Genomic DNA, 57,671 nt, shown 5'->3' with positions numbered 1-57,671 from the left:
GTAAAAAGGCATCCGGTGTTGTTGCGGGGGTCGCAATAGTGCTGGCAACTCCAAGGGAAATGGTGACTTTCTGCCCGATATCGGAGCTCAGGTGTTCCATCCCGAGGGCATCAACAGCGTCTTTCATGGATTCGGCTACCCTGGCCGCTCCTGAAATATCGGTATGGGGCAAGATGCAAACGAACTCTTCTCCCCCATAACGTGCCAGTAGATCAAAAGGGCGTCGGATCAGTTCTGACAAGGAGTGGGCAATGGACTTCAAACAGTGGTCTCCTGCCTGATGGCCGTACCGGTCATTGTAGAGCTTGAAGTAGTCGACATCGATCATTATCAGGGAAAGGGGAGTGCTGTTGCGTTCACTCTGACGCCAGCATTGCTCGAACATGTCATCAAACTTTCTCCTGTTGGAAACGCCTGTCAATCCATCGGTGAATGCACTGCGCCTGAGAAGATCGCTTTGCAGTTTTAACGTGAGGTGAGTAATGACGCGGGCTCTGACGATCGTTGGGTTGATGGGTTTGGTTATAAAGTCCACAGCCCCTAATTCAAAGCCTTGTACTTCATCGAGTTCATCTCGCTTGGCGGTGACGAAAATGATGGGGATGTGTTGTGTCAGTGGCGATTCTTTCAGTTGACGACATACTTCATGTCCGTCTGTCCCCTCCATGACGACATCCAGCAGTACCAGATCCGGAAGTTGAGTGGCAGACAACGTCAACGCTTGCTGGCCGTCGGTCGCCATGATGATGTCGCAGGACTCTCGAAATATTTCCCTGAGAATTAAAATGTTGCTTGCCTGATCATCGACAATAAGAATCTTGGGTCTGGCAATGATCCCGGGTTCCCACACGTCATGGATGAAATTCATTCTTCCGGTTTCCGGCTGTAGTCATCGATAATTTTTAGTGCTGAGCGAAAGTCCAACTCGTTTATTCGTTGGATGAGCAGTTGAAGCTGAGACTTTTCAATAAAGGGAATCCCTTGGGTAAGCGTATCGATCTGCTCAAGGACGTCGAGGTTTCCAGCACCAAGCAATCCTCTGAGTGTTTTCAGTCTGCTTTCCCAGCCCTCGGTGTTTGACGCTGTACCAACAAGAGCAGGGGGGCTTTCTGTTTCGTGGAACATGGACTGTAGAGCCTGCTCGTTGTCGTGAAGCACTTTGCGAAATGTTGGGATGTCGAGATGAGAAATCGTATGGGCTGCCTCGTTGCGTGCGCTGGATCTCAACAACTTTTCCGATTCGGCGGCCAGTTCGGAGAGTGATTTTGCTCCCATCGTTGATGCGCTGCCTTTAAGGGTATGCAGAAGGTTAAGGGCCGCGGTGAGATCGTGATCGAGTAGTGCTTTTTCCAAGGCTGTTAATTGAATTTCCGTATTGGGCAGGAAGCTACACAGAACCTGCCTGATAAGAGAAGTGTTGTTGCCGAATCGCGCCAGAATAGAGTCTCTCTCCTCCACGACGGGGCCGGATAACCGAGGTGTTCCTGATTCGACCCGAAGAGGAGGGTCAACGTTTGAAATATGGCTCAGCAGGCATGAAATCAGGCGTTCGTTGTCTATGGGCTTCGCAATATGGTCGTTCATGCCGGCTCTCAAACATGCCACTTGATCATCCTGGGTGACATTGGCAGTCATCGCCAGAATCGGGAGCGTGGCGAATCTCTTGTCATCGCGGATTCGGCGGGTTGCTTCCAGCCCATCGATATCGGGCATTTGCATATCCATCAATACGGCATGAAAAGGATGTCTGGACTCCAGCACTGCTTGAACGCCCTGCAGCCCACCTGTAGCCATTGCGACGACGGCACCTTCGGCTGCCAGCAATTCGGAGGCGATCTGTCGATTTAAAAAGTTATCTTCCACGACCAGTACGCGGACACCTTCCAGCCTCTTGTTCTTTTTCTCTATGGCGCTGACAGGGGCAGAGGGTTTTTCGAGTGCTCTCGTTATCGCGTTGCTCAACTGGAAAGGGGTCACGGGTTTTGCCAGAACATCCGAAAAAACAGAAGTAAGGTTGTTCTGTTCCCTGGCCAATACTTCGCTGCCAAAGGCCGTAATCATTATGATTCCGGGCTCATCTGTCATGCCTTGAATGATTCTGGCGGCTTCCAATCCATCAAGTTCTGGCATTTGCCAGTCCATCAACACGACATCGTAATGCCGGTTTTTAAAACCGGCTTCGCGAACTCGCTCCACAGCCTTGAGTCCGCTGTTGACACACTCTGCTCGCCATCCAAGCGCTGTAATCATTTGTGTCAGAGAAACGGCGGACTCTTGATTGTCGTCCACGATCAGGATGTTCAAGACTCTTTTGAATGTGCCGCACAGGTCAATCAGGGAGCTATCACTGTCAATGGCCAAGTCAATCTCGAACCAGAAACAACTTCCTTTTCCCAGTGTGCTGCTTACCTGCAATTCCCCACCCATTAACTGGACGAGGCGTCTCGAAATGACCAGTCCAAGCCCTGTACCGCCGAACCGGCGAGAAATGGAGGCCTCTGCTTGAGTAAAGCCATCAAAGATAATGCGTTGCTGTGCTTCGCTTATACCGATTCCAGTATCTTTGACCGAGATTCGCAAACGAATGCTTTCAGGTTTTCGGAGCACCTCTCTGATGCCGATGGTGATCTGGCCCTGAGGCGTGAACTTCAACGCATTGCCTGCGAGATTGATGAGAATTTGTTGTAGCCTCATCCGGTCTCCGATCAAGATGCCTGGAATGTTGTAATCCAGGTCATACATGATCTCGACATTCTTGCCGTCCTGATTGCCGGACAACACGGTCGAGAGCTCTTGCAATAGAGAGTCCACTGTAAACGCATGGATATCCAGAATCAGCTTTCCGCTCTCTATCTTGGAGTAATCCAGGATATCGTTAAGCAGGCCTAATAATGACGTTGCCGCTGAATGAGCCTTGGTGATGTAGTCCTGCTGTCGCCTGTTGAGATCGGTCTGTTTGACCAGATGTAACATCCCCAGCACGGCATTCATGGGGGTGCGGATTTCATGGCTCATGTTGGCCAGGAACGATGACTTGGCAGCGCTTGCAGCGTCTGCCAGATCCTTGGCTTCTCGCAGTGAGGTTTGAAGCTTTCTTTCTTCGGTTATATCAAGGTTAATACCGGTTATTCGTGTTGCCGCTCCTGTTGCATCGTAATGAACGCGCGCCGCTGCCTGGATGAAACGAATTTCTCCATTGGGCAGAAGTGCACGAAATATCGGGTCGTAGACACCGATACCCAGTATGGCGTTATTGAGTTTAAGTTCGGTTTCTTCGATATCGTCGGGATGGACGCGGGCTCTCCAATGCTCATATTTCAGCCCGCCATTTTGCAGTTCAATGGGGAGCGCATAGAGCTTGTACATCTGATCGTTGAATTCAAGGTGTGCCTTGATCAGGTCCCAGTTCCAGATGCCCAGATTGGCGACTTCTGCAGCCAATGTCGTATGGTCGTGAGCCGCAAGGATTTCGTCGCGTTGTCGCCGTTGCTCGGTAAGGTCCGCTACGATTGCCACAAACATGGGGTCTTCAGAGGTGCCCATTATGCCCAGGCTCATTTGAGCCGGGTATGAACTGCCCTCTTTTCTTAATACTCCAACCTCCAGGCCAGAACTATAGTTTTCGACACATTGCCGGGTGAGGAAGTCACTGACAGGGGTATCGCCCTGATCCGTAAATAGTCTGGGCATCAGTTCCCTGATGTTGATACTTTCCAGTTCATCGCCGTTGTACCCAAATGCACGTTCTGCAGCAGGGTTGTAGGTCTTTAAAATACCTTCACCATCCAGGGTTATTACTGGATTTACAGCCGTAGCCAGAATGGCACGAGTCGTTGCCAAGCTGCTGGCCAACTCCTTCTCGAAGGTTTTGCGTGAGGTGATATCTGTTGCGATACCGAGATAGCCGACAATACTGCCGTCAAGATGACGGACCACCGTGACGGACAGTGATACGTTTATATGAGAGGTGTCCTTGCGAACATAAGTCCATTCGCGAGTCTCCGATCCCTCCTGTTCTGCAATCTCTACAAAGGTTCTAATCCCTTCAATAGGTTTATGGAAATACGCGGACAGTTCAGATTGCCTCTCTATTACTTCTGATTCCAGGTGGAAGAGGCTCGGTGTATAGTGGTCAATCACTTCATCTGCACTGTAACCCAGCATATTCTGGGCACCGCGATTGAAGATCTTCACAATGCCTTGCATGTCGGTGACGACAACTGATATTTCCGAGGCTGATTCAAGTATGCTGCCCAACAGCACATTGAGCTTTTCAAGCTCGACTGTTCGTTCTGATACCTGGCGCTCCAGATCGGCATTCAGATCCTGAATTCTGGCTTCGGCAGCTTTTTGTTCGGAAATGTTTCGTACGGTTTTGGAGGCCCCGGATACTGAACCGTCGGAAGCAAAGATGGGCGATACGCTAAGTGAAACATCAATGAGATGACCGTCTTTATGCTGTCGCACGGTGTGGTGATTGGTAAAACGATCGCCATCCAGTATTCGGGATAATATTTCTGTTTCTTCTTGGGCCAGAGCGTCTGGCGTGACCAGCTCTCGTATGGTTTGTCCTATCGCTTCCTCAGAGGAATACCCGAACATCACTTCCGCGCCGTGATTCCAGCTTGTAATTACCCCTTGAAGATCCTTGCCGATAATTGCATCGGCCGAGCTTTCAACGATGGCGCTTATCCGTGCCTGCTGATTGGAATACTGTCTGCGTCTTATGGCGGCCGTTTCCATCATGCTGGCTAACAATGCCAGCAAGGCGCTGATCAACAGCCCACTCATCATGACCGAACGTGGTGAAGTCAGGTTCAGACTGCTGGCAAAGGCAGGGTGAGCAGCGGTAGTCAGTTTCCAGATGCGCCCATATAGCTGGATTGTTTTTTCGGTCTTGATCTCGTCGGGTGTTTCATGGTGCAGCTTGTCTGTCGTGTAAAAAGACGATGAGTCATTGCCCTCGGTGATATCGCTGAGTGTAATGGCCAGTCTTTGTGGATCGATATTTATCCCGGCCAACACCTCTGATATCACGAGCGGAGCGTAACTCCAACCGATGCAACTGTTTTCGCGGTTTTTTTCATCCTCTGGAGTTTTGCTGTCTTTGTAGATGGGAAGAAGTATCAGAAAGGATTGCTGCGGTTTTCCCGACTCCTGGACCAATGTAATAGGGCCGCTCAGGGTTGTTTTCCCGGTTTTCATTGCGCTCCGGGCTGCCTGACGGCGAGTGTCTTGCGATGCTATATCCAGTCCTATCGCGGATAAGTTTCGATCGACGGGTTCTATGTACTGAATGACGTATCGCTCGCCTGTGTTGGGCGAGAGCTCTCGTATATTGAAGTCTTTTTTTCCGTCTGCCCGGGCACGGGCCAGAAAGAGTGCTTCTTCTTCGGTCGCCACACGGCGAATGAATCCAAATCCCCGAGCGCCGGGAAACTCTTTGCTGATATCGCGGGTCTGGCTGTAGCGATAAAACAGGTCACGGTTTATGTTTTCACCGGCAGTAAGGATTACGCCTCGTACACCGCGAAGTCCGTATTGATAGAGATCGACTCTTTCTACTGTTGCTTGCGCGAGGCTTTCTGCTTCGTTGGTCAAGCGTGAGAGGACATATTTCCTGTTCTGTATGTCCACCAGCCAGGCACTCAGCAGAGACACTATGATGCCGACCGCAAGTGTGAGGTAGAGGGAAGGGCGTAGCTGGGGAATACTCAGGTTCTTGACCACTGGGCCTGTCCACTCGCGAATGACCAGTCATGCGACTCTGCGGTAATGGACGCTTTCAGCTTTCCATTTTTGTCTTCAGCATAGTTCGCATTTTTTATCTTGCAGTCTGTCCTTTCATATATCGGAAGGAGAAAAAATCGATTTGTGCAATGACTGACACTCTATAGCTGTTTGCAACGGGGCTTTCATTTCGTGCTGCCATGTGGCGTCCCGAACGGTTTTCACTGTTCGGGAGTTGACAGGTCTTGCAGCCTGAGTCTCTCGACCTTATCGAGCAATCCGCAGAATATGTCTGTCAGCAGTGGATCGAAATGCAGACCGGATTGTTCTTTTATGTAGGCAGTGGTTGCCTCCAGTGTCCAGGGCTGTTTGTAAGGGCGTGGCATGCGCAATGCATCAAATACGTCGCACAGGGCAACGATTCTTGCGCTCAGTGGAATGTCTTCTCCTTTCAAACCGGATGGATAACCACTCCCATCCCATTTTTCGTGATGCCCTAACGCAATTTCTGCAGCCATGTCTGTCAGGTCCGAACCGTTGGCGTCATAAAGAATTTCATAACCGATGCGAGCGTGGGTCTGTATGTGTTGGCGTTCTTCAGTCGTGAGTGCGCCCGGCTTTTGCAGAATGCTATCGGCAATGCCTATCTTGCCAACATCATGCATCGGTGCTGCCTGTTCGATCAGTTCGCACCAGGCACTGGGCATGCCGATGGCTCTGGCCAGCAAGGCCGCTGATGCACCAATGCGAAGGATATGGCTTCCTGTGTCGTCATCGCGGTAGCTGGCTGCACGGCTCAGGCTTTTCAGCATGGCACGGTAGCTTTCCTGAAGTTGGGCTGTGCGTTGTTCAACCTTTTGTTCGAGTTCTCGCTTGGCGTTCTGTAGAAGACGACCACTTTGTGAGAGCTCCAGGCAACTGCGTACCCTGAGTAGCACTTCTGGCAGGTCGATTGGTTTTGAAATGAAATCGTTGGCCCCTTTTTCAAGACCTATACGGCGACTTTGAGGATCGTTCAGTGCCGTGACAATAATGATCGAAGAGGCCGTTCTGTCTCTGGTGTTCAGATGGTCAAGAATCTCGAAACCATCCGGTGCTGGCATATCGATATCCAGAAGGAGCAAGTCCCAGTCATTGGCCTGACACCACTGCAGCCCCTCAAGGGAGTTGGAGAATGTCTCGAATCGGTGCATGCCGAAAGCACGGAGGCAGGATTCCAGCAGCCGCAGATTGGTGGCCACATCGTCGATGATGACAATCACGGCATCGTTTCTTATCCTGGAAAACATTACGTCACTCCTATGGATAGCCTCAAAGATGTGTGTGCAGGCTGTTATTTGAATTCATGCGTATCCGGTTTGGCGATGACGCCATCCTGAAAGAGCGGCAAACTTATCCAGAAGTGACTACCCACTCCTGGTTCACTGGTGACTCCCATTTCTCCATTCATCAACTCTGCCAGTTCTCGACACAGCGCTAACCCGATTCCAGTGCCTTTAATGGCTGAGTTTTCCTTGCCCAGACGCTGGAAGGGTTTGAACAGTTGTTTCTGCAGTTCATGCTCGATGCCCGGGCCGCTGTCACTCACGAAAAGACTTGCCATCTGGCAGGCTTTATCAATATCTACTCCAATCACGATTGAGCCTCCCTTGCGGTTGTATTTGATGGCGTTGGAAAGCAGGTTGATCAATACCTGCTTGAGGCGTCGGTTGTCTGCCAGCACAAGGCAAGACTGAGCGGGAAGGCGCAGTTCAACCTTGATACCTTGGGTGATGGTCTGGGTACGAATCATGTTCAGGCAGTCTTGTGCCAATACAGCTGCATCGACCGGTCTGAGCGATAGATGAGGGGCTTCGGCCTGTAAGCTAGACCAGTCCAGAAGGTCGTCTAACAGTTGGCTTAAATGTTCACTGGCACTGATGATTTCATTCATGTCGGCGAGATCATCGGCATTTTTCGTGTCTGTAGAGGCCAGTTTCATTCTGCGAAGCTGAGCGAAGCCGAGGATGGCATTCAACGGTGTCTTGAGTTCATGACTCATGCCGGATATGAAGCGCGATTTTGCCTGACTGGCGGCCTGAGCCTCTATGGTCTTCTCCCGCAGGGATTGCTCAACCTGTTTGAGTGCTTCTATGTCGACGCAGGTGCCTGCTACGGGAGGTATGGATATATGCAGGCCCGAGAGGGTCCGGCCGCGGCAAAGCAGCCAGACCATTTCATCCTGTCTGGTCGACAGGCGAAATTCGACTTCGACGACATGGTCTTCGTTGTTCTGGGTTGCGCTGAGGAACTGGCAGAATCTTTTACGATCCTCTTCAGGCATTCGCGCCAACAAGTGTTCGGAGTCAACAGGATGGACGGGGAGGTTGAAGCGCTCACACAGCGCGCCTTTGAAGCTGAAAAGGTTTGTCGATGGCTGATATTCCCAGAGGCCTTCGGTAGCGCTTTCAATGACCAGTTCCAAGCGTTGTTGAGCTGCTCCCCGGCGGGCTTCGGCATGAGCCAGTTGGCTACCCATAGCCAGTGCCTGTTCCGAAATGGCTGCCAGTTCCTTTATTCTGGTGCGGCCGGGGGGTGGGCTCCATTTACCTTTGCCGATTTCCTCCAGCATGTTTGAAATCCCGATTATGGCCGTACTGAGTTGATTGCTCAGTTCTCGGGAGCGGAACCACAAGAACGCGAAAAATAATGAGTAAAAGACTATCAGGCCGGCGACCATCAGGTAGCCGATATCCTGATAATGCCTGGCCAACTGTTGTGTCTCCTGCATGATCACACTTTCGTCGACCACGGCCAGTAAATGCCACCCTGCTGGCAGGATATCGCTCCAGCTCACCAGATGAGGATGGTCGTTCAACTGAATTGGCAGCAACCCTTTGGCTTGCTTACGCAGTGCATCGACCAATGGTTCCAGGTTTGAGTGCGTGGTCAGGTTGAAGCCGTCTGGCTGGAAGTGATCGTGCTTCATCCTTTTATAGTCAATGATGCTTTTCATCTGCGACAGACTGAAATCACGTTCTGCTGCCGTTGGTAGCGCCATGATGTTCAGTTTATTGCTTACCAATACCAGATAACCCGCCGACGGCACATGTAGCCTGGCGATTCGCTGCAGAATCGTGTCGACCGTGATGTCAATTCCCACCACGCCTTCGAGGGTATCGTCTTTGTAAACCGGCGTTATGACAGACATCATCCAGCCATGGCCTGCCGGATCCAGATAAACATCGGTCCAGACAGTCTGTCGTGCGGGATTGTGGGCGGCATCGGCCAGGTAATAAAAGTTGTACCGGGTCGAGTCCATATTGTGAGGGTATTGCGACAGCGTATTGAACCAAGGGTAAATGTGGTTATAGCCATCGGAGCTGTTGAAGTACAGGCTTACAATCGAAGGGTTTCCGGTTTTAAGGGTTTTCATCATGAAGTCGACATGCCTGAGACGATAGACCTTGTCGAGATCCTGTTGATCCAGAGGTGTGATACTTGAATAGAAGGAGGCTGCGCCGCCGTCATCGGTAGCGCTGTAGCGTGCGCCGTCGGGGCTGATGGTGAGTTCGGCTGGGTGATAGGGCAAGTCTTCTGCCAGTTCTGTCTCTATCGTTCTGGCAAGCAGGGTGGCCATGCTGCTGAGCTGCACTAGCTGGCCTTCGATGATTTCAGCGCTCTGCATGACGGATGCCTGAAGCTCGCGAGCGGCACTGTGATGCAAATACTCTCTCTGAGAATCCCTGATGGATTGATTACTCAGGAAGTACGCGGCCAGCAACGCGACCTCGACCACAATCAGCGGTATGAGAGAGGTACTCAGGAATGCTCTCCAGATCCAGCTACGCAAAGTCAGTGAAGATGGGGCCCGAATCATCGAGTAGTCCTCTCTAACGTCGTGATTGCCGAATTAGTGATGTTGCAGTGATATCAACTGTGGCACCAATCACCTAAAAGTCCAATCTATTGGCAGGTTTCAACGTGGGATATGCCGATCAGGACACGAGGAGTCTTTGTCCTGTCTGCGCTTGTGAGCGTGTGTCGAATGGTGATCACTGGCATGCAGAGGAACTGGCGACGATAATGCCGCCAGCTTTCCGATCTTATAAGGGCTGATATGCACAATGATCCACTCACGTCCGTGAGCACCGCGGGCAAGGACTCCGCACCGACCGGGACGCAAACCCTGTTGCGCGGTCTGGCGGTAGTGCAGGCCGTTGCCAGTGGTGCCAGGGACCTGAAAGCCATTTCCAGCCTGATCGGTACGACGCGCAGCACGACCCATCGGCTGGTCAGTTGCCTGGTCGAGGAGCGTTATCTGCGGGTTTTGCCTCAAGTGGGCTATCTCTTGGGGCCTCGCTTGATCGAGCTGGGTTTCCAGGCTCGGGAAGAAGTGCCACTGGCGATTCTGGCCCGACCTTATCTGGACGAGCTGTCGGAACTGACTGGCGATACCGTGCATCTGGCGATTCGCGACGGTGACGAGGTGCTTTATCTGCACAAGAACCCTGGTCGTAACGGGCCGGAGATGCGCTCTCGGGTAGGGCATCGCATGCCGCTGGTGCGCACAGGCATCGGCAAGGCGCTGCTGCTGGACAGTCAGGAGCAGGAGTGGCAAAGGCTGTATGAAATCAGCCTGCCCGTTGCAGGAAAGAACCCGCAGTGGCCGACCCACGAGCAGCAGACCTGGGAACAGTTACGTCAGCGCAGGCAAGAATACGTGCAGGGCGGTTATGCGTTCGACCTGGAAGACAACGAGCCGTCGATTCGCTGTGTGGCTGCACCGGTTCGTGATGCGGGCAAGCAGATTGTCGCGGCTATCAGTATTGCCAGCACCGTGCCTTATATGCCGCTTGAGAAGATGACCGATCTGGTGCCGGTTATCAAACAGGCGGCGGCGAGGCTTTCGGCGGAGTTGGGTGGCTAACGGCGTAGGAGCGAATTCATTCGCGAATGAATTCGCTCCTACGGTTTTTTATGCCTGCAGAGTCGCCATATCGATCACGAAGCGGTATTTCACATCGCCTGCCAGCATGCGCTCGTAGGCCTGGTTGATGTTGCGGATATCCAGCATTTCGATGTCGCAGGTAATGTCGTTTGCAGCGCAGAAGTCCAGGACTTCCTGGGTTTCTGCAATCCCGCCGATCAGGGAGCCTGCAATCACGCGGCGCTTCATCACCAGATGGGCGGCGTGGATTGGCGGTTCTACCGGCTCGATCAGGCCGACCAGAATATGGACGCCGTCAAAACTCAGGGTCTCCAGGTAGGGGTTCAGGTCATGCTGCACAGGAATGGTGTCCAGCAGGAAGTCGAAGCGACCTGCGGCGGCTTTCATCTGTTCGGCGTCGGTGGAGACAATCACATGATCGGCACCCTGACGGCGAGCTTCCTGGGCTTTTGAGGCCGAGCGCGTGAAGAGGGTGACTTCAGCGCCCATGGCCTTGGCGAACTTGATGCCCATATGGCCCAGGCCGCCCATGCCGAGAATCCCGACCTTGTCGCCGGCCTTGACGCCATAGTGCTTGAGGGGCGAGTAGGTGGTGATGCCGGCACAGAGAATCGGTGCGGCAGCAGCCAGGTCGAGTTTTTCCGGGATGCTGACCACGAACTCTTCGCGAACCACAATGCTGTTGGAATAGCCGCCCATGGTGTTGCTGCCGTCCACGCGATCAGGCGTGGCGTAGGTCATGGTCGGACCTTCCAGGCAATACTGCTCCAGATTCGACTGACAGGCCGAGCACTGTTGGCAGGAGTCGACCATACAGCCGACGCCCACCAGATCGCCCACTTTGTATTTGCCAGCGTTCGGGCCGGTGGCCGTGACCTTGCCGACAATCTCGTGGCCCGGCATCAGCGGGTAAACAGCGATGCCCCACTCGTTGCGTGCCTGGTGAATGTCGGAGTGGCAGACGCCGCAATAAAGGATCTCGATGGCGACGTCGTTGGCCCGCAGGCTGCGACGTTCAAAGGTCATGGGGGCGAGGGGCGCGGTGGCTGACTGGGCGGCGTAACCGATGGCTTTGTACATGGTGTTCCTCGCGGATCAAGGGTGAATAGTGGTGGCTATTTTCCGGGGACGGGCCGCTGAAGGCCATGAGCATTCCTCCGTGAGTCATGCCTATTCCTCCGGACCTGGTCGCTCAGGCATGGCTGTGAAGCTGATATCTGCGATGATACGCATGTCTGATTCTCTACCCGGTGTTCCATGTCGCGACTTCATCCCCAGGATGCCAATGCCACTCTTGTTTCCTTGATAAAGCCTCTGGCCACGAGTCCCGGATTTGTGACGACGTTATTGCCGGAGGTCAAGGTGGTCTCGGCCTATGAGTATGTGGCCAGCAGCCCGCAGATTTATGAGCCGAGCCTGATGATCGTCGCTCAGGGTGGCAAGTTGGCCAGCCTCGGTTCGCGCACGCTGGATTACGGTGCCGGACACTATCTGGTGCAGGCGCTTTCCGTGCCGTTCATGTGCGAAACCTTTGCCACGCCTCAAGCGCCATTGCTCGGCGTTTCGGTGGCGATTGACCGTGTCATGCTGGGCGAACTGGTGCAGTTGATGGGGCCGGTGCCTGATCACACCATCGAGGCGCAGACACCGGAGTCCATGACCTCGGCGGTGCTGGACGCGCCGATGCGCGAGAGTGTGGAGCGATTGCTGCGCTGCCTGCATGATCCGCTGGATTGCCACGTCATGGGGCAGTCACGGTTACGCGAGGTGCTGTATGCGGCGCTGCGCGGTCCACAGGCGGGCGTGTTGCGGGCGCTGGTTGCGCAGCAGAGTCATTTCGCCCGGATCGCGGCCTCTCTGGCGTACCTGCACAGCCATTACGCCGAGCCTTTGAATATCGATATCCTGGCGCGGCAGGCGAACATGAGCGCTTCGACATTCCACGAGCATTTCAAGCGCAGCACCTTGCTGTCGCCGGTGCAATACCTCAAGCGCCTGCGTCTGCTCAAGGCCCAGCATATGCTGGTCGCCCAGGGAATGGGCGTGGCCCAGGTCGCGCACGCTGTCGGCTACCAGAGCACATCCCAGTTCAGCCGCGAATACAAGCGCTACTTCGAGCGTAACCCCGTCGAAGAAAGCACCTATCTGCGAATTCCTGCATAAACAAGAAAGCCCCAAAAGGGGCTTTCTTGCAGCTTGCCGCTAAAAACTTGCAGCTTGTTTCCTACATGTTCGGGTAAGTCGGCCCGCCAGCCCCTTCCGGCGTCACCCAGGTGATGTTCTGCGCAGGATCCTTGATGTCACAGGTCTTGCAGTGAACGCAGTTCTGAGCGTTGATCTGGAAGCGCTTCTCGCCATCTTCCTGAGTAATCACTTCATAGACGCCGGCAGGGCAGTAGCGCTGGGCCGGTTCGTCATAGAGCGGCAGGTTGCTGGTGAGCGGAATGCTCGGATCGGCCAGCTTCAGGTGGCAAGGTTGTTCCTCTTCATGGTTGGTGCTGGAGAGGAATACCGAGCTGAGCTTGTCGAAGCTGAGCTTGCCGTCGGGTTTCGGGTAGTCGATCTTCTTCGAGTCGGCTGCCAGCTTGAGGCAGGCGTAGTCCGGCTTGGTATCGTGCAGGGTGAACGGGATCTTGCCGCCGAAAATGTTCTGGTCGATAAAGTTGAACGCGCCGCCCACGACTGTGCCGAACTTGTGCAGCGCCGGGCCGAAGTTGCGGCTGGCGAACAGTTCTTCATGCAGCCAGCTGGCCTTGAAGGCGTCCACGTACGAGGTCAGGACATCGCCGCCTTCCTTGCCGGCGAGCAGGGCGTCGGCCACCGATTCCGCAGCGAGCATGCCGGATTTCATGGCTGTGTGGCTGCCCTTGATCTTGGCGAAGTTCAGGGTGCCGAGGTCGCAACCGATCAATGCGCCACCCGCGAAAACCATTTTCGGCAGGGAATTCAGGCCGCCCTTGCAGATGGCGCGGGCACCGTAGCTGATGCGTTTGCCGCCTTCCAGGTACTGTTTGATGACCGGATGGTGCTTGTAACGCTGGAATTCGTCGAAAGGCGACAGGTAAGGGTTGCTGTAGGACAGGTCGACGATCAGGCCGACTACCACCTGATTGTTTTCCAGGTGATACAGGAAAGAGCCGCCCATGTTCTGGTCGTCCAGCGGCCAGCCGGCGGTATGAACCACCAGGCCTTGCTCGTGCTTCGCCGGATCGACTTCCCAGATTTCCTTGAGGCCGATGCCGTAATGCTGGGCATCGGCTTCGCTGTCCAGGTTGAAGCGCTTGATCAGTTGCTTGCCGATGTGGCCACGGCAGCCTTCGGCGAACAGGGTGTACTTGCCGCGCAGTTCCATGCCGGGCGTGTACAGGCCTTCTTTCGGGTTACCTTCGCGATCTACGCCCAGATCGCCGGTGACGATCCCGCGCACTACGCCGTTTTCGTCGATCAGCGCTTCCTGTGCGGCAAAGCCCGGATAGATCTCGACACCCAGGTTTTCGGCCTGCTGGGCGAGCCAGCGGCACAGGTTACCCAGGGAAATAATGTAGTTGCCCTGGTTGTGCATGGTCTTGGGCACGAACAGGTCAGGTACTTTTATGGAGGTGTCGGCGCTGCGCAGCATATAAATGTCATCACGCTTGACCGGCGTGTTGAGTGGCGCGCCAAGTTCCTGCCAGTTCGGGAAGAGCTCGTTCAGGGCGCGAGGTTCGAATACCGCACCGGACAGAATGTGTGCACCGACTTCGGAGCCTTTTTCCACCACGCAGACGCTGATTTCCTGGCCCGCTTCGGCAGCCTTCTGTTTAAGACGGCACGCGGCAGAAAGCCCGGAAGGGCCGGCTCCGACGATGACGACGTCGAATTCCATGTATTCGCGTTCCACAGGCTATCTCCTACTCTCAAGGCTCACGGTATTTTTTTATATGAAGCGTACAAACCGACGTGCGGAGGCATGAGATGCCTGCCCGTCTTTTCAAGGAGCGCATTATATCTACACCACTTTGCAGGTCCAATACAAACGTTCGTTTGAATTGGCCGCAGGCCAGATAAATCAAAGACGCGAGACTCATGACTGGCCGATATGTCGTATTGACCGGAAAAGGCGTTGCGGTCAAGATACGGGCGGTTTTGCGCTCGCCGTAGGCTGAAGCGAGGTTCAATGAAACCTCTGAAAAGGCATCAGGTGAGCGTAGTGCAGGCAGTCCGGCCATTGCGCGCGGCGCATTCTACACGCCATGGAGGCGCTTGATGGGTGTGATCTGGCCTTATATACGGTTTTTTGGCGGTTGTTTTGATAGACATCCCCGATGCCTGCACTGAAACGATTGCTTGTTGAGGGCACACATATCGATCGTCTGGTCATGCCGGGCGACTTTCTTTTCACCGGAGAGTGAGGAATCCATGAAGGTTCTTGTAGCTGTCAAACGAGTGGTCGACTACAACGTCAAGGTTCGCGTCAAGGCGGACAACTCCGGCGTCGATCTTGCCAACGTCAAAATGTCCATGAACCCCTTCTGCGAAATCGCTGTGGAAGAGGCTGTCCGCCTGAAAGAAAAGGGCGTAGCGAGCGAAATCGTCGTGGTTACCATCGGCCCGACTACCGCACAGGAGCAACTGCGTACTGCCCTGGCGCTGGGTGCTGACCGTGCCGTGCTGGTCGAGTCCGCCGAAGAGCTGACTTCCCTGGCTGTCGCCAAGCTGCTCAAGGCCGTGGTCGACAAGGAGCAGCCACAGCTGGTGATCCTGGGTAAACAGGCCATCGACAGCGATAACAATCAGACCGGCCAGATGCTGGCTGCCCTGAGCGGTTACCCGCAAGGTACCTTTGCTTCCAAGGTCGAAGTGTCGGGTGACAAGGTTGCCGTGACCCGCGAAATCGACGGCGGTCTGCAAACTGTATCCCTGAGCCTGCCGGCTATCGTGACCACAGACCTGCGTCTGAACGAGCCACGTTACGCTTCGCTGCCCAACATCATGAAGGCCAAGAAAAAGCCGCTTGAAACGCTGACTCCCGATGCTCTGGGCGTTTCCACGGCGTCGACCAACAAGACTGTCAAGGTCGAAGCGCCGGCAGCACGTAGCGCCGGTATCAAGGTCAAGTCTGTTGCTGAACTGGTCGAAAAACTGAAAACCGAAGCGAAGGTAATCTAAATGACTATCCTGGTTATCGCTGAACATGACAATGCAGCCGTGGCTCCTGCCACGCTGAACACCATTGCTGCTGCCCAGAAGATCGGTGGCGATATCAATGTCCTGGTGGCCGGTTCCGGCGTGAGTGCTGTGGCTGAAGCTGCTGCCCGAATCGCAGGTGTTGCCAAGGTTCTGGTTGCCGACAACGCTGCCTACGCGCATCAGTTGCCGGAAAACGTTGCGCCGCTGGTTGTCGAACTGGCCTCTGGCTACAGTCACATCCTGGCTGCCGCGACCTCCAACGGCAAAAACATCCTGCCTCGCGTTGCGGCGCAGCTGGATGTGGATCAGATCTCCGAAATCGTTTCGGTTGAATCGGCTGACACCTTCAAGCGTCCGATCTATGCCGGTAACGCCATTGCCACCGTGCAATCGAGCGCGTCGGTCAAGGTCATCACCGTGCGTGCGACCGGTTTCGATCCGGTAGCCGCAGAAGGTGGTTCGGCTGCGGTCGAAGCGGTCTCTGCTGCTCATGATGCAGGCAAATCGTCCTTCGTTGGCGAAGAGCTGGCCAAGTCCGATCGTCCGGAACTGACCGCTGCCAAGATCGTTGTTTCCGGCGGTCGCGGCATGCAGAACGGCGACAACTTCAAGCACCTGTACGCACTGGCGGACAAACTGGGTGCTGCGGTGGGTGCGTCCCGTGCCGCGGTCGATGCCGGTTTCGTACCCAACGACATGCAGGTCGGTCAGACTGGCAAGATCGTTGCTCCTCAGTTGTACATCGCGGTGGGTATTTCCGGCGCGATCCAGCATCTGGCGGGCATGAAGGACTCCAAGGTGATCGTCGCGATCAACAAGGACGAAGAAGCTCCGATCTTCCAGGTGGCCGATTACGGTCTGGTGGCTGATCTGTTCGAAGCTGTGCCTGAGCTGGAAAAACTGGTTTAAACCAGTTTCGAGAACCCGTTCAATCCGGCCGTGCATACCTGTCCTGACAGGGTGCGTGGCCTGAGTGAACGGGTTTTTTGTTGTGCTGAAAAAGGATTATCCATGGGCCAGCCAAGGCTGTTTTTGTCCTCGCTTCTTCTGGGGCTGCTGGTGCTGCCGTCGCTTGCAACTGCAGCAGGCAAGTGCGAGCGGCTGATCGTGACCGGCAGCCCGGATGCGCCGCCTTATCTGTGGCGTGATCCGCAGGACCCCAGGCATTTGATCGGGGCCAATGCCGACTTGCTCAGGCAGGCGGCGGAGTCGCTGGATCTGGATGTCGAGTTTCTGTATGCAGGCAAGCGCAGTCAGGCGCTTGAGGAAGTGCGAACCGGTCGTATGGACCTGCTGGCTGATGCGCCGTTGAATCAGGCGCAATCTGGCTCACTCGATTACATCGATCCCCCGATTGTCCAGAATGAAATCCTGGTCTGGACTCGTCATGATCGTGCCTTGCCGTTCAATTCCCTGGCTGACTTGCACGGGCAGCCGGGTGCAATTTCCGAGAGGACCCGTCTGACCCAGTCATTCGAGGCGACTGCGAAAGAACACCTGGTTCTGGAACGCTTGCCCAATCTGACCCTGGCTTTTCAGAAGCTGGCGCTTGGGCAGGTCGAATATGTATTGGCCGGGCGTTATTCAGGCATGGTCATGGCGCAGACGCTTGGCTTGTCGGCGGATCTGGTTGCTCAGCCTGAGCCTCTTGATAAACCGGGTCTGCATCTGGCGTTATCGGTGAATTCGGCCTGCAACGATCCATGGTTGCGCGGACAGTTGGTGAAAAAGATGACAGAATCGGCGGCTTCGGGCCTTGCGGGTCAAGTCATCCAGCGCAATCTGGAATTGTGGAAAGCCCAGTTGCTGCAACCTGCCAGCACCAGCGCCCCAAACAAGTAGGAATGTTTTTGTGAGTATTCGCCCTTTAATTGCATTTATGGCCATCGCCACATTGACCGGCTGTGCCAATGATCCGGCACCGATCGAACAATTCAAGCTGACCGAGCAGGCTCTGGAACAGGCCAAGGCGGTCGGTGCTACCGATGAGCAGCCCGAGCTTGTCACGGCAGAATCCAGATTTACCCAGGCACGTGCCGACATGGCCGATAAATCCTATAAGGATGCGCGCATGAATGCGGAGCAGGCCGAGCTTGATGCGCGTCTGGCCGAGGCGCGTGTACTGACCCTGAAAAGTCAGGAGCAGATCAATCAGTTGAATGTTCGCCTCAATCGTCTGCGCAAGCAGTTGGGGGAAGCTCAATGAATGGTATTTCGCGTGTATTGAGCGGATGTCTCTTGCTGGGAGTGGCGGGGCTGTATGGCTGCGCCGGTCATCAGGACAGTGAGCAGGCCTTGCGTCAGGCCAGTACAGATTTCCAGAAAGTGAAAGAAGATCCCGATGTTCTACGCAGCGCGCCCAAGGACGTGATTCGCTCCGGTGAATCGCTGGCGCGGGCAGAGCGTCTGTCGAGTTATCTGGGCAGCGGGAGCGATGTCAGTCACTACGCTTACCTGAGTACCCGTTACAGTGAAATTGCCCGTGAGCACAGCAACTTGCTGCTGGCTCAGGAGCAACTGGCGAAACTGGAACTGGAGCGTCAGCGCCTGCAACTGGCCTTGCGCGAGGCCAAGCTGGCCAGCGCGCAGCAGCATGGCAAGTGGCTGGAAGACCAGATACTCAGTCTTGCCACCACGCAGACCGACCGTGGTCTGGTCATGACGTTGGGTGATGTGCTGTTCGATCCGGGTCATGCCGAGCTGAAAAGCTCTGCCAATCGCACCGTTCTTAAGGTCGTACAGTTCTTGCTGCTTAATCCTCGTCGAACCGTAAGGATCGAGGGTTATACCGACAGCACTGGTGATCGACAGGAAAACCTGAAACTGTCCAGGGATCGTGCGCAATCGGTTGCCGATGTTCTGACCGATCTAGGTGTGGATGACAAGCGCATTCAGGTCGAAGGCTATGGTCAGCAATATCCGGTCGATGTGAACGCTTCCGAGCGTGGACGGGCACAAAATCGTCGGGTCGAAATCGTCTTTTCCGACGATAAGGGCCAGTTGGGCGCTGCCCGGTAATAAAAAAATCTGAAAAAAGCCCGACGTCGGAAACGGCCTCGGGCTTTTTTTGGCTTAAAAGGCCGTGTTTTTGGCATCTTTGCCCGACAATATTTTTTGTCAGAGCGCACAATAACGGGCTTGAAGAGAAACTGTCCCAGTACACTTTATGACTGTTATGGTCTTTGGGCTATTATCTCCCCTACAAAAACAAATTGCGGGTCGGTGCGAGGCTGTGTAATGACCAATCTTTTGCTTTATCAGCGTATTGCTCAGCAGTTGGCGGAAGACATTCGTCGAGGTGTCTATCAGCCCGGCGAGCGTGTGCCATCGGTCCGCAAGATGAGCTCACAGCTCAATGTCAGCCATGCAACGGTGTTACAGGCTTACGCGAATCTTGAGGATCAGGGGCTGATTCGTGCTCGCCCGCAGTCCGGCTATTACGTACATCAGACGCCCGCATTGACGGCGTCGACGCCTGATATCGCGCGGGTTGAGCGCCCGGGTCTGGTGACCCGCAGCAGCATCATCCAGCAAGTGCTGGAGGAGTCGCGCCGCGAGGGTGTTTTCGCACTTGGCGCTGCTGTGCCTCACGTGGACTATCTGCCGGTTCGCGCCCTGCACCAGCAATTGGCAAAGGTGACGCGCTTTCACAGCCCGCGTGCGTTCAGTTACATGTTCAGCCCTGGCTTTGAGCCGCTGCGCAGGCAGGTTGCCATCCGTATGCGTGATGCTGGCGTGGTGGTTGATCCGTATGAAGTGGTGATTACCCATGGTTGTGTCGATGCCTTGCAAATGGCCTTGCGAGTGCTGACCCAGCCCGGAGACCTGATCGCGGCCGAGTCGCCTGCCTATTACGGCCTGCTGCAACTGGCGGATCTGCTGGGGCTCAAGGTCATCGAGATTCCCAGCGATCCATCGACAGGTATCAGCCTGGAAGCCTTGCAACTGGCGGCCAATCAGTGGTCGATCAAGGCTTTGGTGTTGACTGCGCGCTTGAGCAATCCATTGGGCGGCACCATGCCGGAAGAGCGGCAGAAGAACCTGCTGCGACTGGCGTCGGACTTCGATATACAGGTCGTTGAAGACGATGTGTATGGCGAGCTGATGTTTGAAGTAGGGCGCACCAAGGCCTTGAAGGCGTTCGACCGCCTTGGCCGCGTGATTTATTGCTCCAGTTTCTCCAAGACACTGTCGCCAGGTGTGCGTATCGGCTGGATGATTGCGGGGAAATATCAGGCTGAAATACAGCGTTTGCAGACCTTCAGTACCCATTCGGCCTGTAGCGTCACGCAGATGGCTATTGCTGCTTATCTGGAAAATGGCGGTTATGACCGGCATTTACGCTTTATTCGCCTGGAATATCGCAAGAATCTGAGTGCCTTCCAGTTAGCGGTGCAGCAGTTTTTCCCTGAGGGCACTCAGATGAGTCGCCCGCTCGGAGGCTTCATCCTGTGGGTCAGCCTGCCGGGGCGCGTCAATACCCAGGAATTGCATGTGCGGGCGCTGGAGCAGGGGATCAGTATCGCGCCGGGCCTTATTTTCAGTAATACAGAGCAGTTCAATCACTGTATTCGCCTGAACTGTGGCATGCCCTGGAACCGTGAAGCGGAGCGGGCCTTGATGACCTTGGGGATGCTGGCCAAGCAATTGTGTCAGGAAACGGTGCCAGCTTATTGAGCGCAAGTGCTTTTTGTCTGATCGTGGGCACTCTTGCCTTGTCAGGCGTGTCGCAAAAGGACAGCATGTGCACTTTCTGCCTCTGCCGTTTTATCTATGAATAATGCGTTTCGTTGTTTCGGATTGGTCGTCGCGGTGTTGTTGAGTGCGTGTGACTCTCAAGACGCGCCGGCCCCAAAGCCGAAGGTTGAGGCTGTTTCTGCGCCTGCCCGGCCATCGGCGGCGGTCGTCGCCCCCGATTCTGTGCCTGCCAGGCAGGTGGCACCTGCGCCTGTGCCTGCACCACCTGTGCATGAGTTGAAACCCAGTGCGCCGGTTGTCCCGGTGGTGGCGGGCAAGGAGGCGGTAATACCGCCGCGCCCTGTTTCTGCCAGCAAAGTCCCTGATTCCAGGCCTGTACAGGCCAAGGCTGCGACTGCAAAAGCTCCAGTGGTCAAGGTCAAGGAGAAAGCCGCTGTTGTGTCTGGGCGTGAAAAAAACACGGCCGGCAAAGGCTCGGTCAAGGATGTTCGATTGGCTCAGCCCAAGCTCGATCTGAGCCTGCCGCCAGAGATGGTCAAGGAGCTTTCTCCTCCTGCTAATGTCATTACGGCCAAGCGCAAACCTTTGCTGCCGCAGATGTTCGGTAATAAAGGTTCTTCGTCTGATCCAAGTCCTTTCGAGCTTAATGGGCGTTTGCTGAGCAATGAAATGCAGCTGCAAATGCGCAATGAAAGCCGGCGCGATATCGAAGGGGCAGCGCTGGATTTCAAATTCAAGCAGTAAGGCCTTGTTGCTCGTCTGATATGGCGTTTTGAAACGTCCGTTTTAGCAGCTACTATCTTTCTTTTTCATCTTCAGCAAGGGTGTCTGGTCATGGACTGCCGCTCCGGTTGTGGTGCATGTTGCATCGCTCCCTCCATTACTTCTCCTATTCCGGGCATGCCAGCGGGCAAGCCTGCCGGAGAGCGTTGCCTGCATTTATCTGCCGAGTTGCTATGTGGCCTGTTTGGCAAGATTGAACGACCTGCTGTCTGTAGTCAGTTCAAGGCGGCGGAAGATGTTTGCGGTGTTGATCAGGCTGAGGCTATTCGTCTGATTGGCTGGTGGGAAAAGGCTACTGCTGTTGCATGAAGAATGTCGCTGCGCGGAATTGCTTTATCAGAACTTCAACAATAAGGAATAAACAATGGATACGCTGCATCGCATGGCTGTTGTCTGTGGGTTGACTGTGCTGCTGGCTGGTGTGGCTCAGGCTGAAGATTGGCAGGTGGCCAAGGACGAGGAGGGGATCAAGGTTTCCCTGAGCGATGTGCCGGGCTCCAAATACAAGGCTTATCGCGGCGTGACTACCATCAATGCCAGTGTTGCCAAGCTACGCGCCCTTCAGGAAGATGTGGTGGGTGCCTGCGCCTGGATTCATGAATGCCAGTCACAGAAGCTGCTCAAGCATGAAGGCAACAAGGCCTGGACTTATACAAAATTCAATACGCCATGGCCTGTTACCCCTCGTGATTCGATTCTGCTGATTACAAGCGAGGAGGGTGCTGATGGCAGCCTGACGCGCAATATTGACGAGCAATCAAGCTATCTGCCCGAAGAAAAGGGTTTTGTGCGGGTCGCAGAGGTCAAGGGCTTCTGGAAGCTGGTGCCCAAAGGGCCGAATCAGACCGAGGTGACCTATCAGGTGCATACCGATCCGGGCGGCAGTGTGCCGTCCTGGCTGGCCAACAAGTTTGTTGTGGATGCGCCGTTCAATACTCTGAAAGCATTGAAGGAAAGGTCGCAAAAGTAAGTCTGAAACTATCGAAGCACAAAAAAGGGCTGCCATTGGCAGCCCTTTTCATTGCTGGAAAGTCGCTTACTTGCGGTCTTCCAGTGGCACGATATCGCGTGTCTCGTTGCCGGTGTACAGCTGGCGTGGACGGCCAATCTTGTACGGGCTGGAGAGCATTTCCTTCCAGTGCGAGATCCAGCCGACAGTCCGCGCCAGGGCGAAGATTACGGTGAACATGCTGGTTGGAATGCCGATGGCCTTCAGGATGATGCCCGAATAGAAGTCGACGTTCGGGTATAGCGAGCGCTCGATGAAGTACGGATCGGTCAGGGCGATCTCTTCAAGGCGCATGGCCAGTTCGAGTTGTGGGTCATTGGTGATGCCCAGCTCGCGAAGTACTTCGTCGCAGGTCTTTTTCATGACCGTGGCGCGTGGATCGCGGTTCTTGTAGACGCGGTGACCGAAGCCCATCAGTTTGAACGGGTCGTTCTTGTCCTTGGCCTTGGCGATGAACTTGTCGATGTTGGAAACATCGCCGATTTCATCGAGCATGGTCAGTACGGCTTCGTTGGCGCCGCCGTGAGCCGGGCCCCAGAGTGCCGCGATACCGGCTGCGATACAGGCGAACGGGTTTGCACCCGACGAGCCGGCCATGCGCACGGTGGAGGTCGAAGCGTTCTGCTCGTGGTCGGCATGCAGGATGAAGATCTTGTCCATTGCCTTGGCCAGCACCGGGCTGATCGGTTTGATCTCGCAAGGGGTGTTGAACATCATGTGCAGGAAGTTTTCGGCGTAGCTGAGGTCGTTACGCGGGTACATCATGGGTTGGCCCATGGAGTACTTGTAAACCATCGCTGCCAGGGTCGGCATCTTGGCGACCAGGCGAACTGCCGAGATTTCACGGTGTTGCGGGTTATTGATGTCCAGCGAGTCGTGGTAAAACGCGGACAGGGCACCGACTACGCCACACATGACAGCCATCGGGTGGGCGTCGCGGCGGAAGCCGTTGAAGAAGCTCTTGAGCTGCTCGTGGACCATGGTGTGGTTCTTGACCACGGCAACGAACTGGGCTTTCTGTTCGCTGGTTGGCAGCTCGCCATTGAGCAGAAGGTAGCAGGTTTCCAGATAATCGGACTGTTCGGCCAGTTGCTCGATCGGATAACCACGGTGCAGCAGAATGCCATTGTCACCATCAATGTAGGTGATCTTCGACTCGCAAGAGGCGGTCGACATGAAGCCAGGGTCGAATGTGAAGCGGCCGGTGGCGGTGAGTCCGCGCACGTCGATCACGTCAGGACCCACGGTGCCGGTCAGTATAGGCAGCTCGACGGGGGCTGTGCCCTCGATGATCAACTGCGCTTTTTTGTCAGCCATGTGGCCTCCTATTTATGCTTCAAATCATCAGACAGGCCCCCCACGCAGGGCCCGCACCACTATAGTTAGATAAATTCTAAAGTCAATTTGCCTAAAGTCGTGTTCCGCAAGGCCTTTATGCTGATGTTTCTGCAAGCCATTGCTGCCGTTTACGCCTTTTATTCAATCCGCGCAATCCGCTATTGGCTGTAAGTCTGCGCGTTGTCATTAGTTCCCTAACTGTCTATACTCGGCGTCCGACCGCCAAGGGCTTTTGGGCCCGTTTTAAGGGGGTTGTCACTTCCTGGGTGGTGGGTACCTGACCAGTGCACTTCCCAACAACTTGCCCTGATTGTTAGGGGCTCTTCAGTGTGAAAAAAAAGCCGTGAAAAGCCAACGACCTGTAAATCTAGACCTAAGGACCATCAAGCTCCCAGTCACTGCTTACACGTCCATCCTTCACCGTATCTCCGGTGTCATCCTCTTTGTCGGCATTGCAATCATGCTTTATGCAATGGACAAGTCGCTGGCCTCCGAAGAAACCTTCGGTGAAGTGAAAGCGTGTCTGACCAGCCCGCTGGCCAAGTTTGTAATCTGGGGGCTGCTATCTGCCCTGCTGTATCACCTGGTGGCCGGTGTTCGCCACCTGATCATGGACGCGGGTGTCGGTGAAACGCTGGAAGGCGGGAAGCTGGGCTCGAAAATCGTTATCGCCGTCTCCGTGGTGGTGATCATCCTGGCGGGAGTTTGGATATGGTAACCAACGTCACTAACCTGTCGCGTTCGGGCCTCTATGACTGGATGGCGCAGCGCGTTTCAGCGGTCGTGCTCGCGGCTTATTTCATTTTCCTGATCGGCTACCTCGTCGCTCACCCTGGCCTGACCTATGCCCAGTGGCATGAGCTGTTCTCGCACAACGGGATGCGTATCTTCAGTCTGTTGGCCCTCGTTGCCCTTGGCGCTCACGCCTGGGTCGGCATGTGGACCATTGCGACCGACTACCTGACGCCTATGGCGCTGGGCAAGTCCGCGACTGCAGTTCGTTTTCTCTTTCAGGCAGTAAGTGGCGTTGCAATGTTCGCTTACTTCGTCTGGGGCGTGCAGATTCTTTGGGGTATCTGATTCATGGCTAACACAAATACACTTTCCTTCGACGCCATCATCATCGGTGGCGGCGGCGCTGGCATGCGCGCTGCCTTGCAACTGGCTCAGGGTGGTCACAAGACCGCTGTTGTCACCAAGGTATTCCCGACTCGCTCGCACACCGTTTCCGCACAGGGCGGCATCACTTGCGCAATCGCTTCGGCCGACCCGAACGATGACTGGCGCTGGCACATGTACGATACCGTCAAGGGTTCCGACTACATCGGTGACCAGGACGCTATCGAATACATGTGTTCCGTAGGCCCGGAAGCGGTCTTCGAGCTCGAGCACATGGGTCTGCCGTTCTCCCGCACCGAACAGGGCCGCATCTACCAGCGTCCTTTCGGCGGTCAGTCCAAGGACTTCGGTAAAGGTGGTCAGGCTGCACGTACCTGCGCCGCTGCCGACCGTACCGGCCACGCTCTGCTGCACACCCTGTATCAGGCCAACCTGAAAGCAGGCACTGTATTCCTGAACGAATACTATGCCGTGGATCTGGTGAAGAACCAGGATGGCGCCTTTGTCGGCATCATCGCTATCTGCATCGAAACAGGCGAAACCTCCTACATCCGCGCCAATGCAACCGTACTGGCAACCGGTGGTGCAGGTCGTATCTACTCGTCCACCACCAACGCCCTGATCAACACCGGTGACGGTGTCGGCATGGCTCTGCGTGCCGGTGTTCCTGTTCAGGACATCGAAATGTGGCAGTTCCACCCGACCGGTATTGCCGGCGCAGGTGTACTGGTTACCGAAGGTTGCCGTGGTGAAGGTGGTTACCTGATCAACAAGCATGGCGAGCGTTTCATGGAGCGTTATGCTCCGAACGCCAAGGACCTTGCCGGTCGTGACGTTGTTGCCCGTTCCATGGTTAAAGAGATCATCGCCGGTAACGGTTGTGGTCCGGATGGCGATCACGTGATGCTCAAGCTCGATCACTTGGGCGAAGAAGTGTTGCACAGCCGCCTGCCAGGCATCATGGAGCTGTCCAAGACTTTTGCTCACGTCGATCCTGCTCTGGCTCCGATCCCTGTCGTTCCGACCTGCCACTACATGATGGGCGGCATTGCCACCAACATTCATGGTCAGGCGATCACTCAGGACGCTGCTGGCACCGACCAGATCATTCCTGGTCTGTTCGCTGTAGGTGAAGTGGCTTGCGTATCCGTGCATGGCGCCAACCGTCTGGGCGGTAACTCGCTGCTCGACCTGGTGGTCTTCGGTCGTGCTGCCGGTCTGCACCTTGAGCAGAGCCTGCGTGAAGGCGTCGACTACCGTCGTGCTTCCGAGTCCGATGTCGATGCTGCCCTGGCGCGTCTGTCCGGCCTCAATGAGCGCACTACCGGTGAAGACGTTGCTTCGCTGCGTAAAGAGCTGCAAAGCTGCATGCAGAACTACTTCGGTGTATTCCGTACCGGCGAATACATGCAGAAGGGTATTGCTCAGCTGGCTGGTCTGCGCGAGCGCATTGCCAACGTCAAGATCAACGACAAGAGCCAGGCGTTCAACACTGCCCGTATCGAAGCGCTTGAACTGCAAAACCTGCTGGAAGTTGCCGAAGCCACGGCGATTGCCGCAGAACATCGTAAGGAATCGCGCGGCGCCCACGCCCGTGAAGACTTTGAAGATCGCGATGACGAAAACTGGTTGTGCCACACCCTGTACTTCCCGGGTGACAAGCGTGTAACCAAGCGTGCCGTGAACTTCTCGCCGAAAACTGTTCCGACTTTTGAGCCTAAGGTTCGGACTTATTAAGGGTGACCGATATGTTGCAAGTCAGTGTTTATCGTTACAACCCTGATCAGGACGCCGCGCCGTTCATGCAGGAGTTCCAGGTCGATACCGGTGGCAAGGACCTGATGGTTCTTGATGTGCTGGCCCTGGTCAAGGAACAGGATGAAGGTTTCTCGTACCGTCGCTCCTGCCGTGAAGGCGTGTGTGGTTCCGATGGCATGAACATCAACGGCAAGAACGGTCTTGCCTGCATCACTCCACTGTCTTCCGTGGTCAAGAATAACAAGCTGGTAGTGCGCCCATTGCCTGGTTTGCCGGTTATTCGTGACTTGGTAGTGGATATGAGCATCTTCTACAAGCAATACGAGAAGGTGAAGCCTTTCCTGCAGAACGACACTCCGGCTCCGGCCATCGAGCGTCTGCAATCTCCGGAAGAGCGCGAAAAGCTGGATGGTCTGTACGAGTGTATTCTGTGCGCTTGCTGCTCGACTTCCTGCCCGTCCTTCTGGTGGAATCCGGACAAGTTCCTCGGTCCGGCTGCGCTGCTGCAAGCCTATCGCTTCCTGGCTGACAGCCGTGACACCCGGACTTCCGAGCGTCTGGCTTCGCTTGATGACCCGTTCAGTGTTTTCCGCTGCCGCGGGATCATGAACTGCGTAAACGTTTGCCCGAAAGGTCTTAACCCGACCAAGGCAATCGGACACGTACGTAACATGCTTCTGCAAAGCGGCGTCTGATTTACCGCAGTACCGTAACACCGTTGCACGTAAAGTAGCCGCGGCGCAGGCTTCAACCGGCGTCGTGGCTTTAACCTGAGCAGTGGCTCGCAAGGCTGCCGCTCTTATTTTGAAGAAATGAGACCAGCAGGGGCATCCGGGCTGGTACCCGGGCTATCTGCGTGATCCTTAGTGACTTGATATGGTCGCTGCACACGACTGTTTCATGTTTGCTATGGCGTCTTCGCCGGTGGTGTCCCCTTACCGAGGGTGACCAAGCATGCAAGAAAGCGTGATGCAGCGCATGTGGAACAGTGCCCACCTATCCGGTGGTAACGCTGCCTATGTGGAAGAGCTTTATGAGCTCTACCTGCACGACCCTAACGCTGTGCCAGAAGAATGGCGCACCTACTTTCAGAAGTTGCCAGCAGACGGCAACTCTGCCACCGATGTATCGCATTCCACGATTCGCGATCATTTTGTGTTGCTGGCTAAAAACCAGCGCCGCGCTCAACCGGTATCTGCCGGGAGCGTGAGCAGCGAGCACGAGAAGAAGCAAGTTGAAGTATTGCGACTGATCCAGGCATATCGTATGCGCGGCCATCAGGTTGCTCAGCTCGATCCGCTGGGCCTGTGGCAGCGTCCTGCCCCGGCCGATCTGTCGATCAATCACTACGGCTTGACCAATGCCGATCTGGATACGACTTTCCGCGCCGGCGACCTGTTCATCGGCAAAGAGGAAGCGAGCCTACGCGAAATTCTCGAAGCGTTGCAGCAGACATATTGTCGCACCATCGGTTCGGAGTTCACGCACATCGTTGATTCCGAGCAACGCAACTGGTTCATGCAGCGTCTTGAAAGCGTGCGTGGCCGTCCTGCGTTCTCTGCTGAAATCCAGGGTCACCTGCTTGAGCGCGTCACTGCCGCTGAAGGGCTGGAAAAATACCTGGGTACCAAATATCCGGGCACCAAGCGCTTCGGTCTGGAAGGTGGCGAAAGCCTGATCCCGATGCTGGACGAACTGATCCAGCGTTCCGGTTCCTACGGCACCAAGGAAGTCGTGATCGGCATGGCCCACCGTGGCCGTCTGAACGTGCTGGTCAACACCTTCGGCAAGAACCCGCGCGAGCTGTTCGACGAGTTCGAAGGCAAGAAGAAAGTGGAGCTTGGCTCCGGTGACGTCAAATATCACCAGGGTTTCTCTTCCAACGTAATGACCGCAGGTGGCGAAGTTCACCTGGCCATGGCATTCAACCCGTCCCACCTGGAAATCGTTTCTCCGGTGGTCGAAGGGTCCGTGCGTGCGCGTCAGGATCGTCGTAACGATCCGAACGGTGACAAGGTTCTGCCGATTTCCCTCCACGGTGATGCTGCTTTCGCAGGTCAGGGTGTGGTCATGGAAACCTTCCAGATGTCGCAGACCCGCGGCTTCAAGACTGGCGGCACGATCCATATCGTCATCAACAACCAGGTTGGTTTCACCATCAGCAACCCGCTGGACTCGCGTTCCACCGAGTACGCCACCGACGTTGCCAAGATGATCCAGGCTCCGATTCTCCATGTGAATGGCGATGACCCGGAAGCCGTGGTGTTCGTGACCCAGCTGGCTATCGATTACCGCATGCAGTTCAAGCGTGACATCGTGATCGATCTGGTCTGCTACCGTCGTCGCGGTCACAACGAAGCGGACGAGCCTAGCGGCACCCAGCCGTTGATGTACCAGCAGATCACCAAGCAGCGCACGACTCGCGAGTTGTACGCCGATCAGTTGATCAAGGCCGGTGTTCTCACTGAAGAGCGTGTCCAGGCCAAGATCGATGACTATCGCAATGCGCTGGACAACGGTCAGCATGTTGTGAAAAGCCTGGTCAAGGAGCCGAACAAGGAGCTGTTCGTCGACTGGCGTCCGTATCTGGGCCATGCCTGGACTGCGCGTCACGACACTCGTTTCGACCTCAAGACCTTGCAGGAACTGTCCGCCAAGCTGATGGAGCTGCCGGAAGGCTTCGTCGTTCAGCGTCAGGTCCAGAAGATCTACGAAGACCGTCAGAAGATGCAAGCCGGCGGCCTGCCGATCAACTGGGGTTACGCTGAAACCATGGCGTACGCGACCCTGGCGTTCGAAGGTCACCCGATTCGCATGACGGGTCAGGACATCGGTCGCGGTACGTTCTCGCACCGTCACGCTGTTCTGCACAACCAGAAAGACGCAAGTACCTACATTCCTCTGAAGAACCTGTTCGCCGGTCAGCCGCGTTTTGACCTGTACGACTCGTTCCTGTCCGAAGAAGCGGTACTGGCTTACGAATACGGCTACTCGACTACCGAGCCTAACGCTCTGGTTATCTGGGAAGCCCAGTTCGGTGACTTCGCCAACGGCGCGCAAGTGGTTATCGACCAGTTCATCACCAGCGGCGAGCACAAGTGGGGCCGTCTGTGCGGTCTGACCATGCTGTTGCCTCACGGTTATGAAGGGCAGGGGCCTGAGCACTCGTCCGCACGTCTTGAGCGTTATCTGCAGCTGTGTGCCGAGCACAACATTCAGGTATGTGTGCCGACCACTCCAGCGCAGATCTACCACTTGCTGCGTCGTCAGGTGATCCGTCCGCTGCGCAAGCCGCTGATCGTGTTGACGCCAAAGTCGCTGCTGCGCCACAAGCTGGCAATCTCGACTCTGGAAGAACTGGCCGAAGGCTCGTTCCAGACAGTCATCCCGGAAGTCGATGCACTCGACCCGGCCAAGGTGACCCGTCTGGTGCTGTGTGGCGGCAAGGTCTACTACGATCTGCTGGAAAAACGCCGTGCCGAAGGCCGCGAAGACATCGCCATCGTACGTATCGAACAGCTGTATCCGTTCCCTGAAGATGATCTCATGGAAGCGATCGCGCCTTACACCAACCTGCAGAATGTAGTGTGGTGTCAGGAAGAGCCGATGAACCAGGGTGCCTGGTACAGCAGTCAACACCACTTGCGTCGCAGCATGAGCAACCACAACCGCAGCCTCGTTCTCGAGTATGCCGGTCGTGACGCTTCTGCAGCTCCCGCGTGTGGTTATGCTTCGATGCATGCCGAGCAGCAGGAAAAACTCCTGCAAGATGCCTTCACTGTTTAACGCCTTCGAGCATTAGAAACCGAATTAAGGAATTACAGATAATGGCTATCGAGATCAAAGCCCCCTCTTTCCCGGAATCCGTTGCCGACGGCACCATTTCCAAGTGGCACAAGCAACCGGGCGAAGCGGTAAAACGTGACGAGCTGCTGGTCGACATCGAGACTGACAAGGTTGTCCTCGAAGTTCTGGCCGAAGCAGACGGCGTGCTGGCATCGATCGTGAAAGGCGAGGGCGACACCGTCCTGTCCAACGAAGTGATTGCAACCCTGGACGCCGGTGCTACTGCATCTGCTGCTCCTGCCGCCGCTGCTGCGGCTCCAGCTGCTGCACCGGCACAGGCTGCTGCGTCGGCTGCTGACGAAGATGCAATTGCTGCTCCTGCCGCTCGCAAGCTGGCTGAAGAAAACGGCATCAACCTGGCCAGCGTCAAAGGCACTGGCAAGGACGGTCGTGTAACCAAGGAAGACGTGGTTGCCGCTGTAGAAGCCAAGAAATCCGCACCGGCCGCAGCTCCTGCCGCCAAGCCTGCTGCAGCCGCTGCTGCTCCTGTGCTGGCTGCCGGCGACCGCGTCGAGAAGCGTGTACCGATGACTCGCGTTCGTGCCACCGTTGCCAAGCGTCTGGTCGAAGCCCAGTCGAACATGGCGATGCTGACCACGTTCAACGAAGTGGACATGACCGAAGTCATGGCTCTGCGCGCCAAGTACAAGGACCTGTTCGAGAAGTCCCACAATGGCGTGCGCCTGGGCTTCATGTCGTTCTTCGTCAAGGCAGCTACCGAAGCGCTGAAACGCTTCCCGGCAGTCAACGCTTCGATCGACGGTGGCGACATCGTTTACCACGGTTATGCCGACGTCGGTGTTGCCGTATCCAGCGATCGTGGTCTGGTCGTACCGGTTCTGCGTAACGCCGAGCTGATGAGCCTGGCTGAAATCGAAGGCGGCATCGCCACCTTCGGCAAGAAGGCTCGTGACGGCAAGCTGTCCCTGGACGAGATGACCGGTGGTACCTTCACCATCACCAACGGTGGTACCTTCGGTTCGATGATGTCGACGCCGATCGTCAACCCGCCACAGGCCGCCATTCTGGGCATGCACAACATTCTGCAGCGTCCTATGGCGATCAATGGTCAGGTTGTGATTCGTCCGATGATGTATCTGGCTCTGTCGTACGATCACCGTTTGATCGACGGTAAAGAAGCGGTAACCTTCCTCGTTACCATCAAGAACCTGCTGGAAGATCCGGCTCGTCTGCTGCTGGATATTTGATGGCGTAGCCTCAAGCTGCAAGTCGCGAGCTTCAAACAGAAGCGCAGCGGCGTGCAGCCTGGGCTGGTATGTTGCATCTAATTAACAGGTTGCAAGCCCGCTCTGCAGAGCAGAGCGGTGCAGATCGGTTTGCAGCTTGCAGCTTGAAGCTCGCAGCTAAAAGGAATCTTTTTTATGTCCCAGAAATTCGACGTGGTAGTGATTGGCGCAGGCCCTGGCGGTTATGTTGCCGCCATCAAGGCTGCGCAACTTGGTTTCAAGACTGCCTGCATCGAGAAGTATCAGGACAAGGAAGGCAAGCTGGCCTTGGGCGGTACTTGCCTGAACGTTGGTTGCATTCCTTCCAAGGCGCTGCTGGACAGCTCCTGGAAATTCTACGAAGCCAAGAACGGCTTCGGCGTTCACGGTATCTCGACTTCGGATGTCTCCATTGACGTTCCTGCGATGGTTGGCCGCAAGTCCACTATCGTCAAGAACCTGACTGGCGGCGTTTCCAGCCTGTTCAAGGCCAACGGCGTGACCACTCTGCAAGGCCACGGCAAGCTGCTGGCTGGCAAGAAAGTCGAGCTGACCGCTGCTGACGGCACCGTTGAAATCATCGAAGCCGAGCACGTGATCCTGGCTTCCGGTTCGCGTCCGATCGACATTCCACCGGCTCCGGTCGACCAGAAAGTCATCGTCGATTCCACTGGCGCTCTGGAATTCCAGGCAGTGCCAAAGCGTCTGGGCGTGATCGGCGCTGGCGTCATCGGTCTGGAACTGGGCTCGGTATGGGCTCGTCTGGGTGCTCAGGTTACTGTTCTGGAAGCCCTGGATAAATTCATCCCGGCTGCTGACGAAGCTGTTTCCAAGGAAGCGCTGAAAACCTTCACCAAGCAAGGCCTGGACGTAAAGCTGGGCGCTCGCGTGACCGGTTCCAAGGTCAATGGCGAAGAAGTCGTGGTCAGCTACACCGACGCAACCGGCGAGCAGTCGATCACTTTCGATCGCCTGATCGTTGCTGTTGGCCGTCGTCCAGTGACCACCGACCTGCTGGCTGCCGACAGCGGTGTGGACCTGGACGAGCGTGGCTTCATCTACGTCGACGACTACTGCACCACCAGCGTACCGGGCGTTTACGCCATCGGTGACGTGGTTCGTGGTCTGATGCTGGCGCACAAGGCGTCGGAAGAGGGCATCATGGTTGTCGAGCGCATCAAGGGCCACAAGGCCCAGATGAACTACAACCTGATTCCTTCGGTTATCTACACTCACCCGGAAATCGCGTGGGTTGGTAAAACCGAGCAGACCCTGAAGAGCGAGGGCGTTGAAGTCAACGTCGGCACTTTCCCGTTTGCAGCCAGCGGCCGTGCCATGGCAGCCAACGACACCGGCGGTTTCGTCAAGGTCATCGCCGATGCCAAGACCGACCGCGTATTGGGCGTTCACGTCATTGGTCCAAGCGCTGCCGAGCTGGTACAGCAGGGCGCGATTGCAATGGAATTCGGTAGCAGTGCAGAAGACATCGGCATGATGGTCTTCTCGCACCCGACTCTGTCCGAATCGCTTCACGAAGCGGCCCTGGCAGTGAATGGCGGCGCCATCCACATCCAGAACCGTAAAAAACGCTAAGACAACAAGAGAAAACCACGACGGTCTGCCCGTCGTGAGCCTTGCGAGCAAGACTCACCGCGGAAAGTCCGTCGGACTCGAGCTCTCGGGCGGCTCCAGGGTGTTGAAGGACACCTCTGGAGTTATCCGGGAGTAGCGGTCACAGGTGGTGCGGCACACTGAATGTGCAGCACCGAATGCGCAGTACTTAAACGAAGACGGTAATAAGCATGAATCTTCACGAGTATCAGGGTAAGCAGCTGTTCGCTGAATACGGCCTGCCAGTATCCAAAGGCTACGCAGTCGACACCCCGGAAGCAGCAGCAGAAGCTTGCGACAAGATTGGTGGTACCGAGTGGGTCGTCAAGGCCCAGGTTCACGCTGGTGGTCGCGGTAAAGCGGGCGGCGTCAAGCTGGTTCGCAGCAAAGAAGACGCAGCAGCATTCGCACAGCAATGGCTGGGCAAGCGTCTGGTGACTTACCAGACCGACGCCAACGGTCAGCCAGTGACCAAGATCCTGGTTGAATCCTGCACTGACATCGCCAAAGAGCTGTACCTGGGCGCTGTAGTCGATCGTTCCAGCCGTCGTATCGTGTTCATGGCTTCCACCGAAGGTGGCGTGGACATCGAGAAGATCGCTCACGACACTCCTGAAAAGATTCTCAAGGCTACTATCGATCCACTGGTTGGCGCTCAGCCATTCCAGGGTCGTGAGCTGGCTTTCCAGCTGGGTCTGGAAGGCAAGCAGGTTGCTCAGTTCGCCAAGATCTTCACCGGTCTGGCCAAACTGTTCCAGGATCACGATCTGGCCCTGCTGGAAGTGAACCCGCTGGTGATCAAGGCTGACGGCGATCTGCACTGCCTGGACGCCAAGATCAACATCGACGCCAACGCCATGTACCGTCAGCCAAAGCTGAAGGCTTTCCACGATCCATCGCAGGATGATCCTCGTGAAGCTCACGCTGCCAAGTTCGAGCTGAACTACGTAGCGCTGGAAGGCAACATCGGTTGCATGGTCAACGGTGCCGGCCTGGCCATGGGTACCATGGACATCGTCAACCTGCACGGCGGCAAGCCAGCCAACTTCCTGGACGTTGGTGGTGGTGCTACCAAAGAGCGCGTTACCGAAGCGTTCAAGATCATCCTGTCCGACACCAATGTCGCAGCAGTACTGGTCAACATCTTCGGCGGCATCGTTCGTTGCGACATGATTGCCGAAGGCATCATCGGTGCAGTGAAAGAAGTCGGCGTTAAAATCCCGGTTGTTGTTCGCCTTGAAGGCAACAACGCTGAGCTGGGCGCTAAAGTACTGGCAGAAAGCGGTTTGAACATCATCGCGGCTACCAGCCTGACCGACGCTGCTCAACAAGTTGTCAAAGCTGCGGAGGGCAAGTAATGAGCGTTCTGATCAATAAAGACACCAAGGTTATCTGCCAGGGTTTCACTGGTTCGCAAGGTACCTTCCACTCCGAACAAGCCATTGCCTACGGCACCAAAATGGTTGGCGGCGTGACTCCAGGCAAAGGTGGCACCACTCACCTGAACCTGCCAGTGTTCAACACTGTGAAAGAAGCTGTAGCCGCTACCGGCGCTGACGCATCGGTCATCTACGTTCCGGCTCCTTTCTGCAAGGACTCCATCCTTGAAGCAGCTTTCGGCGGTATCAAGCTGATCGTCTGCATCACCGAAGGCATTCCTACCATCGACATGCTGGAAGCCAAGGTCAAGTGCGACGAGCTGGGTGTTGTCCTGATCGGCCCTAACTGCCCAGGCGTCATCACTCCGGGCGAGTGCAAGATCGGCATCATGCCAGGTCACATCCACTTGCCAGGCAAGGTAGGTATCGTGTCGCGTTCCGGCACCCTGACCTACGAAGCTGTGAAGCAGACCACTGACGCCGGTTTCGGTCAGTCCACCTGCGTCGGTATCGGTGGTGACCCGATCCCGGGCTCCAACTTCATCGATATCCTGAAACTGTTCCAGGAAGACCCGAAGACCGAAGCGATAGTCATGATCGGCGAGATCGGCGGTTCGGCTGAAGAAGAAGCGGCTGCCTACATCAAGGCAAATGTGACCAAGCCGGTTGTTTCCTACATCGCTGGTGTGACTGCTCCTCCGGGCAAGCGCATGGGCCACGCAGGTGCAATCATCTCCGGCGGTAAAGGTACTGCAGACGAGAAATTCGCTGCACTGCAAGACGCTGGCGTGAAAACCGTGCGTTCCCTGGCAGACATCGGCAAGGCCCTGGCTGAGCTGACTGGTTGGGAAGTCAAGAAGTAAGCTTCGGCTGACTGATTGATGCTTCAACAAAGGCCACCTTCGGGTGGCCTTTGTGCGTTTGGGCGGTCATACCGCCAAGTAGGAGCGGACTTGTCCGCGAGGCGGCATTCCAGGCAACGCATGTCTTTGGGATGTACCGTCCTTTTCGCGACTGAAGTCGCTCCCACGGAAAATACGTTCCTACCTGTTTGTCACATCCGGCTTTCGCGCGTTTCATGCACGAATGCGTGCTAAACCGCTACATTCAAGTGCGATTCGTCGCCGTGGCGCTCTTTTATAGTGCGTTTTATGGTCCATTTCGTTAGGCTAGCAGCCTTTTCGCGTCGTCCGTTTCCCACAAGGAAACCTGGCGCTTTACTGCCAGCCTTAAAAGGGTAGGCATAACTTCCCTGACCCTCGGGAATCCTCTCTTTTAATCCTGATTTGGCAGTGTGGTTCCCCTCGATGAAAGTGTTGAAAGGCCAGGACGTCCTGGCACTGGGTTTCATGACCTTTGCCCTGTTTGTGGGCGCCGGTAATATCATCTTCCCGCCTATCGTAGGTTTGCACGCCGGTCCCCATGTGTGGATGGCTGCGCTGGGCTTTCTTGTGACAGCTGTCGGTTTGCCTGTCATCACAATCATTGCCCTGGCCAAGGTCGGTGGCGCGATGGATGACCTGAGCAGCCCTATCGGCAAGGTGGCTGGGGGCATTCTGGCTGCGGCCTGTTATCTGGCTGTCGGTCCGTTGTTCGCGACTCCGCGTACAGCCACTGTGTCCTTTGAAGTCGGTCTGGCGCCTCTGACAGGGGAAAGCCCGCTGGCACTGTTCCTCTATAGCCTGGTTTATTTCCTCGTGGTGTTCTGGGTTTCCATGTATCCGGGCCGCCTGCTGGATACCGTCGGCCGTTTCCTGGGCCCCCTGAAAATCATCGCTTTGGCGGTGCTCGGGGTTGCAGCTTTCATGCTTCCGGCGGGTGATGTCGGTCCTGCCGAGGCAGCCTATGTGGCAGCACCTTTTTCCCAAGGCTTCATCAATGGTTACCTGACCATGGATACGCTGGGGGCGCTGGTCTTCGGTATTGTCATCGTCAATGCCATTCGTTCGCGAGGTGTTGAATCGCCACGCCTGATTACCCGCTATGCAGTCATTGCTGGCCTTATCGCTGGTGTGGGCCTGGCGCTGGTGTATATCAGCCTGTTCCGCCTGGGTGCTGACAGCCATGCAGTGGCGGCGGGTGCGACCAACGGCGCGGCAGTGCTGCATGCCTATGTGCAACATACCTCGGGTGCCTTGGGCAGTGGTTTCCTGGCAGTGCTGATTTCACTGGCTTGTCTGGTAACTGCCGTGGGCCTGACCTGTGCCTGTGCCGAGTATTTCAGCCGCGTCCTGCCACTGTCGTACAAGACTCTGGTCATCATCCTGGCGCTGTTTTCCTTGCTGGTGTCCAACCTGGGCCTGACCAGTCTGATTCAGTTCTCGATTCCGGTGCTCACAGCGATCTATCCGCCGTGCATCGTGCTGGTCGGTCTGAGCTTCTGCAAAGGGCTGTGGAACAGTCAGGGGCGTGTGATCGCGCCGGTCATGCTGGTTTCCCTGCTGTTCGGCATCATCGATGCCTTCAAGGGGGCGGGGTTTGCCGATAAGCTGCCGAGCGTACTGGCAAACCTGCCGCTGAGTGAGCAGGGGCTGGCCTGGCTGGTGCCATCGGTGATTACTTTGTTCGGTGCTGTTGTAGTTGATCGCATTGCCGGAAAGCGCAGCGAAGCGTTGGCGTGAAGTTGTAGTAAGTCAATACACTGCTGTAACGGCCGTTTTACAGTAAAACCAATAAAGCCCGTTAAATAACGGGCTTTATTATTTTCTACGAACTCTCTTGTCCCTGTCTTATTTGCTTGGCTCTGGCGCTGTGGCAGGGGTTTCGGCGGCGCGCTGTTGTGCTGCTTCCGCACTCTTCTGAGCGGCTTCCTGGCTTTCCTTGGCCGCGTCATTCACTTTTTCCTGAGCCTTCTCCATTGACTCCTGGGATTGTTGAGCTGCCTTATTGGCTTCTTGCTGGGTGTTTTCAGATTTTTTGTCGCAGGCGGCAAGACCCAATGTGGCAGAAAGCATCAAGGCATAGGCTAAAGATTTACGCATGGGGTATTTCTCCTTATTGATTATCTACGAGCCTGAGAACCCAGCCTTGTAAGTTAAGTTCCAACGGATTATCGGAATATTCAATGCGCCTGTTCCGTCGACCTTACAGGCTCGAATTCACTGTCGACGAGCCTGGATTGGCTGTCATGAACATGTGTCTTGCCAGTGAAACGCTTTGCATATGAAGGGCTTGTCCTTACCTTGCCCGAAGCTTTCGCGACGAAGCGTTTGCAGACAAGAATTGCGGTTGATGTTTTTGCGCTCTTGAAATCCTGCTCCCAGCCCCCACCTTGATGACTACCCGCTGCCACGCAGAGCTGAGTCTGGATGTGGCGGCTTATATCATCCACTTGGAGTTTGATGACCATGAGTGTGGAAACTCAAAAGGAAACCCTGGGCTTCCAGACCGAGGTAAAGCAACTGCTGCACCTCATGATCCATTCGCTGTATTCCAACAAGGAAATCTTCCTTCGCGAATTGATCTCGAACGCCTCCGACGCAGTCGACAAGTTGCGCTTTGAAGCCCTGTCCAGCCCTGAACTGCTGGAAGGTGGCGCTGAACTGAAAATTCGTGTGACCTTCGACAAGGACGCCAAGACCGTCACTCTCGAAGACAACGGCATTGGTATGAGCCGTGACGATGTGATTACCCACCTTGGGACCATCGCCAAATCCGGTACCGCAGATTTCATGAAAAACCTGTCGGGCGACCAGAAGAAGGACTCGCACCTGATCGGCCAGTTCGGTGTGGGTTTCTACTCGGCATTCATCGTTGCCGATCAGGTTGAAGTATTCAGCCGCCGTGCAGGCTTGCCTGCCAGCGAAGGCGTGCACTGGTCCTCCAAAGGCGAGGGCGAGTTTGAAGTTGCCACCATCGAAAAGGCCGAGCGCGGTACCCGTATCGTTCTGCACCTGAAAAGCGGTGAAGACGAGTTCGCCGATGGTTACCGTCTGCGCAACATCATCAAGAAGTATTCCGACCATATCGCCTTGCCGATCGAGCTGCCTAAAGAGCAGGCTCCGGCCGCTGAAGGCGAAGAGGCTCCTGAGCTTGAGTGGGAAACCGTCAACCGCGCCAGCGCGCTCTGGACACGTTCTCGCTCCGAGGTGAAGGACGAGGAATACCAAGAGTTCTACAAGCACGTTGGTCACGACTACGAGAACCCGCTGAGCTGGAGCCACAACAAGGTCGAAGGCAAGCTGGAATACACCTCGCTGCTGTATGTTCCTGCTCGTGCGCCGTTCGATCTGTATCAGCGTGAAGCACCTCGCGGGCTGAAGCTGTACGTACAGCGCGTGTTCGTCATGGATCAGGCCGAGTCCTTCCTGCCGCTGTACCTGCGCTTCATCAAGGGCGTGGTCGACTCCAACGACCTGTCGTTGAACGTCTCTCGTGAAATCCTGCAGAAAGATCCGATCATCGATTCGATGAAGTCCGCGCTGACCAAGCGCGTGCTGGACATGCTGGAGAAGCTGGCCAAGAACGAGCCTGAGCAATACAAGGGCTTCTGGAAAAACTTCGGTCAGGTGCTGAAAGAAGGCCCGGCCGAAGACTTCGCCAACAAGGAAAAAATCGCCGGCCTGCTGCGTTTCGCTTCCACGAACGATGACAGCGGCGAGCAGAGCGTTTCCCTGGCCGAATACCTGGCTCGCGCCAAGGAAGGTCAGGACAAGATCTACTACCTCACCGGTGAGTCCTACGCTCAGGTCAAGAACAGCCCGCACCTGGAAGTCTTCCGCAAGAAAGGCATCGAAGTGCTGCTGCTGACCGACCGCATCGACGAGTGGCTGATGAGCTACCTGAGCGATTTCGATGGCAAGGGTTTTGTCGATGTAGCGCGTGGTGATCTGGATCTGGGCAAACTTGATTCCGAAGAGGACAAGAAGGCTCAGGAAGAGATCGCCAAGGATAAGGAAGGTCTGATCGAGCGTCTCAAGACTGCTTTGGGCGATTCCGTCAGCGAAGTCCGTGTTTCGCACCGTCTGACCGACTCTCCGGCGATTCTGGCCATTGGTGAGCAGGATCTGGGTCTGCAGATGCGTCAGATCCTGGAAGCCAGCGGCCAGAAGGTCCCGGATTCCAAGCCGATCTTCGAGTTCAACCCGTCTCACCCTCTGATCGGCAAGCTCGATCTGGAGCAGAGTGAAGAGCGCTTCGGCGACCTGTCGCACATCCTGTTCGATCAGGCGGCACTGGCCGCTGGTGACAGCTTGAAAGACCCGGCTGCCTATGTGCGCCGTCTGAACAAGTTGCTGGTCGAACTGTCGGTTTGACAGTCGATTGAAAGAAAACCCGCTTCGGCGGGTTTTCTGATTTTACGGTTTATCACTTCCCCTTTAATGATCAGGAGTCAGCGATGAGCAGCACTATTACTGTCCGTTCCGTGGTTTATCAGATCGATGGCCAGCCTTACGAAAGCCGTCTGGTGTACGACGCGGCTGCAACCTCTGCGCGCCCGGGATTATTGATGGCCCCCAACTGGATGGGCGTCAGCCAGGGCGCTGAAACCATCGCCAGGTCGGTTGCCGAACAGGGCTATGTCGTCTTGCTGGCCGACCTGTATGGGCAGAGCATTCGTCCGTCCAACAATGACGAGGCGGGCGCCGCCATGACGCCGCTCAAGAATGACCGTGCCTTGCTGCGCAAGCGCATGCAGGTCGCTCTGGATCAGTTGCTGGCTCAGGGCGATGTTTCGCTTGATGCGAGCAAGATCGCAACCTTCGGCTTCTGCTTTGGTGGCTGCTGCTCCCTTGAGCTGGCCCGTACCGGCGCAGAACTGAAAGCGGCCATCTCTTTCCACGGCACCCTGGATACCCCGAACCCTGCCGATGCGAAAAACATCAAGGGCGCGGTACTGGTCTTGCACGGTGCTTCCGACCCGTTGGTGGCCAAAGAGCAATTGCCAGCCTTCGAGGAAGAAATGAATGCGGCAGGCGTGGATTGGCAGTTGCACAGCTACGGCGGTGCCTTCCACTCGTTCACCGATCCAGGCGCCAACGTGCCCGGCATGATGATGTACGACGCCAAAGTCTCGAAGCGTGCGTTCACTACCATGCATAACCTGCTGGATGAAGTGTTCGGCTGAGCCTTGGCTCGGTAGGAGATCACCCGCCGCCTTGGCACCGCGCTGTCGCGCAGTAAACAGAGGGCGATGTAGGAGCGGATTTGTCCGCGATCGGCTGCATAGCAGTCGTAGATTTGCGAGCGCTTCGCACTCGATCGTCGGAATGCCGCCCAAGACAAGTCCGCTCCTACAGAAAAACGTTTTAATTCATCATGTTGCGTGTATGTTTGATGAGAGCGACTTCAGTCGCGAAGTTGCATGCCCTTTGTCAATGAAGTGCGCTCCTGAAGTTGGAAGCTCATCCAACCTCTGGGGTTTTTCATGTACAAGTACACAACTCAAGCTATCCTCCATCACCGCCTTCCTTGATCAAAGCCGAAAATTTTTCCAGATCGCCAATCGCCAAGCAACTCCAGATGGACCCCTCCTTGTTGCTCTGTGGCTCGGAAGCTTATCGACTGTACGGTGAGGTCAGTTTCAAGCTTCTGGCAAACATCGTAGTATCGAATTCCAACTGTCTGTTCTCCAGCACATGGCTCGTGAGTCCCTTCTTGGTGCTACCGATGCGCCGGGTGATCGCCCATCAAGCACAATGAGTTGCATTAATTACATTATCGATGGGTGCTCAGTTGGACCGTAATGCTGTATAGAAACGTAGATTTTACGAGCGCAGCCGCCCTCTACTCCGAAGAAACGGGTTTTTATGCATGAAACCGTTGAAACCCTGTCGTGCCATCGTGTGTTTGAATTTGTGCAGATTTAAGGCTGGTGAAGTACAAACGATATGCACTTTTTTGATGCTCGCTGGGGCGGTGGCTGGGCTTTACTGGGGCAGATTCTTATATCTGTAAGCTATCACAATAAAAAATGTAGACTTTGGCACCAGAGTGGATACATTGCCGTAGCCCTGTTATCAGTAAACCAATATTTCTATAAAGAACAAGCCAAGGCATGAGTTTGATCATCCTCATCCCACGGATACGCACTCAAAGGCGTTTCTGAAGAGCGCTGATTTATAGAAAAATAATTTGTAACAAAAATAGGGGGGGGGTTAAATGCTAAATAAATATTTCCAGTTTGAGAGTGGCGTGATAGATGTTGAACGTACTGGTTATTCATCAAAATTTCCCCGGGCAATTCCGTAACTTGGTAAAAAGATCAATTTTGTCAAGTGATATTGATGTCTTGGGTGTGGGCCTTGATACTGCTCCTGGGATGCCAGGAGTAAAACTGATCAGATATAAGCCTACGCGTGGTTTTTCGGAAAAAACACACCCGTATTTAAGAAATTATGAAGAATGCATTTTGCGTGGACAGCAAGTGTCACGATTGTTAAGTGATCTGAAACGTAATGGTTATAGACCAGATGTTATTTTGGCCCATCCAGGGTGGGGGGAGACGCTTTTCGTTAAAGATGTATTTTGTAATGTGCCATTAGTGCATTACTGCGAATATTTTTATCATGTTGAAGGTGCCGATGTCGGGTTTGATCACGAATATCCAAGTGATATTGATACCTTTGCAAAGTTGAGAGCTAATAATGCAATGCATTTATTGAATCTTGAACAATGTGATTTGGGTATCACGCCTACGGCTTGGCAGTTTAAATTGCATCCTCAAGCCTACCAGTCGAAACTAAAGATATGTCACGAAGGTATCGATATAGAGAGCGGTGGTAGGGGGCTAGTAGAAAGATGTAAGGTTGCCGATGATTTATCAATAAGTTCAGATGATAAGATCATTACATATGTAGCAAGAAATCTCGAGCCGTATAGAGGGTTTCACAGCTTTATGCGTGCCATAAGTATTGTGTTAAAAAATAATCCTACGGTTAGAGTCGTTGTGGTTGGAGGCGATGATGTGAGTTATGGTCGACAACCGATTGGATATGATAACTGGCGACTGAAAATGCTTGATGAGCTTGAGTTGGACAAGAGTCGAATACATTTTACTGGGAAAGTTTCTTATCAAGAGTATAAAAGAATATTGGCTATATCCACAGTTCATATCTATCTGACATATCCGTTTGTGCTTTCTTGGTCTTTGCTGGAGGCTATGTCATCGGGATGTATTATAGTTGGATCAAAAACTAGCCCTCTTGAAGAGGTCATAGAGGATTCACATAATGGATTTCTAGTAGAGTTTTTCGATTATGAAGGTATAGCAAAAAAAGTGCTTGATGTGCTTGATAATGAACAGGATATGGGTGTGATAAGGGAAAACGCTAGGAAAAGTGTATTGAGGTTTGACTCTAATAGCTGTACTGATAAATATATAAGCATCTTGCATTCGGTGTTGAATCTAGACAAATAATCAGTGAAAAAGGAATCTTATGCCAGTTATCATAGCGATTGCTGTTTTGGGGAGTTTTGTACTCCTGTTGGTGATTACATGGTTGTTTCATAAGTCTTTTAATGATAAGAAAAAAACCACAATTGTTTTTTGTTCGATATTTGCCATTTTTTATGGTGATGGAATACTGTCAAGTACATATTGGGAGATAGTGTGCTCTGGTGCTGGTATCACTGTTAATAAAAGTATTTCAGTTGAGGGTTTTTATTCAAGCGGTCTAGAGGCAGATTTCGCAGAATATTATCTAGATAAAGGGTATGAATATGTAGAAAGTGATAGCTCGTCTGGATATGTCAGGTTTTCCAAAGGAGAAGATGGCGAATTGGTCAGTCTGGCTGTTGAGGCACCATACAGTAGATACGAGGCTCGCCGTGAACGTTTTTCATTAAACAATAGGGTTTCCGGAAGTGTATTAAAAGTAGTGGATAGGGTGGAGGGGGATCTAATAGGTAGTAGTATTAGATACTCTTATAGAGGAGGGTATTACTATTATTTGATAAGTCGTTATTTTTTTTCTTATGAGGTGCCTGCAGGTTCTTGTGTCGGGGATGCAGGTGGGCGAAGTGTAATTATTGAAGCGGTACCACCAAAAAATAAAGGATGACTATAATGTCGCTGGATGTTTATTCAAAGTATGGGGTTATTGCTGAGGCTACCTATGCGGGGTTTGATAGTTATGAGCCTGATGACGTTGTGGAGGCTTTGTCTCAAGACGGTATAACACAAGAGTTGGCTAAAGATTTTTCTGCTAAATATGCTGTGGTTGAACAACATAAAAACGATAATGTTGGATTTGCAGGTACTCTCTTTAAAGATAAAGAAACGGGAGAGTATATTATTGCTTTTCGTGGTACGGAAGGTTTTGTTGATGTCACAGAAGACATTCTAGGGATAGGTGTTCAAGGCATTGCAGCTAATCAGATAGTGAGTATGTTTAATTGGTATCTCATGATGAGCGCCAAGGCAGGCGATGCTGTATTGCAATACGTTTATACATCTATGGAAGAATCAGTTGAAGAGCGGATATTAAGTACCAAATTTGTGACCGCAGTTGTAGATGGTCCATTGCTTGGAAAAAATGTCACTTCAGTTGGGCATTCTTTAGGGGGGCAATTAGCATTATTATTTAGTCGGCTCGCAGGTGATACAGTCGATGCTGTGTATACATACAATGCTCCCGGGTTCGATTTCTTAGTCAGTAATAGCCGCTCTGAGGGGTTTATACAGCAACTCAAATCCATGCAAGTCAAAGCGCAAGGAGTTTCGACTGTTACAGATGAGTATGTGAATTCCGATATCACAAATCTTGTGTTGGAGCCGGACTGGGTGATGCGGATTGGAGATGTGCCTAATGGGCAGGTTTCTTCATATAGTGAAGCAACTAATCCAGCTACGGCTCACTCAATAATTGGGTTTAATGAGTCTTTAATGGTTCAGTCATTGTTTGGTGTGATTGATCAAGCTTTGAGTTTGGCCGCGGCTAAAAGTATCTTTGAAGGAAGTAGCATTGACCCTGAAAGTACATTGGAGGCAGTACTTTTAGCTTTTAGAAAGATAGTCGTTGGTCAATCCATAGGCTCCAATGCTACACCGATTGAAAGTGGTAACAAGGCGGCATTTTATAATGAGATCGAAGCCTTAAGAGAGTTGATAAAAGAAAAAACCTTGGATTCTGGGGCTTATACTGTAAGTAATCTCTCCGCTATGTCAGCTGACTCATTGTATGCTCGTATGAAGGAGGATATAGGGTATCGATATGCGGCTTATGAGAAGAATGCTTTCGCTATCATTGGCGATGGTCTGTATCAGCAGGTTACAAGCTCAAAATCATTAAATATTTACGATGAGGCGACGGGCCAGGGTGGTGTAACTTTGCGATGGTTGCAAGACCGGGCTGAGTATTTGTTTTATTACTTGCGAGCAGCTACAACTGATGCGAAGGGGCCTCTTAGGGCAGAGGGTGATGTATTAAAATTTGAAGATGTATTTAAGTATGTGGGCAGTGAGTTATATGTAAATAGTGGTGAGGTGCCGATAAGTATAATTTTTGGTGGGGAAGAAGGAGATGATATCAGTGGTGCCGAAAAGGCAGATCGTTTATATGGCGGTGCAGGAGCTGATGATATAGAGGGCGGATCAGGTTTCGACTATATAGAGGGAGGGTTAGATAATGACAGCATGCGCGGAGGTGAGGGCAACGATACTATTGTTGGGATGTCAGGAGACGATTCATTAAGCGGTGGTAAGGGGAGTGATGAATTATTAGGTGGTCTTGGAATAGATAAGTATATATTTTTCAGTGGTGATGGTTCGGATGTTATAACGGATACTGACTCAGGTGGGACCATATCCATTAATGGTAAGGGCGTGCCTGTTGGTATTAAGCTTAGTAATGGGGCTGATTCTTGGGAGAGCGCTGATGAAACTATTTCATTTGTGTTAATGGCAGGAAATCAGGGTCAGAAGGATTTGGTGATAAATTATGGTTTGAACGATAAGATTATAATTAAAAATTTCAAGCCCGGAACGATGGGCATTGTTTTAGAAGAGCGGGAAGAGGAGGAGGAAGAGGAAGACGGGCAGGGGATTACGGTTTTTGGAGATCTCAAGCCTACAGCTGACAAAGATAATTACAGATACGATATGTTTGGAAATGTTATTGTGCATCCAGATATTCCGGAGCTCAATAGAAACGACATATTATATGGTTCCGCGTTCACTGATAAGCTTGTGGGTCTAGGTGGCAGCGATCAACTGCTCTCTGCAGAAGGCGATGATTTAATATATGCAGATATTGAAACAACGCTTGAAGATGCTATAAAGGATTCGCCTAGAGTTAGTCAAAGCGTGAGGGGAGACTGGCTTGACGGTGGAGATGATGATGATCATTTGTTTGGTAGCAATGCTCGAGATGTTCTTTTGGGAGGGAATGGCAATGACATAATGGTCGGTGGTGCTGGGGATGATAATTTACACGGTGATGATATTACTCATCGCCTAACTGATGATTGGAACTTCATACGCGGCACGGTCGCTTTAAGCGATACAGTTACTAGCTTTCAAAACTCTTATGTGGGAGCCTTTACAAAAATATTGACCGAAGGTGGAGATGACATTATATACGGTCAGGAAGGCCAGGATTTTATTTCAGGAGGACTCGGGGGGGATCTGCTTGATGGTGGCAGTGATGCCGATATATTGTCCGGAGATGGTGGCCAAGATACTTTAATCGGTGGCGAAGGGGATGACCAGTTATCGGGAGATAATCTGGACTGGGTAGATGGTTTAGCTAGCCGTTATCATGGAGATGACCACCTGAATGGTGGTGATGGTAATGATGTCATCAGTGGAAATGGCGGTAATGACATTTTATATGGTGGCAATGGTAATGATCAGCTCAAAGGAGATGATTACGTCTTACAAGGTATATTTGGAGATGCGGCCAACTACTTTGGGAAAGACTATTTGGATGGTGGTGCAGGAAATGATCAACTCAATGGTGGTGGTGGTGACGACACCTTGGTTGGGGGGGATGGTAATGACCGACTAGAGGGTGACTATTACGATCACCCAGATGCCTATCAGGGAAATGACTTGCTATATGGTGGAAATGGAAATGACACCCTCAGAGGGATGTCTGGATCGGATACGCTCTACGGCGGTGAGGGTGCTGATGCACTTGAAGGAGATGCCTTTGAGTATGAAGGTATCATAAATAATGATTACCTTCATGGTGGAGAGGGTAATGACACCCTCTGGGGCGGATTTGGCTCTGACAGATTATATGGAAATGAGGGTGATGATTTCCTTGAAGGTGATTATGAGGGGTTATTCAAAGACAGCAGCGGTGATGACTACCTCAATGGTGGTGAGGGAAATGATACTTTGTTTGGCGGCGAGGGGGATGACACCCTATTAGGTGGAACTGGGCGAGACTACCTGAAAGGCGGGGCAGGAAATAATATTTATGAGGGCGGTAGCTTTGATGACTTCATTGAAAGTATGTCGGGAGATGACCAGTTCAATTTTGGTGCTAGCGACGGTATAGATATCGTTTTTGATCAAGGTGGTCGAAACTTATTGAATTTGACTTCTGGGTATTCGCTCTCAAGTATTGATGTTGACACAGTTGAAACAGATTATGGCATGGTGTTGCGTGTAGGAACCTCTCCAACAAGTGCCTTGTATATACGTGACTTCCAGAAGTGGTCAAACTCTACAGTTCAATTTTTTGATGGTACCACAGTTGCATTCGGTGACATCATGAAACTATCAAATGAATCTTTTGAAAGTTACGGTGGTGGTGGTGGTGATCTACTGTATGGTTCTTCTGTAGGTGATCGTCTGAACGGAATGTATGGAAATGACACTCTAGTTGGACGTACGGGAAATGATACCTTATCTGGAGGTTTTGGTGTTGATATATATTCAATAGAAGTAGGAGATGGTAATGATCTGATTGTTGAAGAAGTGGAAACTGACTTGCCTACGGGTAATATTATTTCGTTCGGCAAGGGTATTGTTGGCAGTGGCTTAAAATTTTCAAGTCTTATTACATCTGATGATGTCGATGCATTGTTGGTCAGTTATGAGGGGGGCGCAATTACCATTCTCAATGGTAAGGATGGCATTATTTCGTCGTTTATATTTGCGGATGGCACCACGCTTAGTATTTCAGATGTCTTGGAAATCATGAAAGTTGATGAGGTTCTAGAGAAATCTGATTTTATTATCGGCGATGAGGGTGATGATGTTATAGATGGTGGCATCGGCAATGACACCATTGAAGGTGGAAGTGGGAGTGATACGTTATACGGTGGATATGGAGCAGATGAACTAAGGGGAGGGGAGGGCAATGATAGTTTGATTGGCGGTGAGGGTAATGATCTATTAATCGGTGGTAACGGTACGGATTCTCTTTCTGGGGGCAGTGGCGATGATATTTATGTAGTTGGATTGAGTACGTTGTACTCTACTATTTATAATCAGGATGCTGGTGTTCAAGATTATGACCTTGTCAGGATTTTAGGCGGAATAAGTTTTGAAGATATTAGCTTGATGAGATGGGGGAACTCTGATCTTTCTGTCAGATTTGAGGGGTCTGTTTTTTATGTTAGTAAATATTTTTCTGGAGGCGGTGATCGTTTAAGCTTGGAGTTTTCGGATGGTAGTACGTTTGACTATAAAAAAGTTATTGAGAAAATGGCAGCTGGAACAAATAAAAAAGATCAGCTTTATGGTTTGGATGTTGGGGACTATATTGATGGGGGGGCAGATGAAGATACTATATGGGGGGGGCTTGGGGATGATACGTTAATCGGTGGGGCGGGTAATGATACCATTCGTGGTGAAGCCGGAAATGATTTTCTATATGGTGGTTCCGGTGACGATTGGTTGTTTGGAGGAGGGGGGAATAACTATTTTGATGGTGGTGAAGGGAATGATAGCTATGATAGCTATGGGGGGGTGAAAGAAACATATGTTCTTGCCCCTGGTGGCGGTGTTGATGCTGTTTACTCCTCGGAGAGTATTATTGTATTAGTCAAGGGGTACAGCTTAGATAAGGTTACCCTTGGTAGAGAGTATTCATCTGTAGTTGTTGGAATAGATGGAGTAGAGAACCTCGGTATAAAAATAAATAGTGTTTTCCAGTGGGGGGAAACTTCGATAGGCCTGACATTGCTAGCTGAGAATGGAGATGTGCGGGAAGTACCCTATCAAGAGTTAAATGCTATAGCCCTCGCGGGAACTGAGAAGGATCAGTCTATAGATGGTTTTGGCTCCGATGATTACATTTATGGAGCAGCGGGAAACGATACAATCAATGGTGCAGAAGGTAATGATACTTTAGCTGGAGGAGTAGGTAGTGACTCTCTGATTGGTGGCAATGGTAATGATACTTATGTATTTGGGCGCGGCGATGGTATCGATTTTATTGAAAATAGGGATCTGTCAACTGCCAAAAGTACTTTGATGATTTCTGATGGTCTAGTTTCAAATGATTTGGTTTTTACCCGCGCTGGTTATGACTTGCGGGTCAGTATTAAAGGTACAAATGAAAGTATAATAATTCAGAAATATTATATTGCTGAGAATGGTGCTCAGGGTGCCCTTTACGATTATTTGATTGACGATGTTGTTTTTTCTGACGGTACATCTAGTAGCATGGAAAGCCTGATTGCTGCTTCTGATTTGCAAAGAGCAACTCAGAATCGTCCTGAAATGAGAGATCCTGGAGATTTAAGAGCTGTAGCCGGTTCAGAATTTAAATATGTGGTTCCTGTCGATTTGGCCGTGGATTTAGATGTTGGTTTGAATAATGGAGATCATCTTTTTTATACGGTGGCTAGCTATGATAATCGTAGTTTATTGCCCTCTTGGCTTAATTATGATGCAGCTACACGAACTCTTTATGGCACTCCGGCAGAGAATGACATAGGTCGCATTCGCTTATTGATAGGCGTTCGTGATGATTTTTATGATGAGTCTTATGCTGATATCTTTCTCAATGTTAGTGGGCCTAATACCGCTCCTGTAGTTGATTATGGGGTGTTTGATTATTTGACCTATGGTGGCGAAGCCTTTTCCTACACTATAGAACCTTATAGTTTTCGGGATTCTGATCTTGGAGATATATTAACGTACAGTGTCAAGTCGGCAGATAGTACGCCTCTTCCCAGTTGGCTTGTCTTTGATTCCGCGAAAAATACCTTTAGTGGTAAATCTCCGTCGACATTTACAGGCGCTATTAATGTTGAGGTTCGGGCCACGGATTTGGCCGGCTTATCTGTGACGGATACATTTATATTTGCTGTTGAGGCACAAAGACTAATACTTAATGGCTCATCAAGAGCTGACACTCTTACTGGAGGGGCTGGTAACGATACCTTAAATGGCCTTGCGGGCAACGATACCCTCGTTGGGAACTCAGGGAACGACTTTTTGAATGGCGGTGCCGGTAACGATACGATGCGTGGTGGTCTAGGTGATGATACTTATTCGGTTGACTCTCTTAGAGATGTGATCTCAGAAAATGCAAGTCAAGGTAATGACAGCGTTCTATCTACTGTAACCTGGACGCTAGGAAGTAATGTTGAAAATCTTTCTTTAGGTGGTACTGCAGCAATTAATGGCACAGGAAATGAGTTGAATAACACGCTTTATGGTAATGCGGCGGTCAATACATTGGTGGGTGCTGCCGGGGACGACATCCTGAACGGTAATCTTGGCGCAGACGTTATGCGTGGTGGAGTTGGTAATGATATTTATTATGTGGATGATTCAAAAGACAGCGTAGTTGAGAATGCGGGAGAAGGAGTCGATAGAGTGGAGTCGTCGATTTCATATGTATTGCCCTCTAATGTAGAGAATCTCACGCTGAACTATGCTGATAATTTGGTGGGTACAGGTAATTCACTAAATAATTTTATGTTAGGTGGCGGTGGGGGTAATACATTAAGAGGTGAGGCGGGAAACGATACTTTAGATGGCGCTGGCGGAGACGATATTCTATATGGTGGCAAAGGAAATGACATATTTATATTTGGTCGAGAGTATGGCTATGATACGGTCATTGAATCTGATGCTTCTGATGTTGATATGGTCGTATTCAATGCAGATGTGACGTCTGATCAACTCTGGTTTTCACGTGCTCAATCGTCTAACGATTTGAAGGTGTCAATTATTGGTGCGCAAGACACTCTTGTTGTGAAGGACTGGTATTTGGGATCAACTTATCAGGTTGAAAGTTTTAAGGCTGGAGATAGTAAGGTGTTGTCCGGCTTAAAAATAGCTGCTTTGGTTGATGTCATGGCTACTTACAGTGTGCCAGGTTATGGAGAGATTAATTTGACAGGGCAGTATCAGGGAGTTTCAGACGTTATAAAAAGCAGCTGGATATGACCTGTTGTAAAGGGTGATTAACAATGCTGTGCAAATAAAGTTTATCGAGAAATAAATGATTGACTAAAAAGGGCGCTCACTTGTGTGAGTGCCTTTTTTACTGGCTAGGTTTGGTTTTTTAGTTAAGCCATACGTTCACGACTTCTATGGTTTCGCCCGGTAGCTTTCCAGCCCATTGATTGAGAATAAATAGATTGGTGATGAAGTCATATTGCGCTTTTAATAGTTCGCGGCGAGCCTTGAACTCGTTCTGAATACTTGTCAGAACATCAGTGGCATTGACAACACCATATTCAAATGCCTTGTTTGAAGCAATGCTTGATTGTTCTGCCGAGGCCAAGGCGTTACGGTTGGCACGTATTTTTTCAATGGTTGAGTCTACATTTAAATAAGCATTTGTAGTTTCTTTGACAACACGGCGGCGGCTGAGCTCAAGTTGCTGCTCGGCGGCTGCTTGATCATGATAAAGGGCACGTGCCCGCGCAGAAGTTGAGCCTCCACTGTAGATAGGAACTGATAATGCGATACCTGCTACATAGCTATCTGTTTTTGGAGCAAGCGCGTTATTGTAACCTTCGTTAGTATTTTGTGCTTTGAGATTAAGAGACAATGTTGGGTAGTGATCGCCTTTTCCTGCTCGGACACCTGCTTCAGCAGCCTCGACTGCGCTGATATTTGCCTTGATACTTGGATTTTTGCGTTGGGCCAATTGCACCCAGTTTTCCAGGCTCTCGTCCAGCATTTTCAAGTCGGCATCATTGCGTACGCGACTGAGTTTCTCAGTGATCGCGCGTCCAACAATCTCCGATAGTTCTGCTCGACTCAGACGAATCTGATTGTGTGCGTCTACTTCTTGGGCGGTTAATGAATCTAGACGTGCTTTTAAATCCAGGACATCAGTGATTTTTGCATATTTCTTTTTATATAAGGCGCTGACTCGATCAAGGTTTTTTTGTGTCGCCTGAAGCTCAGCTTCTAATAGCACTAACTCATCATCTGCTGCCAAGGCTGAAAAGTAACGTTGTACTAGATCGACTGTGGCTTGAGCGTGTGTTTCCTCTTCTTCTGAAAGGCTTTTATTGATCAGGCTTTTATGTTGTTTGTAAATTTCCCATGCTTTTTTATTGTAAATGATTTGACTTAAGCCTATGCTGTAGTTTTCGCTATTATAAACCTCTTCCTGAAGCTGATTGCTTTGCTTTATTCGATTGCTTCCAGCGTTTGCAGATATTTGCGGTAGTAAAGCTCCAAAAGCTTCTTTTTGATACTCTTTAGCTGCTTGGGTTCGAGCATAGGCGGCTAAAATACGTGGATCTTGCAGGTGAGATTCATGGTATAGCTGCATTAAATCTGTTGAATATTCTTCAGCATTTATTGTGGATTTTTCTGAAAGTCCCTGTATGTTCGAGATGGGCGCTTGGGGGGTAGCAGCTTCTGCTTTCGAGACAAGTATGCCCGCTAATAGATATAAAAATATACGCATAATCATTCCTCAATCATTGATTCGGCGATAGCGTCACGAGCGGGCTGTAATAAGTACTGTAGAAGAGTGCGCTCGCCAGAGTTAATCAGTATCTCGGCAGGCATCCCTGATAATAACTTTCTGTTACCTAGTTTTTTCAGGCCTTCTGGTGTTACGTTTATTTTTATCAAATAATAGGGTAAGCCATTTTTTTCATCGGTCAGTCGATCTGCTGAGATAGATATCACTACGCCTTGAATGACAGGAGTGGTAGAGTTATTAAATGCTGTAAAACGTATGTCGGCAAGTTTTCCTATGGCAATACGATTAATATCATTAGTGGAAACTTGTGCTTCCACTATGAGATCGGAGACCGAGGGGACTACGTCAAGCAGGGGGGTAGCTTGTCTTACAATTCCTCCTACTGTATGAATTGTCATTCCTATCACCATCCCGTCATCCGGAGAGCGGATGATGATACGTTTCAATCTATCGGCTAGAGCTGCTGATTTTTCTTCCAGGTCGTAGTTTTTTGTTTGGGTGTCTGTCAGGTTTTTAGTGACTTCTGAATTAAAGTCTTTATTTATCTGAAGGGTCTGGAGTTGTGTTTCGTTGATTTGTAGTCGGGTTTTTATGATGCTTGAGCGGTGTTCTGATACTTCAGACTTGAGTACGTCTAGTTTTCGCTCTTGTTCCAGTAGGCGCTGTTTGTCGATAAAGCCCTGCGACAATAACTCGTTGAGGTCTGCTATTTCATGGGCGTAGGATTTCTCAAGGTTGTCCTTGGCTTTAATTATTGACTCTGTGCCTTGAATTTGGGCGTTTAATTGACTGATACGCTCTTGTAAAACTAAAATTTGGCCAGTACGAGCGCTACGTCGCGCATTAAAAACTTGGGTTTCACTATCGCGAGCCTCTAGTCCTCTTTGACTGCTTGTATCAACTATCGTACTGAAGGTGATTTGCGAAAGATTATCTCGCTCAGCGATAAGGCGTGCCTCTGTTGCTTTACTTGCAATAAGCTGATTATGAACCATGTCATATTCGGCGCGAAGTTGAGCATCGTCCAGAACTATTAGGGGGGCACCTTTCTTGACGATATCACCGTCTCGAGCAAGAATTTCCTTGACTATCCCTCCTTCAAGATGTTGTACGGTTTTGCGATACGTTTGTACTGTAACAACACCCGGTGCATGAACGGCTCCATCCAGAGGCGCTATGGCGGACCATGTACCAAATATACCAAACACGATTATCAGGATCCCATATCCCAAGTAACGGATTTTATGGTCAGATAGCGGTGGATCTGTAAGGTTATCTACTTTATTAGTCAGAATGTGTGGCATCAGTGCTTTTCGCCAACTTGTGTTGAGTCTGTACCAACTAAAGTCGCTTTTTGTTGAGCTGCGACTTGTTGTTTATTTAGTTCTTCCATCACTTGGTCCCGAGGGCCATACATGCTGACTCTACCTTCATTCATTACCAATAAGCGATCCAGTTGTGCCAGAATGCTGGTGCGGTGAGTAATAACAAAAATCGTTGCTCCTGTCGCTTTGAGTTGTTGCAAGGCTGCTGCTAGAGCGCGCTCACCTAAATCGTCCAGATTTGAATTGGGCTCATCAAGAACAATGAGTCGTGGAGAGCCGTAAATTGCTCTTGCAAGACCTATGCGTTGACGCTGACCTCCCGAAAGATTCACACCATCACTGCCTATAACCGTGTCATAGCCTTGGGGTAGGTGTAAAATTATTTTGTGTACGCTAGCCATTTGCGCAGCCAGTACGACCTTTTCCGGGTCGATGTCAGTAAAGCGAGCAATGTTTTCGCTGATACTTCCTTCAAATAACTCTATATCTTGGGGTAGATATCCTAGATATTGTCCTAGTTCCTCTTTGTTCCAGTTGTTGATATCTGCACCATCTAAACGGACTGTACCGTTTTGAGGAGTCCAAACGCCCATCAAGGCGCGGGCCAGAGTTGATTTGCCTGAAGCGCTAGGGCCGATAATTCCGACTGCGGAACCAGCAGGAGCAGCGAAACTGATCCCTTTCAATATCGGGGTTTTTCCTCCAGGAGCTTCAACTATCATATTGTCGACAACTATGTTTCCCTGGGGAGGTGGGAGAGACATGCGCTCTGGGATTGTATTGAGGGTTTCCAGTATCGTATTCAGACGATTATATTGCGAACGAGCCAGAGCGAATCCTTTCCAACTGCCGATAATAATGTCTATCGGTGCTAGTGCTCGGCCTAGCAGAATGGATCCAGCAATGACTAACCCCGCACTGACCTCGTGGTTGATGGCAAGGTAGGCACCTAATCCAAGAATCAAGGATTGGATCAAAATGCGGAATGTTTTAGAGATTGCGCCGATGACGCCTCCTTTGTCACTCGCATAGGATTGTAGTATTAGTATATTGTTCTGTCGCATGCTCCAGCGTTTTATCAGTGTGTTGAGCATGCCCATGGATTCTATAACCTCGGCATTGCGCAAGTTTTTTGAGGTTTGCAAGGTCGCGGCAATATTTTCTTTGTTGGCTTCTGCTAATGGCTTGCTTGTGCTTTTTTCATTTAAGTAGGCCAGAATCAGTAATATGACGGCGCTTATGATTGCTACCCAACCGTAATAAGGGTGGAACATAAACATCACAGCTATATAAATAGGGAGCCAAGGAGCATCAAAGAAGGCAAAGACTCCGGTGCCTGTCATAAATTGACGCAAGCCTGTCAAGTCATGCAAAGGCTGCGCAGATGCATCCATTCCACCGCTTTGCAGGGCATTCTGGAAGCTGGCGCGGTAGACATTACGACTCAAAAGCACATCGAGCTTGGTACTGACTCGGACCATGATTCGTGAGCGAATCCACTCTAGTGATCCCATTGTGAGTACTAAAACTGACATGATGATGGTCAGCATTATCAAAGTCGTAACATTGCTGCTGGTTACCACTCGTCCATAAACCTGTAGCATGTAGAAAGTAGGGACTAGCATCAGGGCATTTATAAAAAGACTGAATACACCCACTGAGACAAAACTATCCTTGCAAATTTTCAGCGCTGCTTGTAGAGGGTTTTCATTTGTGTTGCGCATGATTTCCTTGCTTTTGCAAATTTATGAGAAAGTCCGCAAGTGTAACACTTTTCTCACGCGCATTATTCCCTTGGTGTCAGGATAGTTTTTGCCTCTCCGGTTTTTCCTAGGTTCAGTACAGAATCTCTTGAAACATTGAAATGGGTAAAACCGTTGTCATCAAAGATAGGAGGCCCTATGGCAAGGCGCTATGAAGTCGATAATGGATCTTGGGAAGCGATCAAAGAGCTTATCGTTCTATCATGAAATCGGACGAACCATGAAGTAATGATTGCCTGATGCTTAGAGATATGGGTTAGTGCTGGCAAGGTATATGATGCAGAACATTTTCGGAGCTACAACAGCCAGTCGTTCCGTTGCGCTCGATGAAGCGTAAGCCAAAATGCGGGTTTCCCCCGCTATTCGATAAGCCTAAATGCATGCATCGCAACATCATTGAACGCATGTTTGGTTGGCTCGCTCCTGAAAAATACTGGAGCGACTATGTTCCTCAGGTTAATGATGTGCATTTCAACGTCTTGGTATATATCAGAAAGGTGAAGGGTTGAAAGCGCTGTTGCCCGGCTCAAGTGAAACCGGGCAAAAGCGACACTGCAAGATTGCTTATGAAAGCGTGATTGCCATGGAGTGTGTTTTCCTCTGCTGATCAATATGCAGCGTCAAGAGACGTTGGCCAATGCTTAGGAAAACAAATCAAACGTGGCATATTCTCCACTGCCCGACAGGGTGATGAGCTGCATATCAGCTGTCTGGATCTGTTCGATAGTGTTGTAACCTGCATACCAGTCCTTGAGGAGCACACCTTCTTGTGGTGTCTGTCCTGTAGCAAAGTTTGATCGGTGCAGATAGAGGTCATCACCAACGCGATCAGCCAACAGTTCATAACTGCTTATTTGTGACAAAACCAATTTGTCGCCGCTGCTGATGCCGTCGTCCTGAATCGTCACTAAGGTTGAAGTATTGATGATATAGATATCGTCACCCTCACCACCATTAGCCAAACCACTGGCCTGCAATACCAGCCTGTCGTCCCCCAGACCTCCTGACAGTGAAAAGCCCACGCCTGTACCGGTCAGCAGATCGTTGCCTTCGCCACCATCAGCCATACCATGCGCCACAGTGATAGTGTCATTTCCGGCCTCACCGTAGGCTTGACTACCCTCGTCGCTGGCGGCTGTAACTATGGTGTCATTACCGCGGCCGCCGTACAAAATGTCGGCTTGCGGTCCATTGTTCGAGCTATCAAGTATAAAGGGTCCTATCGATGACGTTAGCCCGCCATAGAGATAATCATTGCCGTCTCCGCCGTCGATGACGTCGTTGCCCAATCCTCCCTCCAGATAATTAGCGCCAGTGTCCCCAACCAAAACATCGTTGAAGTGACTACCCAACACGCGTTCGATGTTGAGCAATACATCACCTTCGGCATCTCCACCTTGGTTGATTTGGGTCTGCAAGTTAATCGAGACTCCAGCTGTACTTGTAATGTACCAAACGCTGTCTTGGCCTTCGCGACCATCAATTGCATCTGCTCCGGCTCCTCCAATGAAGGTGTCCGTCAGACGAGAGCCTGATAGTGTGTCGTTAAAATTACTGCCTCGAAAAATTTCAATGTTGGTGTAGGTATGACCAGCAGCGTCACCTATGTTAGTGCCGTTGGTCAGATCGATGGTCACTGCACTACTGGATTGTTCATAAGTGACTAAATCCTGACCACTCGCACCATCCTGCATCATGGACGAACTACCGCCATAGAAAATGTCGTTAAAGTTCGATCCTCTGATCACTTCGATGTCTGTATAGGTATCGCCTGTCGCGATCCCGGAATACACACCTGTCTTGAGGTTGATAGTCATGGCTTCTTTGCTGTCGAGATAACCCGCTGTGTCATAACCAGCGCCGCCGATGAACTGATCTGCTCCCGCGCCGCCGTACAGTGTGTCGTTGCCCGAACCGCCGGTAATGATGTTGTCGATGTCGTTGCCGTAGCCGGTAAATGCGCCAGTGCCGACGTAGGTCAGACGTTCGATGTTGGCGGCCAGGAAGGTACTGTTAGGGTTGATCACTGACACACGGACTTCATCGTTGCCACCATCGGCCTGTTCGATGATGGTGGGTGTGTACCCCATGTTGATGTTGTAGATGTCGTCGCCAGCACCGCCTTCCAGCCGTACCCCTGTAACTATGGTGTATGGACCTGCGGTGATGACATCATTGAAGGC

At 52.2% G+C, this 57,671-nt stretch carries 39 protein-coding genes and 1 pseudogene (1 of these 40 running past the window's edge); 27 read left to right on the top strand and 13 right to left on the bottom strand.

Annotated elements, in window-relative coordinates; all coding sequences use genetic code 11:
• The 4 genes from JL015_RS25400 to JL015_RS25385 form a co-directional block, all read right to left on the bottom strand.
• Nucleotides 1-868: the 5' portion of a diguanylate cyclase gene (locus JL015_RS25400; RefSeq protein ID WP_201020418.1), read on the bottom strand. It extends 71 nt beyond the left edge of the window; the window shows 868 of its 939 coding nt (coding positions 1-868); it begins with the start codon at nt 866-868; its stop codon lies beyond the left edge, outside the window.
• Nucleotides 865-5,730 carry a PAS domain S-box protein gene (locus JL015_RS25395; protein WP_201020417.1) on the bottom strand — a complete coding sequence of 1,622 codons (4,866 nt, stop codon included), beginning with the start codon at nt 5,728-5,730 and terminating at the stop codon, nt 865-867. Before JL015_RS25395 ends, JL015_RS25400 begins: the two co-directional genes overlap by 4 nt.
• Before the next feature lie 221 nt (nt 5,731-5,951).
• A complete protein-coding gene (locus JL015_RS25390; RefSeq protein ID WP_201020416.1) occupies nt 5,952-7,019 on the bottom strand; it encodes an HD domain-containing phosphohydrolase in 1,068 nt (355 codons plus the stop codon).
• Between the two features lie 44 nt (nt 7,020-7,063).
• Entirely contained in the window at nt 7,064-9,589 is a 2,526-nt protein-coding gene (locus tag JL015_RS25385; RefSeq protein WP_201020415.1) for an ATP-binding protein, read from the bottom strand.
• Nucleotides 9,590-9,829: 240 nt separating this feature from the next.
• Here JL015_RS25385 and JL015_RS25380 point away from each other — a divergent pair, with 240 nt between their 5' ends.
• Entirely contained in the window at nt 9,830-10,639 is an 810-nt protein-coding gene (locus tag JL015_RS25380; protein ID WP_201020414.1) for an IclR family transcriptional regulator, read from the top strand.
• A 48-nt stretch (nt 10,640-10,687) separates the two neighbouring features.
• Here JL015_RS25380 and JL015_RS25375 read toward each other — a convergent pair whose 3' ends face one another.
• A complete protein-coding gene (locus JL015_RS25375) occupies nt 10,688-11,740 on the bottom strand; it encodes an NAD(P)-dependent alcohol dehydrogenase (protein WP_201020413.1) in 1,053 nt (350 codons plus the stop codon).
• Nucleotides 11,741-11,917: 177 nt separating this feature from the next.
• Between JL015_RS25375 and JL015_RS25370 the strand changes: the two genes are divergently transcribed.
• A complete protein-coding gene (locus JL015_RS25370; RefSeq protein WP_201020412.1) occupies nt 11,918-12,823 on the top strand; it encodes an AraC family transcriptional regulator in 906 nt (301 codons plus the stop codon).
• A 61-nt stretch (nt 12,824-12,884) separates the two neighbouring features.
• On the opposite strand, the gene JL015_RS25365 is transcribed toward JL015_RS25370, so the two are convergent.
• A complete protein-coding gene (locus JL015_RS25365) occupies nt 12,885-14,540 on the bottom strand; it encodes an electron transfer flavoprotein-ubiquinone oxidoreductase (RefSeq protein ID WP_201020411.1) in 1,656 nt (551 codons plus the stop codon).
• Between the two features lie 518 nt (nt 14,541-15,058).
• Between JL015_RS25365 and JL015_RS25360 the strand changes: the two genes are divergently transcribed.
• From JL015_RS25360 to JL015_RS25335, 6 genes are all read left to right on the top strand, one after another.
• Nucleotides 15,059-15,808 (top strand): electron transfer flavoprotein subunit beta/FixA family protein, encoded by a 750-nt coding sequence (locus JL015_RS25360; protein ID WP_201020410.1) that lies wholly within the window; start codon nt 15,059-15,061, stop codon nt 15,806-15,808.
• Nucleotides 15,809-16,738, top strand: coding sequence for an electron transfer flavoprotein subunit alpha/FixB family protein (locus tag JL015_RS25355; protein ID WP_201002564.1), 930 nt, complete (start codon nt 15,809-15,811; stop codon nt 16,736-16,738). It abuts the gene before it with no gap.
• Nucleotides 16,739-16,840: 102 nt separating this feature from the next.
• Nucleotides 16,841-17,671 carry a substrate-binding periplasmic protein gene (locus tag JL015_RS25350; RefSeq protein ID WP_201020409.1) on the top strand — a complete coding sequence of 277 codons (831 nt, stop codon included), beginning with the start codon at nt 16,841-16,843 and terminating at the stop codon, nt 17,669-17,671.
• 10 nt (nt 17,672-17,681) lie between these two features.
• Nucleotides 17,682-18,035, top strand: a complete 354-nt coding sequence (locus JL015_RS25345; protein WP_201020408.1) for a DUF4398 domain-containing protein — start codon at nt 17,682-17,684, stop codon at nt 18,033-18,035.
• Nucleotides 18,032-18,847, top strand: a complete 816-nt coding sequence (locus JL015_RS25340) for an OmpA family protein (RefSeq protein WP_201020407.1) — start codon at nt 18,032-18,034, stop codon at nt 18,845-18,847. The genes JL015_RS25345 and JL015_RS25340 overlap by 4 nt, the downstream gene beginning before the upstream one ends.
• Nucleotides 18,848-19,066: 219 nt before the next feature.
• Nucleotides 19,067-20,506, top strand: a complete 1,440-nt coding sequence (locus tag JL015_RS25335) for an aminotransferase-like domain-containing protein (RefSeq protein ID WP_201020406.1) — start codon at nt 19,067-19,069, stop codon at nt 20,504-20,506.
• A gap of 158 nt (nt 20,507-20,664) precedes the next feature.
• Here JL015_RS25335 and JL015_RS27985 read toward each other — a convergent pair whose 3' ends face one another.
• The gene (locus JL015_RS27985) at nt 20,665-20,883 is read right to left on the bottom strand and encodes a hypothetical protein (RefSeq protein ID WP_307726280.1); all 219 of its coding nucleotides are present in this window, start codon (nt 20,881-20,883) and stop codon (nt 20,665-20,667) included.
• A 52-nt stretch (nt 20,884-20,935) separates the two neighbouring features.
• Between JL015_RS27985 and JL015_RS25330 the strand changes: the two genes are divergently transcribed.
• The 3 genes from JL015_RS25330 (at nt 20,936) to JL015_RS25320 (ending at nt 22,280) form a co-directional block, all read left to right on the top strand.
• Complete coding sequence (locus tag JL015_RS25330; protein ID WP_374063490.1) at nt 20,936-21,271, top strand: hypothetical protein; 336 nt, start codon at nt 20,936-20,938, stop codon at nt 21,269-21,271.
• 90 nt (nt 21,272-21,361) lie between these two features.
• Nucleotides 21,362-21,619 (top strand): YkgJ family cysteine cluster protein, encoded by a 258-nt coding sequence (locus tag JL015_RS25325; protein WP_201020404.1) that lies wholly within the window; start codon nt 21,362-21,364, stop codon nt 21,617-21,619.
• A 55-nt stretch (nt 21,620-21,674) separates the two neighbouring features.
• Nucleotides 21,675-22,280, top strand: coding sequence for an START domain-containing protein (locus tag JL015_RS25320; RefSeq protein WP_201002551.1), 606 nt, complete (start codon nt 21,675-21,677; stop codon nt 22,278-22,280).
• Nucleotides 22,281-22,346: 66 nt separating this feature from the next.
• On the opposite strand, the gene gltA is transcribed toward JL015_RS25320, so the two are convergent.
• Nucleotides 22,347-23,636, bottom strand: a complete 1,290-nt coding sequence (gene gltA / locus JL015_RS25315; protein WP_201002549.1) for a citrate synthase — start codon at nt 23,634-23,636, stop codon at nt 22,347-22,349.
• 364 nt (nt 23,637-24,000) lie between these two features.
• On the opposite strand from gltA, the gene sdhC reads away from it, so the two are divergent.
• From sdhC to brnQ, 10 genes are all read left to right on the top strand, one after another.
• A complete protein-coding gene (gene sdhC, locus JL015_RS25310) occupies nt 24,001-24,375 on the top strand; it encodes a succinate dehydrogenase, cytochrome b556 subunit (protein ID WP_122317824.1) in 375 nt (124 codons plus the stop codon).
• Nucleotides 24,369-24,737 (top strand): succinate dehydrogenase, hydrophobic membrane anchor protein, encoded by a 369-nt coding sequence (gene sdhD / locus JL015_RS25305; RefSeq protein WP_201020403.1) that lies wholly within the window; start codon nt 24,369-24,371, stop codon nt 24,735-24,737. The genes sdhC and sdhD overlap by 7 nt, the downstream gene beginning before the upstream one ends.
• A gap of 3 nt (nt 24,738-24,740) precedes the next feature.
• Nucleotides 24,741-26,513 (top strand): succinate dehydrogenase flavoprotein subunit, encoded by a 1,773-nt coding sequence (gene sdhA / locus JL015_RS25300; protein ID WP_201002545.1) that lies wholly within the window; start codon nt 24,741-24,743, stop codon nt 26,511-26,513.
• 11 nt (nt 26,514-26,524) lie between these two features.
• Nucleotides 26,525-27,229, top strand: a complete 705-nt coding sequence (locus JL015_RS25295; protein ID WP_117164259.1) for a succinate dehydrogenase iron-sulfur subunit — start codon at nt 26,525-26,527, stop codon at nt 27,227-27,229.
• Between the two features lie 259 nt (nt 27,230-27,488).
• Entirely contained in the window at nt 27,489-30,320 is a 2,832-nt protein-coding gene (locus tag JL015_RS25290) for a 2-oxoglutarate dehydrogenase E1 component (protein ID WP_201002543.1), read from the top strand.
• Nucleotides 30,321-30,361: 41 nt separating this feature from the next.
• Nucleotides 30,362-31,588, top strand: coding sequence for a 2-oxoglutarate dehydrogenase complex dihydrolipoyllysine-residue succinyltransferase (gene odhB, locus JL015_RS25285; RefSeq protein ID WP_201020402.1), 1,227 nt, complete (start codon nt 30,362-30,364; stop codon nt 31,586-31,588).
• Nucleotides 31,589-31,762: 174 nt separating this feature from the next.
• Nucleotides 31,763-33,199, top strand: a complete 1,437-nt coding sequence (gene lpdA, locus JL015_RS25280) for a dihydrolipoyl dehydrogenase (protein ID WP_201002539.1) — start codon at nt 31,763-31,765, stop codon at nt 33,197-33,199.
• 209 nt (nt 33,200-33,408) lie between these two features.
• Nucleotides 33,409-34,575: an ADP-forming succinate--CoA ligase subunit beta gene (gene sucC / locus JL015_RS25275; RefSeq protein ID WP_201002537.1), complete on the top strand. Its 1,167-nt coding sequence runs from the start codon at nt 33,409-33,411 to the stop codon at nt 34,573-34,575.
• The gene (gene sucD / locus JL015_RS25270) at nt 34,575-35,459 is read left to right on the top strand and encodes a succinate--CoA ligase subunit alpha (RefSeq protein WP_025260628.1); all 885 of its coding nucleotides are present in this window, start codon (nt 34,575-34,577) and stop codon (nt 35,457-35,459) included. The genes sucC and sucD overlap by 1 nt, the downstream gene beginning before the upstream one ends.
• A gap of 444 nt (nt 35,460-35,903) precedes the next feature.
• Nucleotides 35,904-37,217 (top strand): branched-chain amino acid transport system II carrier protein, encoded by a 1,314-nt coding sequence (gene brnQ / locus JL015_RS25265; protein WP_201002535.1) that lies wholly within the window; start codon nt 35,904-35,906, stop codon nt 37,215-37,217.
• A 108-nt stretch (nt 37,218-37,325) separates the two neighbouring features.
• Here the strand turns inward: brnQ and JL015_RS25260 are convergent, their stop codons facing one another.
• Complete coding sequence (locus JL015_RS25260; protein ID WP_201020401.1) at nt 37,326-37,577, bottom strand: hypothetical protein; 252 nt, start codon at nt 37,575-37,577, stop codon at nt 37,326-37,328.
• 366 nt (nt 37,578-37,943) lie between these two features.
• Here JL015_RS25260 and htpG point away from each other — a divergent pair, with 366 nt between their 5' ends.
• The 5 genes from htpG to JL015_RS27850 all read left to right on the top strand — a co-directional run bounded on the left by htpG (nt 37,944) and on the right by JL015_RS27850 (nt 50,896).
• On the top strand, nt 37,944-39,851 hold the full coding sequence (gene htpG, locus JL015_RS25255; protein WP_201020400.1) for a molecular chaperone HtpG: 1,908 nt from the start codon (nt 37,944-37,946) through the stop codon (nt 39,849-39,851).
• Nucleotides 39,852-39,934: 83 nt separating this feature from the next.
• Nucleotides 39,935-40,663, top strand: coding sequence for a dienelactone hydrolase family protein (locus JL015_RS25250; RefSeq protein ID WP_201002530.1), 729 nt, complete (start codon nt 39,935-39,937; stop codon nt 40,661-40,663).
• 1,074 nt (nt 40,664-41,737) lie between these two features.
• Nucleotides 41,738-42,955, top strand: coding sequence for a glycosyltransferase family 4 protein (locus JL015_RS25245; protein ID WP_236250280.1), 1,218 nt, complete (start codon nt 41,738-41,740; stop codon nt 42,953-42,955).
• Nucleotides 42,956-42,974: 19 nt separating this feature from the next.
• On the top strand, nt 42,975-43,598 hold the full coding sequence (locus JL015_RS25240; RefSeq protein WP_201020399.1) for a hypothetical protein: 624 nt from the start codon (nt 42,975-42,977) through the stop codon (nt 43,596-43,598).
• A gap of 5 nt (nt 43,599-43,603) precedes the next feature.
• Complete coding sequence (locus JL015_RS27850; RefSeq protein WP_236250279.1) at nt 43,604-50,896, top strand: putative Ig domain-containing protein; 7,293 nt, start codon at nt 43,604-43,606, stop codon at nt 50,894-50,896.
• A gap of 118 nt (nt 50,897-51,014) precedes the next feature.
• Here JL015_RS27850 and JL015_RS25175 read toward each other — a convergent pair whose 3' ends face one another.
• From JL015_RS25175 to JL015_RS25165, 3 genes are read right to left on the bottom strand one after another with little or no spacing between them, the layout of a single operon-like run.
• On the bottom strand, nt 51,015-52,379 hold the full coding sequence (locus JL015_RS25175; protein WP_374063487.1) for a TolC family outer membrane protein: 1,365 nt from the start codon (nt 52,377-52,379) through the stop codon (nt 51,015-51,017).
• A gap of 2 nt (nt 52,380-52,381) precedes the next feature.
• The gene (locus tag JL015_RS25170) at nt 52,382-53,695 is read right to left on the bottom strand and encodes an HlyD family type I secretion periplasmic adaptor subunit (RefSeq protein WP_374063494.1); all 1,314 of its coding nucleotides are present in this window, start codon (nt 53,693-53,695) and stop codon (nt 52,382-52,384) included.
• 8 nt (nt 53,696-53,703) lie between these two features.
• The gene (locus JL015_RS25165; protein ID WP_201020396.1) at nt 53,704-55,449 is read right to left on the bottom strand and encodes a type I secretion system permease/ATPase; all 1,746 of its coding nucleotides are present in this window, start codon (nt 55,447-55,449) and stop codon (nt 53,704-53,706) included.
• Nucleotides 55,450-55,740: 291 nt separating this feature from the next.
• Here JL015_RS25165 and JL015_RS25160 point away from each other — a divergent pair.
• Nucleotides 55,741-55,907 (top strand): annotated as a pseudogene (locus tag JL015_RS25160) (IS5/IS1182 family transposase); the annotation flags it as partial.
• A gap of 222 nt (nt 55,908-56,129) precedes the next feature.
• Here the strand turns inward: JL015_RS25160 and JL015_RS25155 are convergent.
• A partial coding sequence (locus JL015_RS25155; RefSeq protein WP_268939683.1) for a calcium-binding protein occupies nt 56,130-57,671 on the bottom strand: 1,542 nt, incomplete at its 5' end.

The sequence above is a fragment of the Pseudomonas cichorii genome, from assembly GCF_015471405.1.
GTDB lineage: Bacteria > Pseudomonadota > Gammaproteobacteria > Pseudomonadales > Pseudomonadaceae > Aquipseudomonas > Aquipseudomonas serbiensis.
Note: the sequence above shows the minus strand (reverse complement) of the source record. Positions and strands in the feature narration are given on the sequence as shown.

What these genes read in the sequence shown, in the direction of transcription:
- JL015_RS25340 (WP_201020407.1), top strand. Translation starts at nt 18,032, where the DNA reads ATGAATGGTATTTCGCGTGTATTGAGCGGATGTCTCTTGCTGGGAGTG.
- brnQ (WP_201002535.1), top strand. Translation starts at nt 35,904, where the DNA reads ATGAAAGTGTTGAAAGGCCAGGACGTCCTGGCACTGGGTTTCATGACC.
- lpdA (WP_201002539.1), top strand. Translation starts at nt 31,763, where the DNA reads ATGTCCCAGAAATTCGACGTGGTAGTGATTGGCGCAGGCCCTGGCGGT.
- sucD (WP_025260628.1), top strand. Translation starts at nt 34,575, where the DNA reads ATGAGCGTTCTGATCAATAAAGACACCAAGGTTATCTGCCAGGGTTTC.
- JL015_RS25295 (WP_117164259.1), top strand. Translation starts at nt 26,525, where the DNA reads ATGTTGCAAGTCAGTGTTTATCGTTACAACCCTGATCAGGACGCCGCG.
- sdhD (WP_201020403.1), top strand. Translation starts at nt 24,369, where the DNA reads ATGGTAACCAACGTCACTAACCTGTCGCGTTCGGGCCTCTATGACTGG.
- JL015_RS25335 (WP_201020406.1), top strand. Translation starts at nt 19,067, where the DNA reads ATGACCAATCTTTTGCTTTATCAGCGTATTGCTCAGCAGTTGGCGGAA.
- JL015_RS25320 (WP_201002551.1), top strand. Translation starts at nt 21,675, where the DNA reads ATGGATACGCTGCATCGCATGGCTGTTGTCTGTGGGTTGACTGTGCTG.
- JL015_RS25175 (WP_374063487.1), bottom strand. Translation starts at nt 52,379, where the DNA reads ATGCGTATATTTTTATATCTATTAGCGGGCATACTTGTCTCGAAAGCA.
- sucC (WP_201002537.1), top strand. Translation starts at nt 33,409, where the DNA reads ATGAATCTTCACGAGTATCAGGGTAAGCAGCTGTTCGCTGAATACGGC.
- JL015_RS25350 (WP_201020409.1), top strand. Translation starts at nt 16,841, where the DNA reads ATGGGCCAGCCAAGGCTGTTTTTGTCCTCGCTTCTTCTGGGGCTGCTG.
- JL015_RS25260 (WP_201020401.1), bottom strand. Translation starts at nt 37,577, where the DNA reads ATGCGTAAATCTTTAGCCTATGCCTTGATGCTTTCTGCCACATTGGGT.
- JL015_RS25370 (WP_201020412.1), top strand. Translation starts at nt 11,918, where the DNA reads ATGTCGCGACTTCATCCCCAGGATGCCAATGCCACTCTTGTTTCCTTG.
- JL015_RS25390 (WP_201020416.1), bottom strand. Translation starts at nt 7,019, where the DNA reads ATGTTTTCCAGGATAAGAAACGATGCCGTGATTGTCATCATCGACGAT.
- odhB (WP_201020402.1), top strand. Translation starts at nt 30,362, where the DNA reads ATGGCTATCGAGATCAAAGCCCCCTCTTTCCCGGAATCCGTTGCCGAC.
- JL015_RS25375 (WP_201020413.1), bottom strand. Translation starts at nt 11,740, where the DNA reads ATGTACAAAGCCATCGGTTACGCCGCCCAGTCAGCCACCGCGCCCCTC.
- JL015_RS25290 (WP_201002543.1), top strand. Translation starts at nt 27,489, where the DNA reads ATGCAAGAAAGCGTGATGCAGCGCATGTGGAACAGTGCCCACCTATCC.
- JL015_RS25355 (WP_201002564.1), top strand. Translation starts at nt 15,809, where the DNA reads ATGACTATCCTGGTTATCGCTGAACATGACAATGCAGCCGTGGCTCCT.
- JL015_RS27850 (WP_236250279.1), top strand. Translation starts at nt 43,604, where the DNA reads ATGTCGCTGGATGTTTATTCAAAGTATGGGGTTATTGCTGAGGCTACC.
- gltA (WP_201002549.1), bottom strand. Translation starts at nt 23,636, where the DNA reads ATGGCTGACAAAAAAGCGCAGTTGATCATCGAGGGCACAGCCCCCGTC.
- JL015_RS25240 (WP_201020399.1), top strand. Translation starts at nt 42,975, where the DNA reads ATGCCAGTTATCATAGCGATTGCTGTTTTGGGGAGTTTTGTACTCCTG.
- JL015_RS25385 (WP_201020415.1), bottom strand. Translation starts at nt 9,589, where the DNA reads ATGATTCGGGCCCCATCTTCACTGACTTTGCGTAGCTGGATCTGGAGA.
- JL015_RS25325 (WP_201020404.1), top strand. Translation starts at nt 21,362, where the DNA reads ATGGACTGCCGCTCCGGTTGTGGTGCATGTTGCATCGCTCCCTCCATT.
- JL015_RS25250 (WP_201002530.1), top strand. Translation starts at nt 39,935, where the DNA reads ATGAGCAGCACTATTACTGTCCGTTCCGTGGTTTATCAGATCGATGGC.
- JL015_RS25165 (WP_201020396.1), bottom strand. Translation starts at nt 55,449, where the DNA reads ATGCGCAACACAAATGAAAACCCTCTACAAGCAGCGCTGAAAATTTGC.
- JL015_RS25380 (WP_201020414.1), top strand. Translation starts at nt 9,830, where the DNA reads ATGCACAATGATCCACTCACGTCCGTGAGCACCGCGGGCAAGGACTCC.
- htpG (WP_201020400.1), top strand. Translation starts at nt 37,944, where the DNA reads ATGAGTGTGGAAACTCAAAAGGAAACCCTGGGCTTCCAGACCGAGGTA.
- JL015_RS25245 (WP_236250280.1), top strand. Translation starts at nt 41,738, where the DNA reads ATGTTGAACGTACTGGTTATTCATCAAAATTTCCCCGGGCAATTCCGT.
- sdhA (WP_201002545.1), top strand. Translation starts at nt 24,741, where the DNA reads ATGGCTAACACAAATACACTTTCCTTCGACGCCATCATCATCGGTGGC.
- JL015_RS25360 (WP_201020410.1), top strand. Translation starts at nt 15,059, where the DNA reads ATGAAGGTTCTTGTAGCTGTCAAACGAGTGGTCGACTACAACGTCAAG.